This is a genomic window from Lachnospiraceae bacterium JLR.KK008 (assembly GCA_037015955.1).
GTDB lineage: Bacteria > Bacillota > Clostridia > Lachnospirales > Lachnospiraceae > VSOB01.
Map to the genome: position 1 here is coordinate 2,280,319 of CP143548.1, position 57,671 is coordinate 2,337,989.

Here is a 57,671-nt window from a genome sequence, read left to right on the forward strand (position 1 = left end):
CCCTCTCCCACATGCTGCGCAGGACATTGCCTGCTGTCGGCATATGATACGCGGGAAGCTCCATCACAAAAGGCGCCGGTTCCCCTGCAAACATCCTTGTCTTCTTCAAAATAACGCCGGAACAGATAATCGCCGCGATACCGACAAAGTATGCGCTCGGCGATACCCACCACGCGCCGTCAAACAATGCGCCTGCGATCAGGGCGATGATCGGCAGCTTGGCGCCGCACGGGATAAAAGTTGTTGTCATGATCGTCATTTTACGGTCTCTGTCGTTCTCGATCGTCCTCGACGCCATCACCCCGGGCACCCCGCAGCCGGTGCCGATCAGCATCGGGATAAAGGATTTCCCGGAAAGACCGAACTTACGGAAAATTCTGTCCATAATAAAGGCCACTCTCGCCATGTAACCGCATGATTCCAGAAAGGCCAGAAAGAGAAAGAGCACAAGCATCTGCGGCACAAACCCGAGAACAGCGCCTACCCCGGCCACAATCCCGTCCACAATCAGTCCCTGCAGCCAGTCGGCGCAGCCGATCGCGGAAAGTCCGCCGCTGACGACGGCAGGAATGCCCGGCACATCGACAAGGCCAAGGAAACTCCAACCGTCTCCAAACACACCATCATTCATCCAGTCGGTCGCCCAGGCGCCAACCGTCGTTACAGACACATAATATACGAGAAACATCACGGTCGCAAAAATCGGTAAAGCCAGCCAGCGGTTGGTGACGACCCGGTCGATGCGGTCAGAAGCCGTCATTTTCTCTTTTCTGCCCTTTGCATAACATACCCCCATTATGGAAGAGAGATACAGATACCTCTCATTGGTAATGATACTCTCGGTGTCATCCTCAAACGCTTCCTCCAGCCGGGCGATTTCCGCAGATACATCCGGCGCCTGTTTTATCTGTTCCCGAATTCCGGCATCTTTTTCCAACAGTTTAATGGCGAAGAAGCGTTTCTGCGCTGTCCTGTTCTCCGGTCCCAGTTTTTGTTCCACATCTCTGACCGCCGATTCCACTTCCGCTGAGAAGGTATGAACCGGCGCAAATCCGGCTTTCCCACGCGCCAGCGCTACTGCCTTCTCCGCTGCCTCCCTAACGCCCGTTCCTTTGAGGGCCGAGATCTCCACAACTTCACAGCCCAGTTTCTCACTCAGTTTATCGATATGGATCCGATCGCCGCTCTTTTCCACCACATCCATCATATTGACGGCAATGATGACCGGAATCCCCAGTTCCAGTAATTGTGTGGACAGATACAGATTCCTCTCCAGATTCGTGCCGTCCACCAGATTCAGGACTGCGTCCGGCCGCTCGCCAATCAGGTAATTTCTGGCCACAACTTCTTCCAGTGTATAAGGCGACAGAGAATAAATGCCCGGAAGGTCCGTAACGATCACGTCCTCATAGCCCTTTAGCTTTCCCTCTTTCTTCTCTACAGTCACTCCCGGCCAGTTGCCGACAAACTGATTGGAACCTGTAAGCGCGTTAAACAATGTTGTCTTTCCACAATTCGGATTTCCTGCAAGTGCAATTTTCAATGACATTTCTGACTCCTTTCCTCTCCCCACCGTGATCACTCTACCTCAATCATCTCCGCATCTGCCTTTCTGAGCGAAAGTTCATATCCTCTGACTGTGACTTCTACCGGGTCGCCAAATGGCGCCACTTTGCGGACATAGACGGAGACGCCCTTTGTGATACCCATATCCATCAGCCTCCGTTTTACCGGCCCTTCCCCGGTCAGTTTCCGCACTGTGACTGTCTGCCCGCAGCCGATCTCTTTCAATGTCTTCATAGCTCCTCCTTTGATCCGACTATACAAAAATTTTATTGGCCATATCCCTGCCGATGGCAACTCTTGACTCTTTGACGCTGACGATCATATTGCCGCCGATCTCCGATATGACAGTGACCACACCTCCGGCTACAAATCCAAGACTCTCCAGAAACTTCTTCGTCTCTTCACGCCCGCCGATTTTTTTGATCGTACCCGGTTCTCCCGTCTTCATCATAGACAATGGCATATTCTCACCCTCTCTATTCTTTCCTGACTTCCACTTGTTTTTCTTTTCATAGTTAGTATATGCTAACTTAAATTAGTTGTCAACAACTTCTTTTCGATATTTCTAACCGAATTTTCCGAGCGTTCTTCCAACATATTCAGGTGTCTTTTGTGCCAAGTGTCCTCCCACAGTGGAAACCTGAGCCTATATATGCTATACTTAAAAAAATCCCGCCGTGTAACAGACCATCCTGTATGCCGTATTCCGGCGGGAAGGAGGAGCGTGTGATGAATTATAATGAATCTGCCGAAAATTATCTGGAGACAATACTCGTCCTGAGCAGGAAACTTCCTGTCGTCCGTTCCGTAGATGTAGCCTCAGAGCTTCAATTCAAGAAATCGAGCGTCAGTGTCGCCATGAAAAATCTGCGTGAGAAAATGCTGATCACAATGACGGAAGCAGGCTATATTTATCTGACCGATACCGGCAGGGAAATTGCGGAAATGATTTATGAGAGACATGAATTTCTGACCTCCTGGCTCACATCGCTCGGTGTTCCCCGGCAGATCGCAGGGGAAGACGCCTGCAAGATCGAGCATGTGATCAGCGCAGAGAGCTTTGATGCCATCAAGCACTATGTAAACTTCCGGCAATAGCAAAACCCATTCTTTTTCATATAATAAACAGAAAGAATTTGTGGAGACTGACCTTTGAACGAAAACTATCCCTTTGTCAACTGTCCCCTCTCCTACGGCTATGACGCGTTGAGTCCCTACATTGATAAGAGAACGATGGAAGTCCATCACAATCGGGTACTGCAGGGTTATGTGGAAAATTTAAACCAGTTGCTGAAAGACTGTCCTGAATATCAGAAAATGTCTCTCGAACAACTGGTCTTATATGCGGAATGTATGCCCTCACACTTGCAGACTCCCGTACGGGATAATGCCGGCGGCGTATACAACCATATCTTTTATTTTTCTAATCTCAAACAATACGATGACTGCCATCCAACCGGTCCGCTGGCTTCTGCCATCGACTGGCAGTTCGGCAGCTTTGAAAACTTCCAGAAAGTATTCACCAACGCCGCTCTATCCGTATTCGGTTCCGGCTATGCCTGGCTGATCCTTGATGCGGAGAACCGACTGGCGATCAGAACGACCACCAATCAGGACACCCCGCTTCTTTTTAATGTCAAACCTTTGCTGGCTCTCGATGTATGGGAACACGCCTATTTTCTGACACACTATAATATGCGCGAAGCCTATGTCAAAGATTGGTTCCATATTATCAACTGGGAACAGGTCGGTCGCAATTATGCGCCGTAATCAATGATGCTCCCTATCGTCTCCCGCTGCTGCGGTCTGATGCTGTCCCAGTCCACGTTTCGTATTTTATCAAGAAGTCCCTCGGCAGATTTTGCGGATACCCTGACTCTTTTCGTCTTTTCTGTGAGATCTGCCCTGCGCTTCTCGTCCTCGGCCTTCTCTGCCTTTTTCGCCGCTTCCTTCTTCTCAGCTCTTGACTTCTCGATCCTCTCCCGCTGTTTCTCCCCGGATTTCTCCAGTTCTGCGAAATAAGAGACGCTGCCGTCTTTGCCGAAAGAGATTCCAAGACGGGTAACCGTATCTTCCTCATCGCCCAACTGATTTTTGATGTCGGACAGTTTCGCAGTCGCTTCCTCAATCATATTCGTATATTTCTTTTCTGCCTTCTCATCCGCAGCCATCTCCTCCAGTACTTCAGGCTCCATCAGCACACTGTACTCTTTCGTCCCTCCGGCGAGATATTTCTGCGCTTCCTCATCGCTGTCATAGTTGGCCACGATGAAGTCCATGTTGCTGTATTTTTCTTTCAGACGCTCCAGCATATCCTGCGCATCATCGCTCAGAGCAGGGCCCTTTTTTACCCCGTTTGCCTCGTTCGCGCCCTTTTTGTTCTGCGTATGTTTCGTCTCCGCACCGTTTGCTGCCTTTTTCTCATATGATCCCTGTGTCAGACCTTTCACAAAGTCACTCTGGTAAACATGAAACCCATTGATTCCGTTCATTTTATATATCCTCCATACTCTGTGACTGTTCTCCGTCCTCGTCGAACAGTTCCCGCAATTTTTCTTCGATCGTACTGCCGTCCTCGTCCTCATATAACGACTTGTGTTTTTTATGCTTCTTCCTGGCATTTAACATCGCCGCCGACTTCGCCATCTGATACAGATCCGGACTGTACTCGATCAGCTTCTTTTCATCCCGGGACGGCACTTTATCTCCTCGGGCGATCCTTCTGGCAGTCTCCATCACTTTACCGATGTCGACAAGTGCATCCTGCGTTGTCTCACCGGATTCCCGCATCCGGTCTGCCTGCTCCTGATACATCTTCTGCATCATCTCAGAAATCCGCAGATCGACGCCGTCTTTTGCGCTCTGCATTGTCACACCGCTGACAGCCTTCCCACCCTGCATGGTCATACCGCTGACGGTCTTTCCACCCTCTGGCGCTACGCCATTGACGCTATGCGCACTACCGCAGGATGCCGTCCTCTCCTGCCCGGCTCCGTGTGAGACACCTCGGGATGCCTGCGATGCCCGGACCGCCTTCGCGCCTTGCGGCATATCTGTCATCCACATCATGACGCCCCCTGTCTCTAAAACCGCGAATCGAAATGCTGGCCTACCATCATCTCTTCCTCGGTAAACACGGAATCACTCATGCCTTCAAACAAAACATCATTGATCTTGTCGACCAGTTCCTCCGCGGATACCGCTGTTACGGTGACAATCTCCTCTCTGTTTTCCAGGCGTTTCGCTTCCGTCTCTGCGGCTTCCTGTTTCTGAGCCGCACGTTTTTGTTCGGCACTTTTCTTTTCCGCACGCTTCTCGAGCCTTTGCTCCGCGCGCTTTTTCCCGGCCTCTTTGGCTGCTTTTTTCTTTTCTGCGGCTTTTTTCTCCGCTTTCTTTTTGATCATCTTCTGCTGTGCGGCAAACGCTTTGTCGACCGCCGCAAAGAACGAACTTGGCCCGCTGCCACTGGCATTGACCCCGCCTGACTTCACACTGCCGGCATTCGTCCCCAGCTTTGCCTTTGACCGTTCCATCTGCAATGCCGCATTTTGTATGATGCCTTCATAATGTTTCCTGTAGTTTTCGTCCTCTGCCATCCGCTCGATCTTGTCCTCGTCGATCAGAACGACCATCCGGCTTGGATTGCCATACGTGGCAGCCTGCGCATGTGTCTGCGCCTTCATGTCACGGCTCACAAGTATAAAGTCCATGTTGCCGTATTTCTTTTTCAGTTCGCTGTAATATTGCTCCGCCTTCTCACTCAGCTGCGGCTCTCCCACCGTTCTTCCATAATTCGCCTTGTTATTTTTCTTATTTCCCTGAGTGGCGAAATATTCCGGTGCAGCCGCCTGACTGTTTTCAGTCATAACCGGTGCATGATTCATATCCATCATCCTCCCTGAATTTCTCCCGCAAATCCTTTTGCGGCGACCGCGCAGATCGCTCCGCGCGCCTGCAGATACTATTCTATTTAACATATCGGTAGGAAAACGGAAAATATTTACATCTGTCCATATAGATAATAGAAGTCACTGTAAGTCCGCATGGCAACGGACAGTCTCCCGTCAGGCCGTGCACGATACCAGCAGATACCCGCCATAGACGACAAGCAGAAACACACCCTGCCACCTCTGAAATTTCTTAAAGATCATCGCCGGGAGCAGCGCGATGCAGCTCACAAGCAGACAGGCCGGAAGATCAAAGAGCGCAAATGATGCCGTAATCGGAAGCGGTTTGCCGGACACAAGCGCACAGAGAGGCAATATGAGCGTCAGGTCTATGATATTGGCGCCGATAATATTTCCTACAGATAAGGAAGACTGCTTTTTGAGGATTGCGGTGATTGTTGTGATCAGCTCCGGCAGGGAAGTGCCAATGGCAATGATCGTGATACCGATCACTCGCTCTGAGATCCCGGCCAGCCGCGCCAGCTCACTCCCATTGTCCACGAGAAGATCTGCGCCCCAGACGATGCCGACTGTGCCGACGACAAACTTGACAATATTGACCACCACTTCTCTTCTGCCAATGGTCCGCCTTTTTTGAACCTCTGCCTTTTCACCCTCTTCTTTCATAGCGCGTCTCGCCTGCGCAACATTCTCCCAGAAAAACACGACAAAGATTACAAACATGGCGGCGGCGATCACCGGGTCCATCTGTCCCCGCAGCCCCGATGCCACAATGAGAACAGCCGCTGAAAGCAGAAGGATCACTTTACACAGATAGTCTTTTCTCCGTATCACAAATGGAATGCAGATCAGAGAGAGCGCCATAATCAGGCCGATGTTAGCCGTCACACTTCCCACGGCATTGCCGATGGACATATCGACTTTTCCTTTTCCCGCCGCCATCAGAGAGACAAGTACCTCCGGAAGTGTCGTGGCCAGGCTGACGATCGTTGCCCCTATGATGAGTTTGGGGATACCGCTGACCTCCGCGGTCCACGACGCAGCGTCCACAAAATAATCGCCGCCCCGGACGATAAACACGATCCCTATGAGTAACAGAATCACTACCAGCATCACATTCATTTTTTCATCCTCTTTTCTCGTATTTTTCTACAAAAGAAAAGACCCAGGCATAGCTCCCAAAGCTATACTTGGATCATAAAGACCATGTACGGCTCGCAGCTATACATGAGTCTCGTTATTTAAGACAAGCCAGACTGAAACAGCCAGGATGTTGACTTGCCACGCAAATCGCGCCTACTACTCCCTCATGGGGTATTTTCAGTTGTTAAGTAACTATAGCATACGAAAATGACCGTGTCAACGGTTTTTCAGCGTTTCCTCCGCTGCCTGCAGAAAGGGAAGCAAATCATCCGGTCTTTTCAGAAGATCGCCGGATGACAGACTCCCGGCAGCGCTGCCCCAGCCTGCCATCACAAAATCTACATCGGCGCTCTCCGCGCACTGCCTGTCATACGCCGTGTCACCGACATAGATCGCTTCGGAAGGTTTTGCCGACGACAGCTCCAGATATTTTTGAAGCGGGTCGGGCGCCGGTTTATGCCGCGTCGTGTCATCCGAACAGACAACGGTGTCAAAATATCGGCTGATCGCAAACCGGCAGAAGTCTTCTTCGTATTCTGCTCTCGTCTTGGAAGTGACGATTCCCATTCGGTACCCGAGTTGCGACAGGCTCTCGAGCAATTCCGCAATGCGGTCAAATACAGTGATCGTATCCGTATAGGCGCGCATATTTTCTTCCCACAGTGCATGAGCCCCGGAAATATCTTCTATCTCAAGTCTCTTCAGCCCGTCCGTCCCTGTAATGCCCAGAACGAACGTCAGCTTTTCGATCGGTATCACAGCTCCTGTTATCGTCCGGATCGTATCCTGCAGTGAGTGCAGAACGGCATACTCCGTGTCGATCAAAGTCCCGTCTATATCAAAAATAATTTGTCTGTATTTCATATCCCGTCTCCTTTTCTCCGTGCACACGGCTTAGTCTGTAAATTGATCATCCTGTTGACAGTATGCTGTGGATCGTTTTCATTGCAGCTCCCTACCCTCGGCGGACAAACATCTAATACCCAAAGTATAACTGATAATCATAAAAAAGGCCAGCCTTTCCGGTGTCTTGCACGCAGCCGGAAAAGCTGGTCTTCTTCCGATCCGTAATCTGTGAATCTATGTATCCAAGATCACCGATTCCTGTTCTTAATATGTGAAAAGCTGTACCCAGTGGCCTGTGCCGTTCTCATCCTGGTAATATCCTACCCCGATGTTTTTATAGTTGGCATTCAGAATATTGGCACGATGTCCGCTGCTGTTCATCCAGCCTTCCATGACCTGCTGCGGTGTACGCTGTCCATAGGCGATATTCTCACCGCTTCCCCTGTAGGACACGCCCTGCTCCTGCAGCGCCGTACTGAAATTACTTCCGTTCGGTCTCGTATGCGAAAACTGCTGTTTGATTTCTCTGGCTCTTACATTTGCTGCTGCCGTCACGTCCGTCTGTACGGTCAGTGCAGACAGACCTGCTTTTGCTCTCTCCGCATTCACAAGGTCCACAACCTGCTGTGCGTAAGACTGAACACTTCCGTCAGGTACCTGATCACCCGGCTGCTCCGGCCCCGGAACATCCGGCTTTTCCGTCACCGGCGGCTGCGGATTTCCCGGAAGCGTTCCTCCCGGTATCGTCACATTCGGGCAACCATTGGCGTTATTCTCCATCGCAACTCCAAGCTCTTTCAACGTCTTCTGCAAACTGTCCAATCCCTGACCACTATAGATACGATAACTTCCTGCAGACACGGATTTCCCTGTCTTTCCACCCGCCGCATAAGAAGTCACCGGTATGCTCCCCACTGTGACTGCCGTCAACAATGCCATTGATACAATCATACTTTTTTTCATGTTTCTCTGCCTCCTTAAATGTTACAAATTTATTACAAAAATAATAATAACATGTAATATTTAAAGATTCCACAGGAAATGATTGCCTATTGCATTTGGGCAAGATTTTGATTCATCCGATCAAGTATCCGCTGTTTCTCTTCCCCGGTCAGTCTGCCCTCTGCGACCACATCATCAAGCGCGGCGTCCATTTGCTCTATAATTTCTTCATATTCCTGCGCCGTCAACGGTTTGTCACGCTGCACCTGCTCCGGTCTCATGATCACGTCGGGATTGACCGCCTCCATCACTGTACCGCCGCCTTCAACTTCATATGTAACTTCAAATGCGCCTTTGTAGATAATAAATTCCCCTTTTCCGCCGTCCGCCTGCAGGCGTTTCAGACTTTCTTCATAAAATGCAAGCTCCTCCCCGGTTGCCGCACCGCTTTTCTTAATATTATCCACTACCTCCGCGTATTCCTCCGCCGTATACAGTTCGAAGATGCCGCCCAGCGTCGGATCGTCCTCCGTCAAATTTTGTCCTTCCTCCGGCGGCTGCGCCGGATCATCCGGTTCTGAAATATCGCCGTCCTCCGGCTGCGGCGTCTGCCCGGCCATATCTGCCGTCGCAGTTTCCTTCTCCTCCTGCAACGCTCCGGTACTGCCGGCGGCGTCAATGCCGCCTTGTTCCTCACTGCCCGGGCCAGCGCCGCAGCCGGTCACAAGCCCCATCAGCAATGCAGACAACAGCGCCAAAACCGTCAGTCTCATCCTGATGCCTGTTTTTTGATCTGTCCTTGTGTTTCTTCCTGCTTTTGTGTTTCTTTCCGCCTTTTTCTCTCTGTTCGTTCTCATAGCTCTCATCCGTACTTTTGTCCTTTCCCGCTCTCATCCCGCATGGTCCCACGTGATGGGAGTCTGAAGCAATGTTCTCTCTCCAAAACCGTCAGTCAAACTTCTCAAGGTTTTCCTGCATTTTTGCCATGATCTTCTCTTTCTGCTCGGTCGTGGCTCTGCCGTCTGCGACAGCATCCGCAAGGAACTGTTCGACATCCGCCATCGCCGCCCTGTATTCCTCAGCCGTAAAAGTCCGGCTCATCTGCTCCGGCGCCATCACAATGCTTGCATCAAACGATACCATGACTTCGCCGCCGTCGTCAGTCACATAACTATCCTCAAACGCTCCCTTATAAATGACAAACTCCCCTTTGCCATTGTCGGCCCGCAGACGTTCCAGATCGGCTTCCATCCTTTTGATGTCCTCCTCCGTGCCGTCACTGTATTTCTTTACGTTCTCTACGACCTGCTCATATTCCTGCGGCGTATAAAGCTCAAAGATACCGCCCAAGGTAGGATCAGCCGCATTCGGCTGTCGGTCATCCTCTGCGCCCGTGCCCGGCACCTTCACATTGATGGTTACCGCTTTCATCTGTTCTCCTTCTGTGACGTTAATCGCGTTCTTTAATACGGCTTCCACATTTTCCGCGTCCTCCTGCGCCTGTGCAGGGGCCGCCGCATAGATGAGCACAGCGCCCGCCATCATTACGAGAGAGAGCAATACTCCTGTTACCGTAACTTTTTTCGGTTTCATAATATTCACGATCCTTTCTTCCATAAAATTCCCGACGAAATGCGATACGAGCAGACCGCCCTGTGGCTTTACCTCCGCCCATCTCAGAAGCATACCTGCATAAGTGCGCCGGCGCTCTCTTCCCGCGCTGCGTATTACCTTTGCGTCACAGGCCAGCTCAATGTCTCTGTTGGCCAGATCATACATCAGCCACACAAGAGGGTTAAACCAATGACAGACCATCACCGCTGTCAGGCATAATTTTCTCGCGCAGTCCCACCGCTCGATATGCGCCAGCTCATGGGCAAATACATAATATAACGTTTCCCGGTCTCTCCCGTCCATCTCTTTGGGCAGTACGATGACCGGGTGAAAGATTCCGTATGTCAGAGGGGAATCGATCCGGTCGGATACCCGCACACACACCTTTCTTGCCATATGACTCGTCTGACTTTCGATGGCGAAGCTGTCTGCCACCGGCAGCGCTGTCCTCAGTATCCGTACGCAGCGGACATAGGCAAAAAGAAAATAGAGTGCGGCGCACACCGCTCCCGCCAGCCACAGTCCCCGGCCAACCGCAGACGCCTCAGACACCATCGCCACCGGCTCAAACACGATGCCTCCCGGCGCCTGCCATTTTGGTATCTGCAAAAATGTGTCTGCACCGGAAAACGGCCCCTGCTCCACCGCTTTCACAGGAATCAGTCTTTCCAGCACGGAAAAAGGGGAAAACGGCAGCAGCAGCTTACAGCATACGATTCCCCACAGCAGATTCAAAATGGCCGGGGAAACTTTTTTACCGAAAAAGCGGCGCACGCCCGATACAAATAGGATCAGGACCGAAGCGGATAAACTCATCTGCAATATTTCCATAAACTCACTCCATCTCATCGATCAACTGTTTCAAATGTGCAATTTCTTCCTTCGACAGTTTCTTCTGCCTCAGCAGAGTAGAAAACAAAAGAGGAACGGAACCGCCAAACACCCGGCCTACAAATTCCTGCGTATCGTTTTCCACAGCCTGCTCTTTTGTAATCCTCGCCCGGCATACAAAACCGGGTTCTCTGCGCTCGATCCAGCCTTTGTTGACACATTTTTTGATCACTGTGTAAGTCGTATTCTTATTCCATCCGATCTCCCGGCCAAGGATAAGCGCGATCTCTTTTGCTGTGATGTCACCTTCCTTCCATATCACTTCCATCACTTTTCTCTCCGAATCAAACAATTTTTCTTCCATACACGGGTACGCACCTTTCTCATTTCATACTACTACGATAGTCTATCTGTAATCAGACTATCATAGTAGTCTGCGATTGTCAACACCGGAATACGGTATTACCGAAAATTAATCACCCAGCGGTTTTCCGACTGATAATAAATCAGCCAGGCCCTTATCCTCTGTCCATGAATCGCCAGCGTACAATCGTATTCTATGGAGGCGACTCCCGCATAGCGTTTTTTCTCCCGCGAGTGCACTGTGATCTCCCGGATCGTGCGGATCTCTCCCTCCTCATCTTCTATCTTCAGCATGAGTGGTATCATTTTTCCCGTACTCGTAAACCAGCACTCACAGGCCACCTTCTTTTGCACTCCCCGGACCGGTCCCGCATCTGTGCCGGAAGAATGAATGCCAATCCCAAATGCCATTGCCGCTCCCTCCTCTTCTAATCGATCCTGATCCGTTCATAATCCACGGACCGCTTCTCTCTTGATACGCCTCCGCTCATATGGTCGATCGTCTTATCCACAAACGCGGCCCGCATCACGGCATCCGCGCCAAAGCGGTTCCTGATCCGGTCCACAGTCTGATCCAGCCTGCCGAATTTTTCATAATCCGCTTTTTCAAACAGGCTTAACTGCCTCTCACAGGTCGCTTTGCTGATCCGGCCCGTGTGCACGCCCAGGTGACGAATGGGCCTGCCATTCCACAATTCCCGGAACAAAACGCAGGCTGTCTCATAGATTTCCACTGTCACATTAGTCGGGCTTTGCAGCGCTTTCTGATGGGAGGCATACGACAGATCATAATAACGAATGCCTGCCGACACGATCCCAGCCTGCACCTGATCCGCCCGCAGGCGGCTTCCCAGTGTCTCGCAGAGCGCCAGAATAACCTGCTGCGCCGTCTCTGCGTCCGTCACATCATACGGTATCGTCGTGCTGTTCCCATATCCTTTATTTGCCTGCGGCTGTGCCAGCACCGGTGAGAAGTCGATCCCGTTGGCAAACTTCCAGATGACTTCCCCTTGCTTTTTCAATGTGCTTTTCAGCCACCCCGGATCGGTTCCCGCCAGCTCCCCGATCGTGCGAATCCCCATGGAACACAGTCTGGCGGTTGCAGCGCGCCCGACAAAAAACAGATCCGCTACGGGGAGCGGCCACATTTTCTCTCTGATCTCCCACGGATACAGCGTATGCACCCGGTCGGGCTTCTCAAAGTCCGAGGCCATCTTTGCAAGCAGCTTATTCTCTGAGATTCCTACATTGACGGTAAAGCCCAGTTCATCCCGAATGCGGTCTTTGATCTGTGCAGCCGTCTCCTCAGGCGTCCCGAACAGATGACAGCTCGCACTCATATCGATGAACGCCTCATCAATGCTGTATGGCTCCACAATATCCGAATATTCCCGCAGTACCTCCATAAACGCCGCAGAACAGTTTTCATACAGGCCGTAATTAGGCGGTACCAGAATCAGCGACGGACATTTTCTCTGTGCTTCCCAGAGAGCCTCTCCTGTTTTCACACCAAACTTTTTAGCCGCCATCGATTTTGCCAGAATAATCCCATGGCGCAAAGCGCTGTCGCCTCCCACGGCGGACGCCGTCTCCCGCAAATCCTGCCTTCCTCCCTGGTGGGCCAGACGGTAAACGGCCTCCCAGGAAAGGAAAGCCGCATTCACATCAATATGAAAAACAATTCGTTCCAAACGTACGTTCACCTCCTGTAAAGGCATTGTATCAAACACACGTTCCTCTATCAAGCGGTAAATTCTGCCAGAGATAAGCATCTGCCTATTGGAAAAACACGGCAAAAGAAAAAGCGCCGGGCTTTTACACCCGGCGCTCTCGCACTTTCATTATGTAGAAATCATTGAAATTCCATCCGGAAATTCTAAAAATCCACTTCCGTATCATAATAGCAGCATTTCAGCAGCTTTTCCATCTCTTCCTGACTTGGCTGGCGCGGATTAGAACCCGTGCAGGCATCAAGAATTGCGTTAGCTGCGATCTCCGGCAGTCTCTCCAGGAATACTTCTTCCGGCACAAAACCCTGCTCCGTCGGATAGCTGTCCTGGCCGTAGTTTTTAATGCAGTGCGGAATATTCAGATCGTCGTTCATCTTCCGCAGATAAGCGATGAGCAGTTCCACTTTCTCATCGGGAGTGCCGCCGCCGAGATTCATGAAATCCGCAATCTCGCCATAGCGTGCCTTTGCTGTCTCATCTTTGGCATTAAACGCGATCACTTTCGGGAGATACATGGCGTTGGCCGCACCATGGATAATATGCGCGCCATAGTCTGCAAATACAGCCCCCGTCTTATGCGCCATGGAATGAACGATACCGAGCAATGCGTTGCTGAATGCCATACCGGCCAGACACTGCGCATTGTGCATGGAATCTCTCTTCGCCATATCGCCGTTATAGGAATCTACCAGATCACGCTGAATCATCTTGATTGCATGGAGTGCAAGCGGGTCAGTAAAATCACAATTCGCTGTGGAAACATATGCCTCTACCGCATGGGTCATCGCATCCATTCCCGTATGCGCCACCAGCTTCTGCGGCATCGTCTCTGCCAGATCCGGATCTACGATCGCTACATCCGGCGTGATCTCAAAATCAGCAAGCGGATATTTGATACCCTTCTGATAATCGGTAATAACCGCAAAAGCCGTCACTTCCGTGGCTGTTCCCGAAGTCGAAGAGATCGCACAAAATCTTGCTTTCTTTCTCAGCTCCGGAATACCGAACACTTTACACATATCCTCAAACGTAATATCCGGATACTCGTATTTGATCCACATTGCCTTTGCCGCGTCGATCGGAGAACCGCCGCCCATTGCCACGATCCAGTCCGGCCCGAATTCTGTCATTGCCTGCGCGCCTTTCATAACGGTCTCTACCGACGGGTCCGGTTCAATTCCTTCAAAGAGCTGCACTTCCATGCCTGCCTCTTCCAGATATTGTTTCGCTCTGTCCAGAAAACCGAAACGCTTCATGGAACCGCCGCCCACGCAGATGATCGCCTTTTTCCCCTTAAAATCCTTCAACGCCTCCAATGCGCCTTTTCCGTGATATAAATCTCTCGGTAATGTAAATCTCGCCATAATCCTTTCCTCCGTTTTACTCTTGTTTACAACATGTTTTGCTACAGCCGCAGCGCAGCTCGCTTTTCGCTCGCTCTCTGCAGCCGCTTCCTGCGCTCTCTCCCGCAGCCGCTTCCTGCGCTCTCTCCCGCAGCCGCTTCCTGCGCTCTCTCCCGCAGCCGCTTCCTGCGCTCTCTCCCGCAGCCGCTTCCTGCGCTCTCTCCCGCAGCCGCTTCCTGCGCTCTCTCCCGCAGCCGCTTCCTGCGCTCTCTCCCGCAGCCGCTTCCTGCGCTCTCTCCCGCAGCCGCTTCCTGCGCTCTCTCCCGCAGCGCTGCTCGCTTTTCGCTCGCTCACGGGCATTCGCCCTATGAAAAAAGCCATCTTAAAAAATGCTTACGTACAAGTACGACGCATTTTCTAATCTGTCTTTTTTCGCACTGCTCATTGCTTACGCACATATTATACCACAATATTACTCTGTTGTGGGAAACATTCTTGAGACACAAAGAAAAGGCCGTATTATCGCCTGCCCTCCAGTGCTCCGGCAATGTCTTCCTTCATATCAAGCACCGCGGCTCTCGCCGCGTCCGCATAGTTGGCACTGCCAAAAGACGCATACTTCTCCTGCTTATAGGCGGCAATGATTCCGCGGGAAGAATTAACGATCGCGCCAAGCCCATCCTCGTTGAAAAAGTGTACGAGATCGACGCCCCTGCCGCCCTGCGCCCCATAGCCCGGCACAAGGATAAAGGATTTGGGCATGATGCTGCGCAGTATCCTCCCCATTTCGGGATAGGTAGCGCCTACGACCGCCCCCACATAACTGTATGTCTTGCCCATCAGTGTCTCGCCCCACTTCGCCACCTGCTCACCGACGATCTCGTACAGCGGCCGGTCGGCGGAGAGACCCATGGTGTCCGCTGCTTCCTCTGTTCCCTTCACAATACGGTCCTGAAACTCACCGCTGCTCGGATTGGATGTTTTCACAAGCACAAAGATCCCTTTCTTCTCCTCCCGGCACACGTCGATAAAAGGTTTTATGCCGTCGCTGCCAAGATAAGGATTGACGGTAGCAAAATCCTCGTCAAAACCGTAATACTTATTGGCTCCTATCTGTACTTTGCCCAGATGGCCCGCTGCATACGCCTGCGAAGTGGAACCGATGTCTCCCCGCTTGATGTCGCCGATCACGACCAGACCCTTCTCTTTACAGTACTTTACTGTCTTTGCAAATGCGAGAAGCCCTTCAATGCCAAATTGTTCATACATGGCGATCTGCGGCTTTACAGCCGGAACGAGATCGCAGACCGCGTCTACGATCCCTTTGTTATACTGCCAGATAGCCTCCCCCGCCCCCTGCAATGTCTCTCCATACTGTTCGTATGCTTTCTTTGTAATCTGTTCCGGAATATAGGACAGCATTGGGTCCAGTCCCACGACAATGGGCGCTCCTGTCTTTTTGATTCCCGCGATCAGTTTCTCAATCATTGTGTTCTCCTTCTCAATATTTTCAGTTTTTCCATCCGGGCGGATCGCTCCGGCGGTCTGCCTCCTGTATATCAAAAAACGCGCAGCCTTCTTCTGCCCACGCGCTTTTGATGTTACCTCTATTACAATTACAGGTCATCGTTCACCAGTTTGATAACCGCCGTCTTGTTCGGGAGCTTGAAATATACTTTATAGCCGCTTCCGCCTTCCACCATGCCACTGGCCGTTGCCTTTACATTACCGAGCGCATCTCCGTCCTCTTCCTCACATTTCGCTGTGAATTCAATCGTACTCCCATCGCCAAATCCTTTGTCTTTCAAGGTAAAATACACATAGAGACGATCTTCCCCGTTTACATTCTCAATCTCAAAGTCGTCGATCTTTGCCGCCTCGCCTTTACTGCCTGTCATATACCCGTAATGCCTTACCGAATAACCGTCCTCGTTGTCTCTCTGGTAATAGATAGAATTTACGACGATATACTGGCAGTTTCTGCTGTAACCATCCAGCCATACTTTTACGACTGTGCTGCCGGTTCCCTTTGCCCTGATCTTTAATTTAAACGAATCACTGCTCTGGCTGTCGAGTTCTACCTTGACCACGCTGGAATCATCCACCGCAAACTTTACGTTAAATGCCTTTGAGCCCTTCCAGTTGCTCACCTTAAACTTAACTTTCTGTGTAGTATCGTCGTGCGTCACAGATACCGTGTTCGTTTCCGCCGATAACTTAGGCTGATTGCCTGCCAATGCTGTCAGGCTGCATGCCAAAAACAGACCTGCAGCGCAGACTGCCGTAATAAACTTTTTATAACCAGGTTTCATAGTTCCTCCTTTATGTATGTACATGTCTTCTATGTAACACAATAGCAAACACAAAATTCATTGTCAATGTTCGCCGTATCATTTCCCTGTCTTCCTGAAAAAATTAAGGAATCCTTCATTTTTATTTTCTGACACAAATATTTCCCACATTACGGCCAGCCTGCCTCATCTCGTCTTCAGAAACTCATATTCCCGTTTTGCTTTCTCATCATCGGGATATAGCTGCAAATAACTTTCCATCAGAGCAGCCGCCTTCTGAAACTGACACAGCTTCTCATAGGCTGCAATCTCATTATATTTCAGCGTCTGCATACAAGTCTTGTCCTCGCTGGCAAGTCCGGCCTCAAAGGCCGCCAGCGCCGCCTCATAATCGTTCATCTGCATCTTGCAGATGCCGAGCTGATTCTGCACTTGAGGGTTGTCCGGGTCCTGCACCAGATAGCTGGCATAAACACTGGAAGCATAGTTAAAGTCGCCGAGCGCCTCATAAGTCCTGCCAAGAAAGAGAATGGCTTCCGCGCTCCCTGTGTCCCGCGCTTTTTCCAGACAGTTTTTCGCATTGTCATAATCCTGGAGATAATAATACAGCCTGCCTTTGTCATAGTCAGGCATATCCTCTCCGTCCGTTGCAAGAGTACCCTCGAGATACTTGATCCCGGCTTCTTTATATCCATTCTTCTCCAGACTTCTGTAAATGTTGATCAGACAATTATAATCTTTCGTGTCCAAGGAAATAGCAATTCTGAAGTCCTCATCCGCTTTTTCATAGTTCCCCTGTTCCAGCTCCAGGGTACCGCGCAGGTAATAGGCTGTCTTTTCATCGTCCCGCAAGGCCAGAATGGCGTCATACACTTTCAGCGCGCTGTCAATATCTCCGTTTTTATAATAAGCGGCTGCCAGATAATAATTCGTGTCAAATTGCAGACTGCTTATCATTCCATTACAATAAGAAAGTGATTTTTCGAGCGACTCCACTGCTTCCTCATACCTGGTGAGACCGATATAGGCGATACCCTGTCCCCGGTACAGCAGTTCCTCGTCCTCCCCCTCTACAAGCGCTTTTTCAAAATAAGCAAGGGCCGACTCATAGTCCAGAGCCTCGATTGCAGACATGCCTGCATCAATATTTTCCCTTTTCTCTCCCATACTGCATCCTGTCAGAGTCAAAAAAGTAATGACCGCCGCCAATATAAGCCTTATTTTCAACTTCATGATAAATATGCCGTAGCCCTCTCTCGGTATCCACAGTATTTATGTACCGGCAAAATTTATAAATTGCCAAGCCGGTCTACCAAAGCCTCGTACTCCTCCCTCACATTCCGGAAACATTCGATCAGCTTCGGCGAAAACGTCCCGCATTCCCCCGTTACGATCATATGGAACGCGTCTTCCCTGGAAAAAGCGCTCTTGTACACTCTTTCACTGACAAGCGCATCGTACACATCCGCCACCGACACAAGCTGTGCTGAGATCGGAATCTCCTCTCCCACCAGACGGTCCGGATACCCGTTTCCATCATAACGCTCGTGATGGTATCTGCATATCTCATAGCTGATCCGCTCATAATCTTTTTCAAAGATTCCGATAAAGTTCGCCAGCATATCACTGCCCCGCGTCGTGTGGGACTTCATGATCTCGAATTCTTCCTTCGTCAGCCTTCCCGGCTTGAGAAGAATATCATCAGGAATAACAATCTTCCCCACGTCATGAAGTGAACTTGCCACTACGATCACTTCAATCTCTTCCGGCGTCAACCCATACTCCGGATACTGTATCATCATTTCCTGGGCGAGAATACGGGTAAAGCCTTTCACCCGTTTGATATGCTCACCACTCTCCAGATTTCTGTATTCCACTACCGTACCGAGTATTTCGATAATGCTCTCATTACTCCTGTTGAGCTTATCGGCCTGCATTTGCAACAGATCATACTGCATACGCAGCGCCTGCGTCTGCTTTTCCACTTTTTCTTCCAGATTGTTCTGATACTGAAAAAGACTGGTGATATTGTTCACTCTCTTTTTTACGATCGTATTATCAAATGGTTTCTTGATAAAATCCGATACGCCCATGTCAAAACACTGCTTTTCCGTCTGGACAGAAGTCTCACCGCTGATAATGAGAACCGGTATCTTTTCCATCCATCCCTTTTCCTTCATGATCTGCAGCACTTCAAATCCATCCATCTCCGGCATGAGCAGGTCGAGCAGGACAGTAGCAATCTCATCGTGATGCTCCTCCAGAAGTGCAAGTGCCGTCTTTCCGTCCTCTGCCAGTAAGACAGCATATTCCTCCAGCAGAATTTCTTCTAATATGTCCCGATTCAGTCTCGAATCATCCACTATCAAAACTTTATCTCTCATATTCCCCTTACTACTCCTTTACCAATACCGTCATCCCTGCAACATCCGAATTGCAGATATTGTCGTCATATAATCTTCCTCTGTCTTTTTTAACAGCTCCGAAACATCATGTTTCTCCCTGTCACGCAAAAGTTCCGTCAGTTGATCAGAAGATACATACAATCTCTCAAACCCCAGATTCTGACACACGCCCTTCAATGTATGCGCCGCACGAAATGCGTCATCCATATTACCCGCTTCCAGTGAGGTACAGAGCAGCTCGAAACTGCCGTCATCCAGAAACTTCAGCATATACTTTTTTACCCGTTCTTCACTGAGAAGCCTGGAAATAACACCTTCATAATCTCCGCCGAACTTATCATAACATTCTTTTACTGTCATCTCGTTCTCCTTTGCTCCATAGTTACTCTTTGATATTGTACCATAATTTTCTTTGTTCGCAAACTTTTTTATTATTTTCCCAAGAGGCAAATTTCCATAAAATTTTCTTCTTACAACTGACAAAAATACGCCCATTCGTACAAATAAGCGTTTTGCTTATCCGACGAAGGGGCGTATCATCAATCATTTCATAAATCAGCTTATAACCTATGTTCCCTATTCTAACACAAACTGTCCGATCAACTCGTCCAATGTTGTTGCCTGTGCAGACAGCTCTTCGCTTGTAGCTGAAGACTCCTGCGCCGTTGCGGAATTAGACTGTACGACCTCGGAAATCTGGCTCACACCCTGCTCTGCCTGACGCATCGTCTCTGCCTGCTCTTCCGCCATCCTGCTCTGCTCTCTGGAAGCATCCGCAATGTTTTTGATACCGTCTACAACAAGCTCAATCGAATTCGCCGCGCGTTCTGCCGCATAGTTACCTTCCGAAATCTCCTGCAGCGATCCTTCAATCAGCTCTCTCGTATCTACGACCGATTGTGCACTCTGCTCTGCCAACTGTCTGATCTGATCTGCCACAACGGCAAAACCGCGGCCTGCCTCTCCGGCTCTTGCAGCCTCAATCGACGCATTCAGAGAAAGGAGATTCGTCTGAGAGGCAATAGACTCGATCTCGGAGATGATATTACCGATCTTCTTTGATGTCTCATTAATCCGCTCCATTGCGTTCACCATTGCGCTCATTTCCGCACGGCTGTTGTCCGCCTCATTTGCATATTTCTCAGCCTGTTTGTAAGATTCCTCCGCACTCTGTGCAAAGCGTTCCATCGTCTCCGTAATATTGATAAATGTTGCCTGCAGCTCTTCTACTGCGCCAGCCTGCTCTGTCGCGCCTTCTGCCAGCGTCTGGGACGACTCTGCCAGATTGTTCGAGCCTGCGGATACCTGATTGGAAGCGTCACCAATCGAGCGCAGTGTCGTCGCCATCCGGTCGCGCATCACACGCATCGCATAGATCAACTGTTCAAATTCGCCCGTATACTTGTCCCGCATAGCGCTGCTCACAACATAATTGCCGCTGGCCATCTCATTCAGAACATTGCCCATATCATTGATGAGCAAACGGAGATTTGCCCCCATATCCGACGCTTCCTTAATCATATCCGCTATTTCATCGTGTGTATTTACAGCCGGAAACGGCGTCGCAAAGTCGCCTTTGGAGAACGTTTGCAGACGTTCACACAACTGGATAATCGGACGTGCAATGCTGACCGCAATCCCTCTGCCGATCGTGGAAGCGACCGTCATCGAAACTACAACTACAACCGCTATCACGATACCAAGTACAACTGCCAGCAGCATCAGTGTCTGTGAAAGCTGTGCCCCGTGCTCTACCTTGACATCCATCAGACTTGAAAGATCACCATAAATTTCACTGTACAAAGGCGCCAGTTCATCAACCGCTTTCTGCTGCGCTTTTACGGTATCTTCTTCATAAATCGAAGACCCCAGCTTCAGAATCTCGGCGTCCACACTCCAGTATTCGTCAAGTTCTCCCGCGATCTTATCATAAGTCACTCTGCCGTCCGCAGAAACAACCGTATTTTCAACCTGTGCAAAAGCTTCCTCAAAAGCCGCCTTATTCTCTTCATGCTGCGCCAGCACCAAGGCAACAATATCCGGATCGGAATATCCGATCGTCGCCCGCAGCGCTGACCGCGTATCGGCAAAATATGTCATTGCCTTGCCAATGTCCCCCTGTGCAAACCCAAAGTTCTCCAATGCGTAAGAATACCGGAAAGTTATGACGACCATCGCAATCAATCCAATAATACCAGACAGCATCGTGATCGCCGCAACCATCACAAACGACTTCGTAAGTCTCTTCTGGAGCCTTTCATTCTTAAACATTATTTCTCCTCCTCTTCCATCCTGCATTTCAGCCTTTTTTCTTCTGTTTGAAAGTACCTGTCAATGTTTCGATTCTTTCAATATCAGCTATCGTTATTATATTACTTTTTCTGTCATCAAACAACCTGTTTTTACAAGATACGCTCTTATTTTCATAAAAATAAGAGCAATACCCCCCCCTACCGGACATTGCCCTTATTTCTATAAATTTGTTATGTATTTTAAGATAGCTTGTGATGTTTAGTTCAATACAAACTGTCCGATCAGCTCATCCAGCGTCACTGCCTGTGCGGACAGCTCTTCGCTTGTGGCCGATGTCTCCTGTGCCGTTGCGGAATTAGACTGTACGACTTCGGAAATCTGACTCACACCCTGCTCTGCCTGACGCATCGTCTCCGCCTGCTCCGCGGACATATTACTCAGATCTCTGGAAGTATCCGCGATCTGTTTGATACCGTCCACAACGAGTTCAATCGAACTTGCCGCGCGTTCTGCCGCATGATTTCCTTCTGCCACTTCCTGCAGAGAACCTTCGATCAGCTCTCTCGTATCTACAACCGACTGCGCACTCTGTTCTGCCAACTGTCTGATCTGGTCTGCCACAACGGCAAAGCCGCGGCCTGCCTCTCCGGCTCTTGCAGCCTCAATGGAAGCATTCAGGGAAAGGAGATTCGTCTGGGAAGCGATAGACTCAATCTCGGAAATAATATTGCCAATCTTCTTTGATGTCTCATTGATCCGCTCCATCGCGCTGACCATGGCATTCATCTCCGCACGGCTGTTATCCGCCTCATTCGCATATTTTTCAGCCTGCCTGTAGGATTCCTCCGCGCTCTGTGCACACCGCTCCATCGTCTCCGTGATGTTGATAATTGTTGCCTGCAGCTCTTCCACTGCGCCTGCCTGCTCCGTCGCTCCCTCCGCCAGCGTCTGGGACGACTCTGCCAGATTGCTTGATCCTGCGGACACCTGGCTGGAAGCCTCTTCAATAGACCTCAACGTGCCGGACATCCGGTCGCGCATAACTCTCATGGCATCAATCAGCTTCTTACATTCTCCGGCATATTTGCTCTGTATCTTACTCGTTACCTTATAGTTACCATTTGCCATCTCATTCAGTACATATCCGGAATCATTGATAATCGCGCTCAGATCATCCGCCATTTCCGTAGACTCACGGATAATATCCGCCACTTCGTCCTGTGTACTTACAGACGGGAACGGGGAGGTGAAATCACCCTTGGCAAATGTCTTCACACGTTCACAGAGTTGTCCAAGAGGACGGGCAATGCTCACTGCAATCCCTTTGCCGATCCGTGTGGAAATAATCATCGACAGTACGATGACACCAACGATAACGGCGCCCATTATCCAGCTCAAAATGACGAGCATTGTGGAGAGCTCCGAACCCTGAACCACTTTTACATCCAGCAGATCTTCCATTTCCAGATAAATAGAGTTATACATCGGCGCCAGCTCATTAATCGCCATATCCTGTGCGATCTTACACTGCTCACGGTCTGTGGTAGCGCCAATTTCCATGATCTGAGCATCAAGAGCCCAATAAGCATCTAACTCGCCTTTGATCTTGTCATAGGATGCCCTGCCTTCGTCAGAAACGATCGTATCCTCTACTTTGACGAACGCCGCCTCAAAAGCCTTCTTGTTATCATCATGCTGCACCAGTACTTCCTGGATAGCATCCGCGTTATCATAACCGATCGCCGCACGCAACCCGGATCTGCAGTCAGCAAAATAAAGCATCGCTTTTCCGATATCACCCTGTGCAAATCCGAAGTTTGTCAAAGCATAGGAATACCGCATAGACATTACGACCATCGCAATAAGACCAATGATCGCGGCAATCATTGTAATGGCCGTCGTCAAGACAAACGACTTCATAAGCCGCTTCTCTATCCTTTCATTTTTAAACATTACTACATCCTCCTCTTCCCTCTTTAACTTAATATTTAGCCCCACTTCGCCTGATCTGCTATCGGAATACAGCTCAAGAACCGATTTAGGCTATTGATATGATAATTATAGTACTTTTCGTCCGCTCATACAACCTCTTTTTACTCCGTTTCCCCTTTTTTTTCAAAATTTCCAGATAATTTTACTTTCCTCTGCCACCCTCTAAAACCGGAATAAAAATACAGAAATTTGTGAATAATCCTTAAATATTATAAAAATCCTTTATTTACCGTTCTCATTTTGATATAATCTATTGACAGGCCGTCGGCCTCATGGAAACCGGAAAGCAGAGAGAACAGGCGGGTATTGTCTGCGGATTGCAGACATAAGCCATATATAAATTTAGGAGGCATGATACATGAATTATGGAAAGAAAGGGATCCGCAAAAAGCAAAAATCACTTCATTCCACTTCGACCAAACTGGGGCGCAAACTGACTCTTCTTATAACGAAAGCCATACTGGTGAGCATCATTGCCGTCACTGTCATCGGCATCAGCGCCGGGCTCGGCGTATTTAAAGGAATCTTAAGTTCCGCACCCGATATTTCTCATATCGACGTGTCGCCTTCCGGCTTTTCCACCTTCGTCTATGACTCGGAGGGACATGAACTGGCAAAGCTGGTGGCAGCGGACTCCAATCGTATTCCGGTGACAATGGAACAGATTCCGGAAGATCTGGCACACGCTTTTGTGGCCATCGAGGACGAACGATTTTATGAGCACAACGGCATCGACATCAAAGGCATTATCCGTGCGGGCGTCATCGCCATTAAAAACAGAGACCTGTCTCAGGGCGCCAGCACGATTACCCAGCAGTTATTAAAAAACAATGTCTTTGAGGGCTGGACGAACGAGACGACCATCGAGAGTATCAAGCGAAAGCTGCAGGAACAATATCTGGCGCTTGAACTGGAAAAGGTGATGGATAAAGACAAGATCCTCGAAAATTATATGAATACCATCAACCTTGGACAAAATACGCTCGGCGTTCAGGCAGCGTCCCTGCGCTATTTCGGCAAGCCGGTCTACCAGCTCAAACTCTCGGAATGTGCCGTGATCGCCGGCATCACCCAGAATCCTTCCAGATATAACCCGATCTCCCATCCAGAGGAGAACGAAAAGCGCCAGAGAACCGTCCTCTCTCATATGCTGGAGCAGGGATATATCACGCAGGAAGAATACGACGAGGCGATCGAGGATGACGTCTATTCCCGCATTCAGACTGTCAATGAAGAATCCGAGGAGGATTCCGTATATACATACTTTGTGGACGCACTCACTCAGGATGTATTGGACGATCTTGTCAACGTAGCCGGCTACAACGAGACGCAGGCTTACAATCTGCTGTACAGCGGAGGTTTGAGCATTTATACGACGCAGGACAGCGCCATTCAGGCAATCTGTGACGAGGCTTTCAGCAATCCGGACAACTTCCCTGCCGACACCAAATGGCTGCTCAGTTACGAACTGTCCGTAAAAAAGGCGAACGGAGAAGTGGAAAACCACAGCTCTGAAATGTTTAAGGCACATTTCCAGCAGGAGAAAAAATCATTCAATATGCTCTATGCTTCACAGGAAGACGCATACGCGGCCATTGAAGCCTACAAGGAGGCTGTGATCGGTTCCGGAGATGAAGCAATCGGGGAAAAGGTTTCTCTGACGCCCCAGCCGCAGGTATCGCTCACTGTCATGGATCAGAATACGGGCTATGTAGTGGCCATGGTAGGCGGCAGAGGCACAAAGGAGGCCAGCCGGACGCTCAACCGCGCAACCGATACTTCCCGCCAGCCCGGCTCCACATTTAAGATCGTCTCCACCTATGCTCCCGCTCTGGACAGCGCCGGCATGACGCTGGCCACGGTTGAGAACGATGCGCCTTACAGCTATGCGGACGGACGTCCGGTCTCGAACTGGTACAGCTCCGGCTATCGTGGTCTATGCTCCCTGCGCGACGGCATCCGCGATTCCTTAAATATTGTCACCGTCAAGGCGCTGACACAGATCACGCCTCAGCTTGGCTTCGACTACCTGATCAACTTTGGATTTACTACTGTCGTGGACCGCTATGAAGTCAACGGGCAGATTTATTCCGATATTCAGCAGTCACTGGCTCTCGGCGGGATCACAAAGGGCGTCACCAATCAGGAACTGAACGCTGCCTATGCAGCCATCGCCAACGGTGGGATCTATTATAAACCCACCTTATATACAAAGGTCGTAGACCATGACGGAAAACTGATTCTTGACAATACCAAACCGGAAAATCACCGGGTAATCAAAGAAACGACCGCCTATCTGCTGACTGATGCCATGGAAGATGTCGTCACCTCCGGCACCGGCGGTTCCGTCAACTTTGGCAACATGGCGATCGCCGGTAAGACAGGTACTACCTCTGACTATAATGACGTATGGTTTGCCGGCTATACCCCATATTACACGGCCACCACATGGGCAGGCTACGATAACAATACGAAACTGACCGGATCAGAAAAAAATCTTGCAAAAGTATTATGGCGTTCGGTGATGTCTAAGATCCATGAGGGACTGCCTAACGAATCTTTCGTACGTCCCTCCGGCATTGTCAGCGCCACCGTATGCAGCAGATCGGGCAAGCTGCCCGTCGCAGGGCTGTGCAACTCCACTCTGAAGAGCGAATATTTTGCCGAGGGTACCGTCCCTTCCGAGAGCTGTGATGTACATTATTCCGGCATGGTATGCGCCTACAGTATGCTGCCCGCCTCCGATGAATGTCCGTTTGCAATGGCCGGAACATTGGAACTGCCGCCGGATGAAGGCGGCACGGGTAAAAAATCCACGACCGCGGGCGACCCGGCGACCGATCCTCTTCAGACAGGCGAATCCCCTCTGATAGACGCCAATGTGGAAAAATGTCAACACAATGCGGAGTTCCTCGTACAACCGGGAGCTGAACTGATCATTGAACAACAACGACTGGAACTGATCGCAAACGCAGTACAGAATGGAATCGTCCTGCCGGAAACGATCACCAATCCGAACGGAATTCCACAGGTACCTGCCGATCAGGTACCAGGCATCCCCGGACTGGACACCCCTGTTCCCGGAACCGAAACACCTGTTGTCACTGACCCGAACACCGTGGTCCCTCCGGTGCAGCCACCGGAACAACAACCGGTACAGCCGCCAGCCCAGTAAACGACAGATCTTAACCTTATCCGCCAAGTCAGAAAAGGGGCGTATGTGTAACCGTTTACACATACGCCCTTCTTTGTTATTCTCCCTTGCCGACAGCTGCGATCTGTTCCCGCAGCGCATCCGCACCGCTTCTTGCATCACGGATCGCCCTGCATTTGTCTGCAAATTCAGTATTCTCCTCATCTTTATGCGCTTCATACCATGCCCTGCCGATCTCCCGGTAATTCTGATCGATGACTTCCTCACAGGTGTGAAGCAGATTTTTCAGTCTCGTGAGTTCCGCCAGTTCTTTGGCCTTTCTGCTGATCCCCTGTCCGGTCTCCGACACCGTTCTTTCCAGTTTGTCAAAAAAATTCATACCTCATCCTCCTTTATTCCATTTCCCTGATAATCTCATACAGGGAATGGTCTTTGATATAATTAAACAGATCCCGCATCTCCTGCGGAGAGACAATCATCCCATCCCGTATCCAGGCAATAACAATAAATCCCAGAAATTCCGAATAATATCTCGCCAGTGTCTCATGTGACAGGAGCTTATGCCGGGACACCTTGTTATGGGAATATTCCTCAATAAAGTCAAGCAATGTCTCATACAGACTGCTCTTGACAATGCTCTCAAACGAGTTCTGTCCTTCCAGCCGGTAAACCTTCCCATAAAACTCTCTGTCTTTCAACATCTGCACAAAGATCAGCACAACCGCATCATCCAGCATATCATTCTGTATCATCGGTTTCACAGGCGCAATCACTTCTGACTTAAAAATATGCTCCAACAACTGGTATTTATCCTGAAAATGATTGTAAAAAGTAGGGCGGATAACCCCGGCGCCCTCGGCAATCTCCTGGATCGTAATCTTTTTTACCGGCATACTGACCGCCAGTGCTTTAAAGCTCTCCACGAGCTTTTTTTCCACGTTTTCTTTCCTGCGCATATTTTCCAGCCTTTCTTACTATCAGGGTAACAAAAAAGCCTTGTTTACACAAGGCTTTTTTCAAGACATTGCCGACTGCATATCAATCGTTTTTCAATGTTTCCTCTCCGTGAATCTGCTGTATCACATAACCAACGACTTCCTCTGGCGCAGGTATCTTTCCTTCCGGTGCCATCTTCCGGCGCCAGTCTGGCATTCCAGCGACACCTTCCGGAAAGCCATGACAGGCAGCCGCAATGGCAGTCTGTATCTCTGCTTTTACTTCCGCAACACTCACACCGTTCTTACGGGCGATCTCCTGATAAATCCCGGTCATGTCCATACGCAATCCCATCCTTCCTTCCCTCTTCTGCCGCAAAATCCATATGATACCGCATTATAGGGAATTATATTCTCTACGTCAATACCTTTTGATAATTCAATTCCATAGAAATTGGTAAATTATGGAATACAATGATAGAAAAGGATGGATAAGCAACAATGGAAAAATTTTTTTGGCAGAGGCTCGCGCAGCTGCGCAGCCAGAAAGGTGTATCCGCAAGAGATATGAGTCTGTCGCTTGGACAGAGTGAAAGTTATATCAATAAAATCGAAAACGGTAAAGCGCTGCCATCCATGCAGGCGTTCTTTTACATCTGTGACTATCTCGGTATTTCGCCGCGCGATTTCTTTGACGAAACCAACAGCGATCCGGTTGCCATTGAAGCCCTGACCAAAGACCTCAAAGGCCTGTCGGAGAGTCAGATCGCCAGCGTCGCCAGTATCGTGAAAGAGTTGAAGGGGTGATCACAACCCCTCCAGCAAACCTTCGATTCCTCTTTCTTCGTAGATACCGCGATAATATTCCACCTCATCCCCGATCAAATCGTCGATGACCTGCATCCCCAGCAGTTCCACCGGCGCTTTGTCATCGGTCATCAGATAGTTTCCCGGCTCATAGGCGGTAAGCCCCTCTTCCACCCGATTCATCATCGCCCCCAGCGCCTGATCCGTCACCTGTGCCGCGCCGGCCTGAAATGTCTCCAGTATATCCGGCGCATCCGAGGCAAAGAGTTCCCGGTTGGTCGAGCCGGACACATCGACCGTATATACGCTGGCAAATACATGAGAGATCGTATCCGCCAGATATTGATTGATATTTCCCTCATTTCGACCACGCATATTCATGTTGACAACCATCACGCCGCCTTCATTCAGGTGCTCCTTTACCATCGTGAAAAATTCCACGGATGACATCTGGAAGGGAATCGTAATGTCCTGGTAAGCATCCACCATGATGACATCATATTTGTGGTCGACCGCATTTAAAAAGGCTCTGCCATCGTAAGTCGTCACTTTCATATCTTCCGGCAGCCGGAAATACTTCCGCGCCAGCATCGTGATCTTACTATCGATCTCCACCCCCTCGACTTTCATATCCGGAAAATAACGGCTGCACTGAGTCGCAAAAGTACCGGTACCCATGCCGAGAATGAGCGCCTCTGTCTGCGTCTTTCGGTCGACGCCCGCCATCAGCGGCGCCGCCATGGCATAATCATAGTACATTCCTGTCAGACTGCCGTCTTTTTTCAAAATAGACTGTACCCCAAACAACACATTGGTCGATAAGATGATATTGTCCTCGTCTTCTTTTACCTGCAGATAATTGTAAACAGACTCCCCTTCATATGTCAGATCACTCTCCCAGAAAGCAAAGCTGCCCGAAACACCAAATACGCAACACACAAGAAAAAGCAGAACGCTGACAATGCTCTTCTTCCCCGCCCGCCGCTTATTGATAAAATAAAGAAGCGCCAGCAAAAGCAAAATACCTGCAAACAATAGAAAGGTAATGGACGTACCGACTGCCGGTATCGTCACAAAGGTAGGCAGAAAAGTCCCAAGTATGCTGCCAATCGTATTGAAAGCGCCCAGCGCACCCACTGTCTTACCATTGTCATCCAGGCTGTCCACCGTATATTTGGCGAGCGAAGGCGTCACCGTCCCCAACAGAAAAAGAGGAAACACAAAGACAAGCATACAGGCAATAAAAGCCGCCCAGATCAGGTAATTGCTGCTCACCGTAAAGATCAGCGCCGCTGATACGGCAAGAATCACATATTTGCCAAGCACCGGGATAAAGGCGATCCAAATGGCTGCAGTGAGAATACGCCCATACAGCCTGTCCGGATTGGGGTCCCGGTCCGACACCCGCCCGCCATAAATATTTCCAAGCGCCATGGCGATCATAATCGTACCGATAATAATCGTCCAGACGATCTGCGAAGAACTGAAATAAGGCGCCAGCAGTCTGCTGGCACCCAGTTCCACCGCCATCACTGACATACCCGCAAAAAATTCGGTCATATACAAATATAACTTATTGGATAATATATTATTTTCTTTCATGAATTACTCTTTCTGTCTCAACACTCTGCACCGCTGCATTTCCTGCGCCGAAGTATCGTTCTCCGCCTCCATTGACAGGCAGGCGCTTATTTTATCCGCAGCATCCGCAGATCATCTTTCTGCTCCCTCGTAATGCGGCTGCTCTCAACCGACTTCTGGATCGCCTTATTGTGGGTCCATGGCGCCAGACGCTGTTCCTTTATATAAGGAAGAATCTGTTCATATTGTTTTGCCAATGCAGTGGCAAAATACCAGGCGACCATCATGTTCACATAATACTCTTCTGAACGGATGGCTGCTACCAGATCCGGATATGCCGTATCAAATGCCTCATCGAGGTAAAAGCGCATCAGCATACCAACGCCAAACCGCACCGTATACGTATGTCCGCTGGAAATCCATTGCCTGATCTGTGTCAACAGATCAGGCAGATGTCTCTGAAAGATTTTCGGACACACAAGATCACAGGTCGCCCAGTTGTCCACATACGGCAAGAACCGTTCCAAATGAGCGACACATGTGTCATAATCCTTCATCCCTTCTATGAGAAAGCCATGCAGATTGTTTTCCTCATAATACCGGTGCGGCAAAATCTGCAAAAATTCCGCCGCTTCCGGCGTCCTCGCGAACTGCCTGGCGTACTTTCGAAGCTGCGGCGTCCGTACCCCGATGATCGTCTCTTTCTCCACTGTCGGTATCAGTTTGCTGTGAAACTCCCGGTATGGAATATCCTGCATCGAAAACAACGCTTCTCTCACTATCTGCGCTACGTCTGTCATCGTCTCCTCCTGCCGTCAACGGATCGCTTTGAAGGCTTCCTCCAGATCCTGAATGATGTCATCGATATGCTCCGTGCCAATCGAAAGCCGGATCGTGTTCGGCCGGATGCCTTGCTCCTCCAGCTCCTGTTCGGTGCACTGCCCATGGGTCGTCGTCGCCGGATGAATGACAAGCGATTTTACATCCGCAACATTGGCAAGCAGTGAAAACAGTTCCAGATGATCAATAAAATCCTTCGCCGTCTGACCGTCTCCCCTGATCTCAAACGTAAAGATTGAGCCGCCACCGTTAGGGAAATACTTCTCATACAGCGCCTTCTGTCTCTCATCGTCCGTGGCTGCCGGATGATGGACTTCCTCCACCTGCGGATGGTCTTTCAGATATTTTACGACCTGCAGCGCATTTTCCACATGGCGTTCCACACGCAGTGATAAAGTCTCCAGTCCCTGCAGGAAGAAGAACGCATGGAACGGCGAAATACACGCCCCCGTATCACGCAGAAGGAGCGCACGAATCTTGGCCACAAACGCCGCCGGCCCTGCCGCTTCCGTAAATTTCACGCCATGATAGCTGGGATTGGGTTCGGTCAGAGACGGAAATCTGCCGGAAGCCTCCCAGTCAAAATTCCCCCCATCCACAATGACACCGCCGATGGTCGTGCCATGCCCGCCGATAAACTTCGTGGCCGAATGAACGACAATATCAGCGCCATAGTCAATCGGCCGTACCAGATAAGGCGTGGCAAACGTATTGTCCACAACAAGGGGAACCCCATGCGCATGTGCGATCGCGGCAATGGCCTCAATATCCACGACATCGGAATTGGGATTGCCAAGCGTCTCGATAAATACAGCCTTGGTATTGTCCCTGATGGCCGCTTCCACTTCTTTCTCATCAAATATATTGACAAATGTCGTCTCAATGCCAAAATCCGGGAGCGAATGCGCCAGCAGATTATAAGTGCCCCCATAAATATTGGTAGCGGAAACAATATGATCGCCCTTTTTAGCCAGATTTTCAAACGTGTACGCAATGGCTGCCGCCCCGGAGGCAACTGCCAGCGCCGCTACACCACCTTCCAGCGCCGCAATCCTTTTCTCAAAAACTTCCTGCGTCGGATTGGTCAGACGACCGTAAATGTTGCCTTCCTCCGAGAGCGCGAACCGCGCCGCCGCATGATCACAGCTGTGAAATACATAGGAAGAAGTCTGATAGATCGGTACGGCCCTGGCATCCGTCACCGGGTCCGGTTTCTCCTGCCCCGCATGAAGCTGTAGTGTCTCAAATCGAAATGCTCTGTTTTCTCTTGTAATTTTCTCGCTCATAAGTCTCTCCCTTTTCCATGGCCGGAAATCAGTTCCCTGTTCTCAGCACTTTTTCTATTAATGATTCTATAATGATACAAGCGGAATGTCAAAAGGTGTTATTTAATAGGATACCCCCAGGGATATTACTCCGTAAACAGAGGCGTGGAGTAATATCGATCACCCGTATCCGGAAGCAGAGCGACGATCGTCTTCCCTTTATTTTCCGGTCGTCTCGCAAGAACCATCGCCGCATGAAGAGCCGCACCGGAAGAGATTCCCACCAGTACGCCCTCTTTCCTGGCCAGCAGCTTCGCCGCCGCAAAGGCGTCATCATTGTCCACTTTGATGATCTCGTCATATATTTCCGTATTCAGCACTTCCGGGACAAACCCGGCGCCAATACCCTGTATCTTATGCGGACCTCCTTTTCCCTCCGAGAGAAATGGAGACGCGGAAGGCTCCACAGCCACGATCCGTACCTCCGGTTTCTGTCTCTTCAGATATTCTCCCGCCCCGGTGAGTGTGCCGCCGGTGCCGACACCGGCCACAAAAAGATCGACTGCGCCGTCCGTATCTTCCCAGATCTCCGGTCCTGTCGTCTCCCTGTGGATCGCCGGATTGGCCGGATTAACGAACTGTCCCGGAAGATAGCTGCCCGGAATCTCCCGTGCCAGCTCCTCCGCCTTCTCGATAGCACCCTTCATGCCCCTGGCTCCATCCGTCAGCACAAGCTCCGCCCCGTAGGCTTTCAGAATATTTCGTCTCTCCACGCTCATCGTCTCCGGCATTGTCAGAATGATCCGGTATCCTTTGGCGGCAGCGATAGAAGCAAGGCCGATCCCCGTATTGCCGGAAGTCGGCTCGATGATGACTGAGCCTTCCTTTAACTCTCCGCTTTCCTCCGCCTTCTCGATCATCGCCTTCGCTATCCGGTCCTTTACGCTCCCAGCCGGATTCAGATATTCCAGCTTAATGAGCAGCACAGCTTCCAACCCAAGCGCCCGTTCCACATTGACCGCCTCCACAAGCGGCGTATTGCCGATCAGTCCCAATGTTCCTTTATAAATACTTGCCATTTTATTCATTCCCTCCAATTCCTATTGATTAAGTATGATTATAGTATTACACCATTTTTTTCCGGTTGTCAATAAAATTCCGTAGAAAATATTTTGCGAGATTAAAATGAAAGCTGAAGCAGGCCATGCCTATTCCAGCTCACTGAGTCCGGTATACAATTCGTAATATCTGCCCTTTTGCTCCAGCAGTTTGTCATGGTCACCGCGCTCGATGATTTCACCATTCTCGAGGACGATGATCGCGTTGGCATTGCGGACGGTAGAGAGTCTGTGGGCGATGACAAGCGTCGTGCGCTCTGCCATCAGACGGTCCATCCCCTGCTCGATATGCTTCTCGGTCCTCGTATCGACCGAGCTGGTCGCTTCATCTAGGATCAGGATCGGCGCCCGGGACACCGCCGCCCGGGCAATGTTCAGAAGCTGCCTCTGTCCCTGGCTCAGATTGGCGCCGTCGCCTTCCAGCACTGTGTCATAGCCATGCTCCAGGCGCATAATGAAGGAGTGGGCGCTTGCCGTCTTCGCCGCCTGGACAACTTCCTCGTCCGTGGCATCCATGCGTCCATAGCGGATATTGTCCATGACCGTACCCGCAAACAGATGCGTATCCTGCAATACCATCGCCACATTCCTGCGCAGGGAATCCCGGCCGATGTCTCTGACATCCACAGCATCGATCGTGATACTGCCACTGTCTATGTCATAAAAACGATTGATCAGATTGGTGATCGTCGTCTTACCCGCTCCGGTAGAGCCGACAAAAGCAATCTTCTGCCCCGGTTTGGCATACAGAGTAATATGCCTGAGGATCGTCCGGTCCGGATGATAGCCAAAGGTCACATCCTGCAGTACGATCTCCGCATGAAATTCCGGCTGCTCTCTCTTAAAGGCATATGTTTCATTGCTCTCCGGCACCTGCCAGCGCCATCTGCCGCCCTCCTCTTCCACAATAGAGAGCACATCGGGCGCATCCGCAGGCTCTTCCGCCTCATCCATGACTGTGAAAACCCGTTCTGCGCCCGCGAGCGCGGAAAAGATCGTATTCATCTGCATCGAAAGCTCATTGATCGGACGGCTGAACTGCCGCGAATAGTTGACAAATACAGTCAGTCCGCCGATGTCAAAGCCTCTGAGCACGCAGAGAAGACCGCCGACCACAGCAGTCAACGTATAGTTGATCTGGCTCATATTGCCCATGACCGGCCCCATCATTCCGCCAAAAAACTGGGCTCCAAGCTGTCTCTCCTGCAACGCCTGATTGTAACGCTCAAAATCAGCGACCGCCTGCTCCTCGTGGCAGAAAACTTTAACCACTTTCTGCCCGGTCACAGTCTCCTCGATATAGCCGTTCAGCTCCCCGAGTGCCGCCTGCTGTGCCTGATAATATTTGCGGCTCCGTCTGGCAACGCTCTGTCCGGCTTTGAGCATCAGCGGCAGCATGACAACGGTCACGATCGTCAGAGAAAGACTAGTATACAACATCAGTGAGAACGTACCGGCAATGCTAATCATTCCCGATATGATCTGCACCAGTGTCTGATTCAGCATCTCGCCCACCGCATCCACATCGTTCGTAAAGCGGCTCATAATATCGCCATGGTGATGGCTGTCAAAATATCGGACCGGCAGACGCTGTGTCTTGGAAAAGAGATCGTCCCTTAATTTCTGCAATGCACCCTGTGCGACTGTGACCATAATCCGCGCCTGAAAATACTGTGAGAGGATACCGGCTGCAAAGATCAGCAGCATCACAAGTACCGACCGGGCCAGAAAATCAATACTTCCCTTCCCGGAAATCAGTCCGTTGATCACAGGCCGCAGCATATACGAGCCTGCCAGGGAAGAAACTGCCGTCACGATCACACAGAAAAAAACAATCGTCAGTTTTCCTTTATCATGCTCCAGATAGGCCGACAGCCTTTTGATCGTCTTTTTCACATTCTGCGGTTTCCCGGTCCTGTGCATTCCTTTGTTCGGTCCCGGCATCAGGCAGTCACCTCCTTCTCCATCTGTGAATCGTAAATTTCCCGGTAAGTGTCACACTGCGCCATCATTTCCGCATGGCTTCCGATACCTGCGATCTTTCCCTCTTCCATCACGATGATCTTGTCCGCATCCATCACCGAAGTGATGCGCTGGGCAATGATGATTTTCGTTGTATCTTTTAACGTTGTCGAAAAGCTCTTTCTGATCTGTGCCTCTGTCGCCGTATCCACCGCACTCGTACTGTCGTCCAGAATCAGTATCTTCGGATGCTTCAAAAGTGCTCTGGCAATGCAGAGCCTCTGTTTCTGCCCGCCGGATACATTGACACCGCCCTGATCGAGCTTCGTCTCATAGCCGTCCGCAAATGTCCCGATAAATCCTGCCGCCTGCGCCGCCGCTGCCGCCTCCTGAATCATATCCTGATCCGCCGTTTCGTCTCCCCAGCGCAGATTTTCGGCGATCGTGCCGGAAAAAAGCACATTTTTTTGCAGCACCATGCTCACACTGTCCCGGAGATGACGCAGAGAATACTCCCGCACATCGATTCCATCCACATAGACACTGCCCTCATCCACGTCATAGAGCCTTGGAATAAGCTGCACAAGACTCGTTTTCCCACAGCCGGTCGAACCAATAATGCCGACCGTCTCTCCCGCTTTGATCTCCAGAGATATGTGGGACAATACTTTTTCCTGGTTCTCTTTATAATAAGAGAAAGAAACATCCTCAAACACAATGTCCCCTCTTGTGATGACCGCGTCTTTCCTGCCGGAACAGTCATCCATCAGATCCACTTCCGTATCCAGCACTTCCGTGATACGTCTGAGGCTGGCGACGGCCCGGCTGCTCTGTAGAAGCACCATGGCCAGCATCATCAGAGACATCAGCACCTGCACAATGTAGGTCGTAAATGCAGTCAGATCGCCGACCGGCATCGTCCCCGCCAGCACCTGCCTGCCGCCCGTCCACACGACCGCCAGTGTCGTAATATTCATGGCCAGCATCATCACCGGCATATTGAGGATCACAACCTTGAAGGCCCGCAGCCCCGATTCCTTCAGGTCTTCGTTGGAAGCTGCGAATTTCTCCTTCTCAAAATCGCTCCTGACAAACGATTTGATGATCCGCACATTTGTCAATGTCTCCTGGATTCTCGAATTGAGCGCATCGATCTTTTTCTGTACAAGATCAAACCGCGGAAAGGCGATCCTGATAATCACCCCGATCGCCGCTGCCAGCGCAGGAATCACAATCAGCAAAATGACCGCCAGACTTGGATTCATGAGAAAGGCCATGATCACCGCTCCGATCAGCATCCCCGGTGCCCGCAGCAAAAGTTTCAAGCCGATCAGGATCACATTCTGCACCTGTGTGATGTCGTTTGTCAGTCTTGTCACAAGGGAACCGGTACTGAACGCATCGACATTCCGAAAAGAAAACTCCTGGACTTTGCGAAATACATCGCTGCGCAGATCTCCTGCGAAATGGATCGCCGCTCTGGCCGCAAAATAAGCGCCGCCGATGCCGCCCAGCATCATGACCAATGCGGTCAACAGCATAACCATTCCCATCCCCACAATATAAGAGACATTGTGCCGCACCGCTCCGATATTGATGATATTGGCCATAAAAGCCGGAAGCAGCACTTCCCCCAGCACCTCTGTCAGCATCAGCACCGGGCAAAGTATAAATGACTTCCAATATGGCTTTACATATTTTAAATATCGTTTCATTCAACAACCTCCTTACCAGCTATCTCTGACGCAGTCCGTTCTGACAGTTCTGAAATCTCCCCGTCGTCCGGCTAAGCAGCAGGTGTTCATCTGCGATGAGCCCCTGTGCATTTGAAAAATGGAGCCATCAAAAATGACTCCATTTCTATGATTGTTTATTTAATTCCTTTTTCCTATAGAAACAAAATTATTATATAACATTACTTCCATATTTTGCAAGCCTTTTTCACACCGGAGCCTTACAATCACAAAAAGGGACAGCAATAATCAGACAGTGACAACCGCACGTTTATCGTGGCAACCGGCTGCAAAATTTCTTGACAGCCGGCAAACTGGCATGGTTAAAAATTCGATCATTGGCTCTTTAAATAATGCCACTTTCGTTTTAATATAGCTGCATACACAATAAACATTACGGAGGAGATCATGATGAAAAACAAAAAAGCCTTTCAAATTGCCTGTACCGGACTGATGGCGGCGCTGTCCTACGTCGTATTTACATTTTTCCAGATCAAGATCACACTGCCCGGCGGCGACGCCACGTCCATCCATCTCGGGAATGCGATATGCGTTCTCGGCGCTCTCATCCTTGGCGGCTTCTACGGCGGCCTTGGCGGCGCCATCGGTATGGCCATCGGTGATCTGTTCGATCCAGTGTACGTCATCTATGTGCCAAAAACACTGATTCTTAAGTTTTGTATCGGTATAATCAGTGGATTTGTCGCACACAGACTGGGGCATATCACATACAGCAGCGACAGAACACATATTTTTCGCTGGACAGTTCTCTCTGGAGCCGCCGGCCTTCTGTTCAACGCTGTCTTCGACCCGCTTTTCGGTTATTTTTATAAACTGCTCATTCTCGGCAAACCGGCGGCGGAACTCGTACTTGCCTATAACATCGCCTCCTCGGCGCTGAATGCCGTCACCTCTCTCATCGTTGCCGTCATCCTCTACATGGCGCTCATGCCCGCGCTCAAAAAAGCCGGACTGTTCATCCACATTGGGGAATGAAGGAGAAAATCCTCTCCTACTCCTCATCCGGTATGATGACTGCCGCGATAAAATAAATCAAAACCGCCATACCCAGGCTGAAAAAGACAAATAAGATCCATAAAAGCCGGATGACTGTGGGGTCCAGCTTCAAATATTCCCCAATACCGCCGCAGACGCCGCACAGCATCCGGCTCGTTTTACTTCTCGTCAGTCTCTTATAATCATTATTCATATTCATTCCCTCCGCAAAATTCAATCCATGTGATCTCTTCTATCTCTCTGAGCGCCTGCGAGGCCGCAGGTACGCCGCCAAACAATCCGCCTACTATCACACACAGCAGACCAACCCCTGCCAGAAGCGCAGACACCGTCAGGGAGACTTTCCAAAAACTGTTTTTCATATCAGATTAAACACCCGCCTTTCTTCTCCTGTGAAACGGTTTTCTGCACAGCTCCACAAACCATCGAAAGACACCAATCACGCATCTGACCGAAAGCCAGCCAAAGAGCAGGGTAATCGCCGCACCGATGGCAGTCAGAATCAGTCCGCTGCCAAACACCACTGCCGCGCCGGGAGGCGTGGAGACTACCAGGATCACACCCAATATCGCAATCGCAATCCCGGCAACGAACAGGGCCAGGCCTGCGAAAAACAGGGCGGCTGCCACTGCTGCCGTACCTGCAAGCACAGTGACGACCACAGCAAGCAAGGCAGCGGCAAGCGGTACACAGATTGGCGCCAACAAAATACAGAGCAGCGCGATCGCAATCCATTTCCATCCGTTGATCCGGCGGCACGTTCTTTTCTTCGGGCCGGAAGCGTCCGCCCGTTCTCCCTGCGCCCGCTGTCCATTTTCTGCCGGACACTGCTTCTGCTCTCCGGTGGAAAATCCTTTTTCCGTAAATTCCCCGCTTTCCATCTTTCCATACATACCGCTTTTGATACTGTGCGCCAGCTCCTGCGGACTGCCCCATTCCCGTATCACCTGCTGTTCATTACCCGGGCCTGCATCGTCCAGATAATCATTATAATATCGAAGCGCCGCCTCTCTCTCTTCCGGCGGAATGTCACAGAGTGCATCGCGAAGCGCCTGCATAAATTCCCTACGATTCATTTTCTGATCCCTCCCTCAAAAATACCTGTGATCTTGGCCGTATATCTTGCCCACTCCCCTTCATACAGATTCAGTTGCGCTCTTCCTCTCTCTGTGATCTTATAGTACCGCCTGTTTCTTCCTCCGTATTCCATGTCGTACACTTCCAGGCATTCGTCCTTCTGCAATCTGCGGAGTACCGGATAAAGTGTGGATTCCGACACATCTATCGCTTCTCTCACTTCCTGCGTGATCTTATAACCATATGTCCCCTGCAGCTCGCGGGACACCACTGCCAACACGATTGCATCTAACAGTGCCGCTCCTGTATTAAATACCATCGCTGTACTCCTTCCAATATTATATCCCATATAATATTATTTCTATCAATACTATATTGTATATAATATTATTTGTCAAGCAGATAATGGCGCTTTTTTGTATTGATCCCAATCCCCTTACAAGTCGCCTTGAAAAAATCTTTTGTTTTGTTTACAATGAATCCAGACGGCGCCGCTTTCGTTGACTATAGCAGACAATCATTCGGCGCCGCCAATCAGAAAAACAGAAAAGAGAAACTTTATGGAACCTTTTATTCACACTGCCATACCCAAAAAGGCAGTTGTCATCAATGACCTGACAGGATTTGGCCGTTGTTCTCTGGCTGTAGTCCTTCCCGTTATGGCCGCTATGCGTGTGCAGGCATGTCCTGTAGCCACCTCGGTCTTTTCCAGTCATATGGGATTTCCTTCTTATTATTATAAGGATCTGACTGACAGCCTTACCCCCTGCTTTGACGAATATGACAAACTGGGGCTTACTTTTGACGGTATTTATTGCGGATTTTTAAATTCTCCCCGTCAGTTTCACAGCATCCGGCATTTTCTGGAACAGGAACGGCAAAAGAATGCTCCCGTGATTCTCATCGATCCGGTCATGGGCGACCACGGCAGGCCATACCGAATCGTCACCGATCAGCTCTGTGAGGAGATGCGCCAGCTCGTCTCCTGCGCCACAATCCTGACCCCGAATCTGACGGAAGCCTGTATGTTGACCGGGATGGTTTATCCACAGGCACCCCCGGATGATTCCTTTTTAGAGGAGATCGCCGGCAGACTGCTCGATCTGGGCGTCTCCAGAATTGCCATCACAGGCATCGTCTGCGGCGGACACGTGACAAATTACTGCGTCGAGAAAGCAGCAGATATGGTGCGCAGCTTTGCCTGCAAAGTTCCCAGCAACGGAGAGTCCCGCCCGGGGACCGGGGATCTGTTTGCCGCCATCCTCACGGCTGATGCCGTCAACGGTGTTCCCTTTGCAGATTCCGTCAAAAAAGCGGCGGACTTTATTCGCACCTGCGTCGACACCTCTGCCCGACTGCAGATTCCGATTCGGGAAGGCGTGGCCTACGAAAATCATCTGTCCATGTTATGGACGCCGCCAGACGCCAGCCAGACCGGAGACAAACCAACACCAGATACGATTACAGAAAGAAGGACCTGAAAATGATACGATTCGAATCCGATTATCTTGAAGGGGCACACCCCCTGATCCTCGAACACCTCCTCCGGACAAATATGGAACAGACGCCCGGATATGGAACTGACAGCTATTGTGCACATGCCTGTGATCTCATCCGCCGTCACTGTCACGCACCACAGTCCTCTGTCCACCTGCTCTCAGGCGGCACACAGACAAACGCCGTTGTCATTTCCTCTATCCTGCGCCCTCATCAGGGCGTCATCTGTGCGGAGAGCGGTCACATCAATATTCACGAGACGGGCGCCATCGAAGCCGGCGGGCACAAAGTTCTGTCATTACCTTCCACAGACGGTACCTTAAGCGCCGCAGCCATTCAGGCATACTGCGACGCCCACTTTCAGGACAGCGACTGCGAACATATTGTGCAGCCCGGTATGGTTTATCTGTCTTTCCCTACGGAGAATGGCACACTCTATTCCAAAGAACAGTTGACAAAGATCAGCCGTGTCTGCCGGAACCTGTCGCTGCCGCTCTATCTGGACGGCGCCAGACTTGGCTACGGGCTGGCCTCTCCTAAAAATGATCTTACCCTCCCCGACATTGCTGCCCTCTGCGACGTCTTCTACATCGGCGGCACAAAAGTAGGCGCCCTCTTCGGAGAGGCCGTTGTTATCAGCAATCCCAATCTGCAAAAAGATTTCCGTTATCTGATCAAGCAGCACGGCGCTCTGCTCGCAAAGGGCCGCCTGCTCGGCATCCAGTTTGAAACGTTATTCACAGATGATCTGTATTTTAAGATCTCCCGCCACGCCGTGGAAATGGCACTGCAGATCAGGCAGGCACTGGAAGAGAGGAAAATCTCTCTCTATTATGACTCCTGCACCAATCAGCAGTTTCCCGTTCTCACCACGGAACAGACGGCCATCCTGGAAAAGGACTTCTCTTTCAGCCACTGGAAAAAGCTCCCGGATCACAGGAATGTAATACGCCTGTGCACCTCCTGGGCTACCCGGAGCCAGCATACGGCACAGTTGTGTGAGGTTATCCACACCCGGCTGTGAACTCCTGTCAGAGAGTCCGTTAGCTGTTGACCGAATCGTTTGTCCTCCCGCACTATGCGGTCATTTTGCAGGCATTTTGCAATCGGACCTGCAAATTTTGACAAAATAAAAATGACAGGCAGAACATTTTTCATGTCACAACAACGAGAAATCCACACTTTCCACAGAGTTATCCACAGTGACATTAACGTCAGTTTTAATTAAAATGACTGTCATACGATCAATTTTCGACCAATTCTGAAAATTGTTCGCCAAATAAAAAAGAAAACACAGCCGGAGCTGTGTCCATGAAAGGAAAAAAATGAATACACTAAAGATCGGTTCCCATGTCGGTATGAGCGGAAAAGAAATGTTTCTCGGCTCAGTAAAAGAAGCCCTCTCCTATGAGGCCAACACATTCATGCTCTATACTGGAGCACCCCAAAACACACGAAGAAAAGAATTGTCACAACTCTGCATCCCACAGGCCCATGCTCTGATGCAACAGGCCGGGATCGGGGAATTTGTCGTCCATGCCCCCTATATCATCAATCTGGCCAATACGATCAAGCCGGAAACATTCCGGCTGGCAGTGGATTTCCTCGCTCTGGAGCTGGAACGCACCGCGGCAATGGGCAGCGCCATTCTTATCCTCCATCCCGGCTCCCATGTCGGAGAAGGCGCCAGAAAGGGAATCGACAGCATTACGGAAGGGTTGAATGCAATCCTCACTGCGGATACCCCCTGCCGGATTGCCCTGGAAACGATGGCCGGAAAAGGCTCGGAGATCGGCCGCTCCTTTGAAGAGCTGGCCGCTATCTATGACGGTGTTGTCCACTCGCAAAAACTGAGCGTCTGTTTTGACACCTGTCATGTCAACGATGCCGGTTATGACATCGTCAACGATTTTGACGGAGTCATTGAGCGCTTTCACAGTCTGATCGGCAAAGACCAGATCAGCGTTTTCCACATCAATGACAGCAAAAATGAAAGGGGAGCCGCCAAGGACCGTCATGCCAACATCGGTCAGGGTACGATCGGCCTGCCTGCTCTGCACGCCATCGTCCATCACCCTGACTTTATGGACATTCCCAAAATCCTTGAGACTCCCTATCTCCCTTCTGCAGATGATCCGAAGAAGTCCGTCGCCCCTTATCGGGCAGAAATCGCTCTGCTGCGAAACCCTGCACCGTAAACAGACGCGGCTGCCTGCTACAGCCACTCATCCCAGAATCGTTCGATCTGTTTACCAATGCGGTCAACCGTCACCTGCTGGCAGTTTTCCCATTCGCGGGGAAACATTTTTCTGTATGAGTGACTGCCAAACCGCTCATCCAAAAGAACGATAATGCCAATGTCCTCCGCTGTCCGTATGACTCTGCCCGCTGACTGCAGCACTTTGTTCATCCCCGGATAGCGGTAGGCATAATCAAATCCGTTGCCATCCCCGTCGTCAAAATATTGTTTCAATATTTCCCGCTCCGCACAGACCTGCGGTATTCCGGTTCCCACAATGATAACGCCAATCAGACTGTCGTTTTTCAGATCAATCCCTTCACTGAAGATACCTCCCATCACACAAAACCCAAGCAGGCTATTCTCTTCCTCCTCCACCTCCATTCGGATTTGTGTGAGATCGCACAGCTCATTTCCCGAAAACCGTTTGAGAAAGTCTTCCCTCTCCTGCTCATCCATACGGCTGTCCTGTACGATGCACTCCTGCATCTCATCCTGGAATTCCGCCGTGTAAATGTCATACACCTGCTGCAAAAAACGGTATGATGGAAAGAAGACCATATAATTGCCATATCGGTTTTTTACCGTCTCATAAATATAACGGGCAATTTTTCTGTACTCGTCCTCTCCGCGCCTTGTATAGCGCGTTGTCACATCCGTCCCCGTGAGCTGTACACATCTGCGCCTGTCAAAGGCAGACTCCGCATAGACTTCATAGTCCTCCGTCTCCCCTCCCAGCAGCCTCTTATAATACTGAATGGGGAGCATGGTTGCGGAAAACAGGATGCTGCTCACCGCCCGGCTCATACATTCCTTCAGATTTTGCGCCGGGTTGACACAAAACAGGCGGATCAGAAAGCGGTCATCTTCTTCTATCTTCGTGTAAGTCACATAGTTTTCATCCGTCAGTTCATACATTTCCAGAAAATGTGAAACCGCAAAGTAAAATTCCAGCACATCGCCCCGCACTGCCTCCCGCTCCCGTTCCTCCGCCGTCTCCAGAAAGTCTTCCAGAGAAGCATGCAGCCTTGTGAGCGCCATTACAAACGGCGAGATCATCTCCGTCACTCTGTAAGTTTCACATTCCCGTTTCAACATCAGCAGTTCCCGGTTACATTTGTCCAGATGACGGCTAATCTTTATGTCGACCGTCCTGATCTTGCGTTTCAGCTCCAGAAAGTCCTCTTTCCACAGAGATGCACTGTACATCTCCCTGCCCCGCTCCACCAGATTATGCGCTTCGTCGATCAGGAACAGGTATTCCCCCTTTCCTTTCTCTGCAAAAAAGCGCCGCAGATAGACATGCGGATCAAAAACATAATTGTAATCGCAGATAATACCGTCGCAAAACAAGCTGATGTCCAGCCCCATCTCAAAAGGGCATACGCGATGTCTCTCTGCATATGCTCTTATCGTTCCCCGCGAATAATTGACCTCATGAGTCAGTATATCGTACAGAGCGTCATTAATCCTGTCATAATGCCCTTCTGCATAGGGACAGGCCTGCGGGTTACATTCCGCCGCTTCCAGAAAACAGATCTTATCTCTGGCAGTCAGCAATACCGTCTTAAATGCCAGCCCCCGTGCTCTCATCTGCCCGAACGTCTCATCTGCCACCATGCGGGTAATTGTCTTCGCAGTCAGATAAAAGAGTTTGTCCGCCTTTTCCTCCCCGATCGCCTTGACCGCCGGAAACACAGTGGAGATCGTCTTGCCGACTCCTGTCGGCGCCTCCAGAAACAGCTTTCGCTTATGACAGATTGTCTGGTAGACATAGGACGCCAGCTCTTTCTGCCCTTTTCTGTATACAAAAGGAAAAGCGAGCCCATGAATAGACTCCTGCCGCTTTTCCTTCCACTCCGACTCCATATCAGCCCATTTCCTGTATTGACCAAGCAGGGCAATAAACCATTTCTCCAGTTCTTCGAAAGAATAAGAGGAAGTAAAATAGCGGATTTCCTCCGTATCCATGTTGCAATAAGTCATACGCACACGGATTTCCCCTTCTCTGTGTTCCAGCCCGTACAGATAAGCGTAACACTTAGCCTGTGCCAGATGGACCGGCACCGGCCCCTCCAGCCTTGACACATCCCGGTAAGTCCCTTTGATCTCATCTACCGTAAATCCGTCATCTTCCGTGATGATGCCGTCAGCTCTGCCTTCTATCGTAATCTCATATGTTTCCGTTTTCTCTATGTAATGCAGCGGCACTTCCGCCTGATAGTTCGCTCCCATCCGTCTCTGGATCATCCGGTGGACCCGGCCGCCTTCCGCCATGGCGGCCTCGGAAGAAGCCGCATGGCGATTGTCAATATTGCCGCTGCGCATAAGAAACTCTACCAGACTGCGCACTGACGTTTTCAGCTTCATACAGACTCCTTAGCATGCCACTGCCAGACGATTCAAATACTCTTCAAAAGAGGGATCAAATCCATTATACCTGACTGTCAGCGTTTTCGTAAAATCCAGTCCATATACACCTAAAATTGATTTTGCATCCACCACGTAATGATTGTAAGAAATATCAATGTCAAAACTGCATCTGGACGCCGCCTCTACAAAATCCGGTACTTCATTCAGTCCCAGCCTGATGTTTCGTTGCCTTTCCATTGCTCTCATTCCTTTCAACTATTTATACGCCAAATATCTGATTCCTGGTTGTATTTATCCTAATATTCCCAAAAATAAAGCACTCTATACAAAATCACTATTAGCTCAGTCCCCTCCGGCCTGAGTTCCGGACATTACTGATCAGACTTCTCCATAAATTCCGTCATGTAAGGGCGGAAGCGAAGCGGCAGCATACCTTTCTGCAATGGTTCGTTCCTTCGTCCCTCTACCGCTATCTTATGACAAAAATGCCGAAACAGTTCCTGATACGTTTCTTCCGCCTGACTCATCCGGATACTCTCTTTCTCAAAATAAGGTGCTTTTGTCAAAAGCCACTGTCTGCCAGCCTCGTGAATTGCAAACAATGATCGTCCACAGTCACAGATCATAAAATTCTCCATCGGAAACCGGTCTGCAAAATGGTCGGCCAGAAATACAATTACATTATTTTTCGGCTGAATCTCCGAAAACATTACCCCATTCTCCAACTCGCGGAAACGGACAAATCCGCTCAGCTGATGCATCTCATGCCAGGCATTGTATTTTAGTTTCATCACTTTCTGTATATCCGCATCCGCATGACGTTCAAAAATCCGTGCCGGTGCAGAGAGACACAGCCCTTTCATAATCGTTCTGTAAACTGCCGTCGCCTTTTGCGAATCTGTAGAGGCGAGCGCCAGGCAGAATATATAAAAGCCCTCCTCTCCAAAACGTTTCTGCAGCGTACGCATGACTTTCCCGCATTTATCGTCGTCATTTTCCACACGCTCATATACCGCAAACAGCCTGAGATTCCCCTCTTCGGAAGTCTGTATCCCAGTCTGCTCGGGTTTATAGCGCTTCTCACTGGCGACATAGACGGCGGTAAAGATCCCTTCCAGGCTGTCCTCACAGATCAGGATATGTTCTTCCATATAGCTCCTTCTTCCTCCTGTTCCTGCATAAAATGCACATCATCAAACAGTGACAACTGTTTATAAGTAACCTGCTGCCTGTCGAAAGGAAGCCGTTCCTTCTCATACAGCAGATTTCTTGTAATATAGTCTTCCTCAATGCGGACAGGATACATCTGCTTTCCACTGCATGTGATAAAATACAGTGCCCGTTTCAATACTACACCCATTTTCTTCAGATCATCAAATGTCAGTCTTGCACTCCTTCTGGCCTGTACGATCCGCAGAGCACTCTTGACGCCGATCCCTGGCACACGCAGTATCATCTGGTAGTCCGCGGTCTGTACGTCAACCGGAAACTGTTCCAGATGCCCAAGCGCCCAGTCACACTTCGGGTCCAGCAATATATTAAAGTTCTGCTTTTTCTCATTCAGCAGTTCTCCTGCGGCAAACCCATAATAACGCAGCAGCCAGTCAGCCTGGTACAATCTGTGTTCCCGCAGAAGCGGCGGGCCGCCTGCCGGCGCGGGCAGCGCCTTGTCCGCATTCACTGCCATAAATGCCGAATAGAATACTCTTTTCAGGGCAAATTTCTGATAAAGGCTTTCCGCTACCGATAAGATCTGATAATCGCTCTCCGGAGTAGCGCCGATGATCATCTGTGTGGACTGCCCCGCCGGGACAAACCTGGGCGCATGACGGTACAAGGCAAGCTCATTTTTATTTCCGTCAATGCCCGCCTGTATCTGACGCATAGGCGTCAGAATGTTTTTGCGATGCTTATTCGGCGCAAGCGTCCGCAGCCCTTCCGCTGTCGGCAGCTCCAGATTGATACTCATACGATCGGCCAGCAGCCCCGTCCTGGCAATCAGCGCCGGGTCCGCCCCCGGAATCGCCTTTACATGGATATACCCCTGAAAGTGATGCTGGTGCCGCAGCAGATAAAGACTGCGGTAAAGCAGCTCCATCGTCAGATCAGGGCTGCCCAAAATGCCTGAACTCAAAAACAATCCTTCTATATAATTGCGCCGGTAAAAGCCGATCGTCAGTTCACAGATCTCCTCCGGCGTAAATGCCGCCCGCGGCACGTCATTGGAACGACGGTTGATACAATATTTGCAATCATAAATACATTCGTTCGTCAATAATATTTTCAGAAGAGAGATACATCTCCCATCCGCACTGAAACTGTGACAGATACCAGCAGTCAGCGTACTGCCCATATTTCTGCCGTCACCCTTCCGGTCCACGCCGCTGCTCGTACACGCCACATCGTATTTCGCCGCATCACTCAATATTCCCAGTTTCTCTTTTATACCCATTGCATTTTGACTGATGTAGTCCATGTTCCGTTTCCCCTCTCTGTTCTTTTTCTATCATACCACTATATTCCATTTCGAACAAGTGTTTTCGAACATATTTTCTGCACAATAATTACTCTTGCATTTGCAGGAAAAAAGCGTTTTAATAGATATGAATCTGATATGACACGAAAGGACGGCATAAAATGATGAAACAATGTAGCATTCCTGATCACTATCAATCTGCGCTGGACCTGCACGAGACACAGGTAGGAATCAAGACCGTAAAAGACTTTTTCCAGACTCTTCTGGCCAAACGGCTCAACCTTCTGCGTGTATCCGCGCCCTTGTTCGTTGACCCGGCCTCCGGTCTCAACGACAACTTAAACGGTATCGAGCGTCCGGTCTCTTTTGGCATCAAGGAGCAAAATGACGCCCCCGCGGAGATCGTCCATTCGCTGGCCAAATGGAAACGATATGCACTCAGGAAATATGGGTTTCAGATGGGCGAAGGACTGTACACCGATATGAGCGCCATCCGCCGCGATGAAGAGACCGACAATATCCATTCCATCTATGTGGACCAATGGGACTGGGAAAAAATCATTTCCGGACAGCAGCGCAATATGGAAACGCTCAAAGATACCGTAACGACTGTCTATAAAGTACTGCGGAAGACCGAAAAGTACATGTCGATCCAATATGACTACATAAAGGAGATTCTGCCGGAAGAAATCTACTTTATCACCACCCAGGAACTGGAGGACCTGTTTCCCGAACATACCCCTAAAGAGAGGGAATATCTGATCACGAAAGAAAAAGGCGCCGTCTGTCTCATGCAGATCGGCGACACACTGAGATCCGGCATCCCCCATGACGGCAGGGCGCCTGACTATGACGACTGGCAGTTAAACGCAGATATTCTCGTATATTATCCGGTTCTCGATATTGCCCTGGAACTTTCTTCCATGGGAATCCGCGTAGACGCCTGCTCGTTGAAGAGTCAGCTGGAAAAGGCAGGCTGCACCGAACGTGCCGCTCTTCCTTTCCAGAAATCTGTCTTAGCCGACGAGCTGCCATATACGATCGGCGGCGGCATCGGCCAGTCCAGAATCTGTATGTTCTTTTTGCGGAAAGCACACATCGGAGAAGTGCAGTCTTCTCTCTGGCCGGAAACGACATGGGAGGAAGTCCGCAGGAAACACGTTTCTCTTCTGTAAAATCAGAAGAGAAACTCTCTGGCCGGCTCCCGGTGTATCAGCCAATCTGTGAGAACCGCCCGGGCCAATCTGAAACAGGTATTGCAACGATTCGCATAGACCATGTACTTTTCCTGCTTACCATGTCTGTCATAAAAAAGACTTGCTATTTTGAACAAACATGGTATAATAGCATAGTAAAGACACATATGCAGGATTAGTACATCGGTAGTATGTCAGCTTCCCAAGCTGAAGAGGCGGGTCCGACTCCCGTATCCTGCTTTGACAGACGTTAAAAAAAGAATCTCGGACTGAGATTCTTTTTTTTGTTGCAGTCAGCCCTTTCGGAAAATGCCGAGCAGGCGCAAAAGCCGACAACAGATCATACCTGGCCCGGCTACATGTTTTGCCCTTCAGAAAATGATGCAAAAATGATACAACTTTGATGCCATTCTGATGGCTTGAAACGGTATCTTATCATACATACACTACTTATTTTATTGCAAGAGTACATCAGAACGGAGGATTTTATGAAAGAACGTAAACGCTGGTTGTGCCTGTTGTGCACACTCCTGATCCTGCTTTCCTCTTCTCTCACCGTTTATGGAGAAGAGGCCGGAGAAACGCCAAATGCCAATGTCATCAAAGACGGAGAACTGGATTCTTATTTTGTCGTTAAGGACCGCACACTGGCCCCTTACTTCGTCGTCAAAGACGGAGATCCGTCCATTGACCGTTTTCCTTTGAAGGATACAACCGTGGTGGCAAATGTCAACGGGATCATCGCCGATGTATATGTGACCCAGACATATGTCAATGAGGGGACAAACCCGATCAATGCAAGCTATGTTTTCCCTGCCTCCTCAAGCGCTGCCGTCCACGGTCTGAAGATCACAGTCGGGGATCAGACCGTGACCGCCCAGATCAAAGAAAAAGAGGAAGCCAAAGAAGTGTTTGAAGAAGCGAAAAGTGAGGGAAAAGTTGCTACTCTCATGGAACAGCAACGCCCTAATGTGTTCACGATGGACGTCGCCAACATTATGCCTGGTATGACTACAAGCATCGAACTACACTACACAGAGATGATACAGCCTCTGGAAGGCCTTTATGAATTTTCCTTTCCCACAGTAGTCGGACCGCGCTATGTCAGCGCTCCGAAAGAAGGAGAAAGCGCCAAAGACAATAGCTGGGCCGCCAGCCCCTATCTGCATGAAGGGGAGACCCCGGACGGTACTTACAACATCACCGTCAACCTTTCCGCCGGTGTGCCGGTCACGGAGCTGTCTTGCAAGACTCACAAAGTCAACGTCATAAAAGGGGACGAGACCGCCGCCTGTATCACCCTTGCCGATTCCGAAGATTATGCCGGCAACCGTGATTTCATCCTGCAATACCGGCTGACCGGAGAGGCCGTACAGAGCGGCCTGTTGCTGGCCCCGGGAGAAGCGGAAAACTTCTTTATGCTGACTGTCCAGCCTCCGCAGCGTTATCAGCCGGAAGAGATTCCTCCGAGAGAATATATTTTCGTACTTGACATTTCCGGTTCCATGTACGGGCATCCGATTGACACCGCAAAATCACTGATCAGCGATCTCGTGAGCAGCCTGAATGCGACAGACAGCTTTAATCTGATTCTGTTCTCCGACGAATTTTACCAACTGGCACCCGCCTCGCTGCCTGCCAATGCCGAAAATATACAGCTGGCTATCCATCTCATTGAAAAGCAGGAAGGATGCGGCGGCACAGAGATGACGCCGGCACTGCAGCAGGCACTTGCCATCCCGGCAGACCCCAATACTGCCCGCAGCATCGTAACGATCACCGACGGCTACATTTGTGATGAGCAGGAGATTTTCCGCACAATCAATGAGAACATGGGGACGACGAGTTTCTTTTCCTTCGGTATCGGAACTTCTGTCAATACTTACCTGACCAAAGGAATCGCCACCGCAGGCCTGGGAGAATCTTTTGTCGTCACCAATGAAGCCGACGCACAGGCTTGTGCGCAGCGATTCCGCAATTATATCAGCGCACCGCTTCTCACGAATATTCAGATAGAGTATGACGGCTTTGACGTATACGATGTGGAACCTTCCGTCCCCTCGACCCTCTTCGCCCAGAAGCCAATCGTTCTCTTTGGAAAATGGCAGGGCGAGCCTTCCGGTACAATCAAAGTCACCGGGAAATCCGGTAATGCAGACTATCTGCAGGAGATTCCTGTGAAGGATGGCAAAGTCTGTGAAAACGCGGAGACACTGGGACTCCTCTGGGCCCGCTCCCGTCTGCAGAGACTGACCGATTATGGCTGTACACCGGATAATCCCGATACCAAAGCGGAAGTGACAAGGCTCGGCCTTACTTATAACATGATGACCTCATACACTTCGTTTGTCGCAGTAATCGACACAGTTGTCAATCCGGATGCGGCGGCAACAGACGTAGAACAGGCCAACCCGCTGCCGCTTGAAGTTTCCGACCTGGCCGTAGGCTCCGGCTATTCTTATTACTCAGAGCCCGGAATCTTCCTCACGCTGTTTATGGCTACAGTCGTTATATTATTCATACCGCTTCGCCGCAGGCGGAACATTCATCAATAACATATGCTACATATTTTCGAAACAGCATTTGATAACATTTGATATTCCTCAAAATCATCTTGCCGCATTATGACACAGGCAGACACTTTTGCAGCCAAATCACACAACTATGAGAAGGAAACACACATGAACATCAGTACGTTACAGATAAAATACAAATCATTACTCCTTGAAAACTTCATATACTATCTTGTGGGTTTCCTTCTTATATTTTGTCTCAAACTTTTTTACAGCAGGGCCGCAAGCGAATCGCTTTCCTGGATTCTCGCCCCCACCGCTCTCTGTGTCAGCCTGTTCACAGGCATTCCGTTTACCGCACAGCCCGGCGCAGGATATGTCAATCACAGTCTGCGGTTTATCATCGCCCCTTCCTGCAGCGGACTCCAGTTTATGATCGTCGTCACCGCCCTCCTTCTGTTTTCCTTCGTACACCGTACGAAAAGAAAAATCACCTGGAGCCTGTTTGTCCTCTGCTTCTCCTTCCTGTACACGATACTGGTCAACAGCCTGCGGATTACTCTGGCGATCTACATCCCCCTTTATTTTCCTGCGCTCACCCACTATGGCGTTCTCACTCCGGAGAGACTTCATACCCTGATCGGCACCGTCATCTATTTCTCCGCTCTGCTCATCGCTTACCGCGCCGGTGAATCGATCTGCCGGGCAAATACAGATAAGACAACGCCTCACAGCGCACTCGGCCTTTTCCTTCCCGCTTTTTGGTACTTTTTCATCGTACTCGGACTGCCGTTTCTCAATCATGCCTACCGGAAAGAGCGGGAACAGTTCACCGAATATACGGCTTTGATCGTCTGCAGCTGCCTGGCCGTCGCCTGTTTTCCACTTCTGCGACTTCTTCTGAAAGCACTCGGAAAGCAGCGCAAGGCAGACGCCTGTCTTCCCGCTGACTCGCTCTCCCATGCAGCGCCGCGCAAAGCATTTGACACTCCTGCATACAAATGATAAAGTTGACATATAGCCCGGCATATAAGGGTGCGACAGGAGAAGACAGACAATGGAAAAGACCGGCATTGTGACCGACAGCCACAGCAGCATTACACAAAAACAGGCAAAGGAACTGGGCATTTTTGTCCTTCCGATGCCTTTTTACATTGATAACGCATGTTATTACGAAGATGTAACCCTGTCCCGGGAAGAATTTTTCCGGGAACTGAATCGCGGTGCGGAGATTACGACCTCCCAGCCCGCTCCGGCACAGGTGATGGAGTACTGGGACAAAGCACTGGCACACTATGAGCAAATCTTATATATTCCCATCAGCAGCGGACTGTCCGGTTCCTGTGCCACCGCCTGCGCCATGGCGCAGGAACCGCTTTACAGAGACAGGGTCTTTGTCGTTGACAACGGCCGGGTGTCCGCACCCCTTCACTGTACGATCCTCGATGCCCTTGATCTGATCGCCAGAGGATACTCTGCCGGTGAGATCCGCCGGCTTCTGGAACAGTATCGGGATAAAATGGTCATCTATGTCGGCGTGGACACGCTGGAACATCTGAAAAAAGGCGGCCGCGTCACACCTGCCGCCGCTGCCATCGGCACCGTTCTCAATATTAAGCCTGTACTCAGATTTGATGTGGGAACGCTGGAACCTTTCAAAAAATGCCGGGGCTTCCACAAAGCAAAAAAAGTCATGCTGGAAGCAGTGCGGCACGACCTGACGACCCGCTTCGCAGACTGGTATGAACGAGGCGATTTTCACCTTCTTGCGGCCTCCAGCGCCGCGCAGGAGGACACAGAGCAGTGGCTGTCCGAGATCCGGGAATATTTCCCCGGCACTGAAGTGATATGCGACGCTCTGTCTCTCGGCGTATCCGCCCACATCGGCTACGGCGGACTGGGCATCGGCTGCTCCTGTAAGCCGCATACACTTCCAAAATGAAACGAATAAATCAGCAATTCTTTGACCCGTTTTCCCGTTATCGTAGCCAGCGCCTCCCCATAATAGGCAAGCTGAGTCTGATAGCGGGAGATCAGTTCTTCTTCCCGGTCCACGCGGTCAGTCTTATAATCAAGCACAACGATCTCCCCGTCCTCTTCCCAGCAGACATCGATAATTCCCTGGATAAGCACAGTCTCTCCGGCAGGGAATTCCTCTCTCACCCGGTTTGCCGGCAGGCCGAGCATAAAAGGCTGTTCCTTTTTCAAAAGGCCCTTTCTGTCGGCCCGTCTCATGCGGCCGGCGACATCCGTCAGCAGAAAATCCGCAATCTTAGCCGCATAGATGCAATCTCTCTCCTCCTCCGTCATCTTCCTGTCTGCCATAAACCGCTCCAGTAATTGATTGACTATATCAGTCATCTCTTTTTTCGAAACGTTTTGCGGAATATCAGCAAAGTCAAGCAGTTCCATCGCCCGGTGAAAGGCGCTGCCTCTGACAGAACCGGTGAGTCTTTGCTCCTCCCGGCAAAAGCGCGGCACATGGGCCTCTTTCTCCTCCGTGTCAAACAGATGCGCCGCTCCTTCCGTCGCCTCCGTCATTTTCTCCATCTTCAGCTCAGATACCGTCGTCTTGGTATACAGCTCTGACAGATTCCACGGATAACGGTATGCGAACCGCTGTTCGAACAACTGCTTCCACTGCTCTACGTACCCTTCCGCTTCATACTCTTCCAGACGCCGGCGTCTGTAACTGTCCAGGACTGCGGCCTCCACCTCATCCTTTTTCAGCTCCGATGCCTCTATCACCCGGATTCGCTCAGCCACAGGAAGAAGAAAATCCAGGAGACTTCCAGCCGTAGACAGTGTCAGAAAGGAGCTCTTACTTCCCTGGCCGGTCCACCCTTTTGCTGTCTCTGTCCTGCCAAGCGCCGTCAGTTTCATCGCAGGCTCCGAGATGCAGCCGGTGAGGATCAGCTTTTCTCTGGCTCTGGTCATCGCCACATATAAGATGCGCAGTTCTTCTCCCAGATTATCGAGCTGCTGCCTGCGTGCCAGCACATTTCTGCGCAGCGTCGTCCGCTGCAACCGCTTCCGTATATCGACATACTCACAGCCTAGCCCCATATCAACATCCATCAGCAGACTCTTCGCCTGATCCTGCACCGGGAACCGCTTTGCCAGCCCGGCCACAATGCACACCGGAAACTCCAGTCCCTTACTCTTATGGACGCTCATGATACGCACCACGTCCGCATACTCATCCGTGACACCGGCCACACCGTAGTCGACCTCATATTTCTCGAGCTGTTCCATATAACGGATAAAGGCAAACAGGCCATGGCTCCCGGTCTTTTCGAACTCTGCCGCTTTCAGCAGCAGCATTTCCAGATTGGCCCTGCGGATGTCCCCCTCCGGAAATGCTGTCATATACTGCATGTAACCGGTCTCCGCCATTACCTCCCGCAAGATCTGCCTGACCGGCTCGAAGACGGTCTTCCCGCGATACGTCTGAATCAGACTCAGGAACTTTCGCCCTTTTCCCTCTTTTTCCTCTGCATCCGCACTCTCACACAGCGCTTCATAGAGCTTTTTTTTGGGAGAAGCCGCACGCAGCTGCGCGATTTCCTGCTCGGTAAATCCACCGACCGAAGAAGTCATCACACCAAACAGCGGAATATCCTGCAAAGGATTGTCCAGAATCCGCAGAAAGTGCAGCATCGTCCTGATCTCCTGAGAGGAAAAGTAACCGGTAGACGAAGCCCGGTATGCAGGAATCCCATATTGCTTGAGTATATTTTGCATCGTCTCATCCCAGCCGACGTTCGAACGCAGCAAAATCGTAATATCTCCATAGCGGACGGGCCGCAGCAAGCCGCTCTCTGTGTCCGTCACCTGGTGGTCCTGCAACAGACGGCGAATCCGCCGGGCTACCAGATGCGCCTCCTGCTCCGCCGCAGGCAGGCTCCCTTCCTCTCTGGCAAGCAAAAGCAGCTCCGCACCGGCCTTCTCATATGGCGGATAAACCGCCCCCGGATAGAGCGCCGCCTCCTCATCATAGGCAACACCGCCCAGTTCCTCTCCCATGATCCTGGAAAATATGTCATTGACTTCATCAGTCACTTCTTTGCGGCTGCGGAAATTTTTATGGAGACTGATCTTTCGCCGATCCCCTTCCGTCTGATAATTCCTGTATTTCTCCATGAAGATCTCCGGCCTTGCCAGCCGGAATTTATAGATACTCTGCTTCACATCCCCGACCATAAACCGGTTATATCTGCCCGTCTCTTCCCCGGAAATACTCTGCAGCACATATTCCTGCACGAGGTTGCTGTCCTGGTATTCGTCGATGATGATCTCCTGAAAATAATCCTGGTACTCCCTGGCCGTTTCCGAGGGGATATGTCCCCCTTCCGGCGTCTCTTTCAGTAAAATCTCCAGTGCATAATGCTCCATATCACTGAAATCGAGCAGATTTTTCTCCTGCTTTTTCTCTGTCATCCTCCGGCTGAATTCCAGTGTCAGCGACACAAGCGTCCGCACAATACCGCTCCCGGCCTGCATTTCGCTGATCTGCTCTGAAAAGGGCAGAAAGAAATACCGTTTCTCCGCCTTGTCCAGCGCCTCCTTCACCTCTGTCCGCATCGCTTTCACAAGTTCCCGTTTCTCCAACGATACCGTCTCGTCCTTTTTCGAGGGCAGACGGCCGAATGTGATCCCGGCCACCGCCTCCCCGTACGCCCGAAAAGACTCTCTGTCCGCGGCGCAGGCCAGCATCTCCCGCTCCTTCTCCAGAAGCGGCGCATACATATATGGTCCGTCCGGCTGCCCGCATACGGAGAGCGCCCGTTCCAGATGCGACACACAGGCTGACAGCAGCTTTCTCAGATCTTCTCTGGCAAACGCAAGCCAGTCCGCGGCCTCCGCATCTTCGGCATCTTCCGGTGCATATCCGCGCGCTGCCTCCTGCAGCCACTGCTCCGGAAACGGATGACTGCGCGAAAACTCATAGAGGCGGAGGATATGCTCCGCCAGCGCCTTTTCGTCCCCGCCCGCATGAAAGCTCTCCACACAGGTGAGAAATTCCCCGTCTTTCTGCGCAAAATGGTCTTCCATCAGCGCCGTCATCACCTCGCCCCGCAGGAGTTTCAGTTCTCCTTCATCCGCCACACGAAAGCCCGGATCGAGGCCGATGTCATTGAAATTATTGCGGATCACGAACAGGCAAAAGCTGTCGATCGTCGTGATCTGCGCGTTATGGAGCAGCGTCATCTGTCTTTGCAGATGCTCGTTATCCGGTTCTTCTTCCAGACGCCTGCCAAGCGCTGCGCTGATCCGCTCCCGCATCTCCGCCGCCGCCGCATTGGTAAACGTGACGATCAGCAGACGGTCAATGTCCACCGGCCTCTGCGGATCGCTGACCATGCGCACGATCCGCTCCACGAGCACAGCTGTCTTCCCACTGCCGGCGGCTGCGGAGACGAGAAGGCTGCACGCTCTGGCATCAATGACCTCCTGCTGTTCCTGCGTATAGGATATTCCTGCCTTGCTCCCCATCTCACTCCTCCTCTTCCTCCTGCATCTTTGTGAGCGCCTCTTCCCGGGTCAGACTTTGCAGTTTATTCGTCTCATAACCTGCGAGCCGCCCGTTAAAGCCACACACACTCTTATAGACACAATAATCACAGCCCGTGTCCCCTGCGTATTCATAGGGCCTTTTCCCAATCTCTCCCTGGAGGATCTGTCTGCCGATCTTTTTGATCTTACCGCTTACATAAGACGATATGGTGCGCAGCTCCTCTTCGCTGAGCGCTGCGGAGCGGCTGCCGAGACTGCCGTCCTTTTTCCGCTCCACCGGAATAATCTCCGATCTGCCGCTGAATTGTCCGTCCAGTCTGTCAATAATGTCATCGCGCTCATTGACGACCCCCTTCATGCGCAGGCTCTCGCGAATCTTTTCATTAAGCGCTTCCTCGCTGAGCTGTTCCTGCGCCCTCACCATCGGGTCTGCGACATGATAATAGAGCATCGCTGCCGGAACGATATGTCTGCCTTTCTCCTTGCGGCCGATCATCTCCATCGCCGCATTCATATAGACGACAAGCTGTAACTGCAGGCCATAATAGATGGCGGCGATGTCCAGATTTTGATTGCCCGACTTATAGTCAATGACTTTCACATAGACCGTATCTTCTTCGCGGCAGGTGTCGATCCGGTCGATCCGTCCCAGCAGCCGCATTTTTTCCTTCTCGGAGAGACTGACATTGACCGATTCAATCTCTGACAGCGAGGAAAAAGAGACTTCAAAATGTTCCGGCCTGAACTTTCCTTTCTGTAACTGACTCTGCAAGGTAAAGACCGTACGCCGAAGGATACGTTTCATACGCGTGACAACGTACTGATACCTGGCGCTGGAAAAGAGAATATTGTCTCCATAAACCGCCGTCTGCGCATCGACCGCTTCATTGATCAGCCGTTCTCCCAGCTCTCCGGAAAAGCGCAGCCAGTCACTGCCGTTTTCTTCCAGAAGTCTCGCAAACTGTTCCAGCACGCCATGAAAGAGGGTGCCCATATCGACTGCCTCAAAGGCAAACGTCTCCCGCTCTTTCAGGGAAAGCCCGTACTGAAGAAAATAGCTGTATGCACAGGCCGCATACTGTTCCAGGCGGCTGACACTGCTCGTGAGGATACTGCCGTACAATGCCCGGGCCACCTCCGCTCC

The 57,671-nt window shown here is 50.6% G+C and carries 53 protein-coding genes and 1 tRNA gene (2 of these 54 only partly in view); 13 read left to right on the forward strand and 41 right to left on the reverse strand.

What is annotated here, in order from left to right; all coding sequences use genetic code 11:
- The 3 genes in view from feoB to V1224_11405 are tightly spaced (at most 29 nt apart) and all read right to left on the reverse strand, a layout consistent with a single transcriptional unit that may run on beyond the window.
- Nucleotides 1-1,549: the 5' portion of a ferrous iron transport protein B gene (feoB, locus tag V1224_11395; protein ID WWR15085.1), read on the reverse strand. Its footprint begins 644 nt before the window's first position; only the first 1,549 of its 2,193 coding nucleotides appear in the window; it begins with the start codon at nt 1,547-1,549; its stop codon lies off the left edge, out of view.
- A 29-nt stretch (nt 1,550-1,578) separates the two neighbouring features.
- The gene (locus V1224_11400) at nt 1,579-1,800 is read right to left on the reverse strand and encodes a ferrous iron transport protein A (GenBank protein ID WWR15086.1); all 222 of its coding nucleotides are present in this window, start codon (nt 1,798-1,800) and stop codon (nt 1,579-1,581) included.
- Between the two features lie 19 nt (nt 1,801-1,819).
- Nucleotides 1,820-2,029 (reverse strand): FeoA family protein, encoded by a 210-nt coding sequence (locus tag V1224_11405; GenBank protein ID WWR15087.1) that lies wholly within the window; start codon nt 2,027-2,029, stop codon nt 1,820-1,822.
- 266 nt (nt 2,030-2,295) lie between these two features.
- On the opposite strand from V1224_11405, the gene V1224_11410 reads away from it, so the two are divergent.
- Together V1224_11410 and V1224_11415 are read left to right on the forward strand one after the other, a co-directional pair.
- Nucleotides 2,296-2,664, forward strand: a complete 369-nt coding sequence (locus V1224_11410) for a metal-dependent transcriptional regulator (GenBank protein ID WWR15088.1) — start codon at nt 2,296-2,298, stop codon at nt 2,662-2,664.
- 54 nt (nt 2,665-2,718) lie between these two features.
- On the forward strand, nt 2,719-3,336 hold the full coding sequence (locus V1224_11415; protein WWR15089.1) for a superoxide dismutase: 618 nt from the start codon (nt 2,719-2,721) through the stop codon (nt 3,334-3,336).
- Here V1224_11415 and V1224_11420 read toward each other — a convergent pair.
- The 19 genes from V1224_11420 to V1224_11510 all read right to left on the reverse strand — a co-directional run bounded on the left by V1224_11420 (nt 3,324) and on the right by V1224_11510 (nt 23,188).
- On the reverse strand, nt 3,324-4,058 hold the full coding sequence (locus V1224_11420) for a DUF6033 family protein (protein ID WWR15090.1): 735 nt from the start codon (nt 4,056-4,058) through the stop codon (nt 3,324-3,326). The genes V1224_11415 and V1224_11420 overlap by 13 nt on opposite strands.
- 1 nt (nt 4,059) lies before the next feature.
- Entirely contained in the window at nt 4,060-4,635 is a 576-nt protein-coding gene (locus V1224_11425; protein ID WWR15091.1) for a hypothetical protein, read from the reverse strand.
- A 14-nt stretch (nt 4,636-4,649) separates the two neighbouring features.
- Nucleotides 4,650-5,459, reverse strand: coding sequence for a DUF6033 family protein (locus V1224_11430; protein ID WWR15092.1), 810 nt, complete (start codon nt 5,457-5,459; stop codon nt 4,650-4,652).
- Between the two features lie 171 nt (nt 5,460-5,630).
- Nucleotides 5,631-6,596, reverse strand: a complete 966-nt coding sequence (locus V1224_11435; protein ID WWR15093.1) for a calcium/sodium antiporter — start codon at nt 6,594-6,596, stop codon at nt 5,631-5,633.
- Between the two features lie 237 nt (nt 6,597-6,833).
- Nucleotides 6,834-7,481, reverse strand: coding sequence for an HAD family hydrolase (locus V1224_11440; protein WWR15094.1), 648 nt, complete (start codon nt 7,479-7,481; stop codon nt 6,834-6,836).
- Nucleotides 7,482-7,727: 246 nt separating this feature from the next.
- On the reverse strand, nt 7,728-8,426 hold the full coding sequence (locus V1224_11445; GenBank protein ID WWR15095.1) for a CAP domain-containing protein: 699 nt from the start codon (nt 8,424-8,426) through the stop codon (nt 7,728-7,730).
- 86 nt (nt 8,427-8,512) lie between these two features.
- The gene (locus tag V1224_11450) at nt 8,513-9,262 is read right to left on the reverse strand and encodes a hypothetical protein (GenBank protein ID WWR15096.1); all 750 of its coding nucleotides are present in this window, start codon (nt 9,260-9,262) and stop codon (nt 8,513-8,515) included.
- 91 nt (nt 9,263-9,353) lie between these two features.
- Nucleotides 9,354-10,868 (reverse strand): M56 family metallopeptidase, encoded by a 1,515-nt coding sequence (locus tag V1224_11455; GenBank protein WWR15097.1) that lies wholly within the window; start codon nt 10,866-10,868, stop codon nt 9,354-9,356.
- Nucleotides 10,855-11,214: a BlaI/MecI/CopY family transcriptional regulator gene (locus V1224_11460; protein ID WWR15098.1), complete on the reverse strand. Its 360-nt coding sequence runs from the start codon at nt 11,212-11,214 to the stop codon at nt 10,855-10,857. The genes V1224_11455 and V1224_11460 overlap by 14 nt, the downstream gene beginning before the upstream one ends.
- A 98-nt stretch (nt 11,215-11,312) precedes the next feature.
- Nucleotides 11,313-11,624 carry a hypothetical protein gene (locus V1224_11465; protein ID WWR15099.1) on the reverse strand — a complete coding sequence of 104 codons (312 nt, stop codon included), beginning with the start codon at nt 11,622-11,624 and terminating at the stop codon, nt 11,313-11,315.
- 17 nt (nt 11,625-11,641) lie between these two features.
- Nucleotides 11,642-12,904: a DNA polymerase IV gene (locus V1224_11470; protein ID WWR15100.1), complete on the reverse strand. Its 1,263-nt coding sequence runs from the start codon at nt 12,902-12,904 to the stop codon at nt 11,642-11,644.
- Nucleotides 12,905-13,089: 185 nt separating this feature from the next.
- Nucleotides 13,090-14,307, reverse strand: a complete 1,218-nt coding sequence (locus V1224_11475; protein WWR17474.1) for an iron-containing alcohol dehydrogenase — start codon at nt 14,305-14,307, stop codon at nt 13,090-13,092.
- A 498-nt stretch (nt 14,308-14,805) separates the two neighbouring features.
- On the reverse strand, nt 14,806-15,774 hold the full coding sequence (pyrF, locus tag V1224_11480) for an orotidine-5'-phosphate decarboxylase (GenBank protein ID WWR17475.1): 969 nt from the start codon (nt 15,772-15,774) through the stop codon (nt 14,806-14,808).
- A 128-nt stretch (nt 15,775-15,902) separates the two neighbouring features.
- Nucleotides 15,903-16,598: a hypothetical protein gene (locus tag V1224_11485; protein WWR15101.1), complete on the reverse strand. Its 696-nt coding sequence runs from the start codon at nt 16,596-16,598 to the stop codon at nt 15,903-15,905.
- A gap of 165 nt (nt 16,599-16,763) precedes the next feature.
- On the reverse strand, nt 16,764-17,810 hold the full coding sequence (locus V1224_11490) for a tetratricopeptide repeat protein (GenBank protein WWR15102.1): 1,047 nt from the start codon (nt 17,808-17,810) through the stop codon (nt 16,764-16,766).
- Between the two features lie 56 nt (nt 17,811-17,866).
- Nucleotides 17,867-18,961: an HD domain-containing phosphohydrolase gene (locus V1224_11495; GenBank protein ID WWR15103.1), complete on the reverse strand. Its 1,095-nt coding sequence runs from the start codon at nt 18,959-18,961 to the stop codon at nt 17,867-17,869.
- 30 nt (nt 18,962-18,991) lie between these two features.
- Nucleotides 18,992-19,342 carry an Hpt domain-containing protein gene (locus tag V1224_11500; protein ID WWR15104.1) on the reverse strand — a complete coding sequence of 117 codons (351 nt, stop codon included), beginning with the start codon at nt 19,340-19,342 and terminating at the stop codon, nt 18,992-18,994.
- A gap of 216 nt (nt 19,343-19,558) precedes the next feature.
- Nucleotides 19,559-21,253, reverse strand: coding sequence for a methyl-accepting chemotaxis protein (locus tag V1224_11505; GenBank protein ID WWR15105.1), 1,695 nt, complete (start codon nt 21,251-21,253; stop codon nt 19,559-19,561).
- Nucleotides 21,254-21,493: 240 nt separating this feature from the next.
- Complete coding sequence (locus V1224_11510; protein ID WWR15106.1) at nt 21,494-23,188, reverse strand: methyl-accepting chemotaxis protein; 1,695 nt, start codon at nt 23,186-23,188, stop codon at nt 21,494-21,496.
- A 397-nt stretch (nt 23,189-23,585) separates the two neighbouring features.
- On the opposite strand from V1224_11510, the gene V1224_11515 reads away from it, so the two are divergent.
- On the forward strand, nt 23,586-26,402 hold the full coding sequence (locus tag V1224_11515) for a PBP1A family penicillin-binding protein (GenBank protein WWR15107.1): 2,817 nt from the start codon (nt 23,586-23,588) through the stop codon (nt 26,400-26,402).
- Between the two features lie 76 nt (nt 26,403-26,478).
- Here the strand turns inward: V1224_11515 and V1224_11520 are convergent, their stop codons facing one another.
- The 3 genes from V1224_11520 to V1224_11530 all read right to left on the reverse strand — a co-directional run bounded on the left by V1224_11520 (nt 26,479) and on the right by V1224_11530 (nt 27,671).
- Nucleotides 26,479-26,760 carry a hypothetical protein gene (locus tag V1224_11520; GenBank protein WWR15108.1) on the reverse strand — a complete coding sequence of 94 codons (282 nt, stop codon included), beginning with the start codon at nt 26,758-26,760 and terminating at the stop codon, nt 26,479-26,481.
- Nucleotides 26,761-26,773: 13 nt separating this feature from the next.
- Nucleotides 26,774-27,337: a TetR/AcrR family transcriptional regulator C-terminal domain-containing protein gene (locus tag V1224_11525; protein ID WWR15109.1), complete on the reverse strand. Its 564-nt coding sequence runs from the start codon at nt 27,335-27,337 to the stop codon at nt 26,774-26,776.
- Nucleotides 27,338-27,419: 82 nt separating this feature from the next.
- Nucleotides 27,420-27,671 (reverse strand): hypothetical protein, encoded by a 252-nt coding sequence (locus V1224_11530; protein WWR15110.1) that lies wholly within the window; start codon nt 27,669-27,671, stop codon nt 27,420-27,422.
- Nucleotides 27,672-27,817: 146 nt separating this feature from the next.
- On the opposite strand from V1224_11530, the gene V1224_11535 reads away from it, so the two are divergent.
- Entirely contained in the window at nt 27,818-28,123 is a 306-nt protein-coding gene (locus tag V1224_11535) for a helix-turn-helix transcriptional regulator (protein WWR15111.1), read from the forward strand.
- On the opposite strand, the gene V1224_11540 is transcribed toward V1224_11535, so the two are convergent.
- The 6 genes from V1224_11540 to V1224_11565 form a co-directional block, all read right to left on the reverse strand.
- Nucleotides 28,124-29,683 carry a fused MFS/spermidine synthase gene (locus V1224_11540; GenBank protein WWR15112.1) on the reverse strand — a complete coding sequence of 520 codons (1,560 nt, stop codon included), beginning with the start codon at nt 29,681-29,683 and terminating at the stop codon, nt 28,124-28,126.
- 128 nt (nt 29,684-29,811) lie between these two features.
- Nucleotides 29,812-30,504 (reverse strand): DNA alkylation repair protein, encoded by a 693-nt coding sequence (locus V1224_11545; GenBank protein WWR15113.1) that lies wholly within the window; start codon nt 30,502-30,504, stop codon nt 29,812-29,814.
- 15 nt (nt 30,505-30,519) lie between these two features.
- Complete coding sequence (locus V1224_11550; GenBank protein WWR15114.1) at nt 30,520-31,830, reverse strand: O-acetylhomoserine aminocarboxypropyltransferase/cysteine synthase family protein; 1,311 nt, start codon at nt 31,828-31,830, stop codon at nt 30,520-30,522.
- A gap of 125 nt (nt 31,831-31,955) precedes the next feature.
- The gene (cysK, locus tag V1224_11555) at nt 31,956-32,888 is read right to left on the reverse strand and encodes a cysteine synthase A (GenBank protein ID WWR15115.1); all 933 of its coding nucleotides are present in this window, start codon (nt 32,886-32,888) and stop codon (nt 31,956-31,958) included.
- A 129-nt stretch (nt 32,889-33,017) separates the two neighbouring features.
- Nucleotides 33,018-34,871, reverse strand: coding sequence for an ABC transporter ATP-binding protein (locus V1224_11560; GenBank protein ID WWR15116.1), 1,854 nt, complete (start codon nt 34,869-34,871; stop codon nt 33,018-33,020).
- Entirely contained in the window at nt 34,871-36,604 is a 1,734-nt protein-coding gene (locus V1224_11565) for an ABC transporter ATP-binding protein (GenBank protein WWR15117.1), read from the reverse strand. Before V1224_11565 ends, V1224_11560 begins: the two co-directional genes overlap by 1 nt.
- 429 nt (nt 36,605-37,033) lie before the next feature.
- Between V1224_11565 and V1224_11570 the strand changes: the two genes are divergently transcribed.
- Nucleotides 37,034-37,618: an ECF transporter S component gene (locus V1224_11570; GenBank protein ID WWR17476.1), complete on the forward strand. Its 585-nt coding sequence runs from the start codon at nt 37,034-37,036 to the stop codon at nt 37,616-37,618.
- A 16-nt stretch (nt 37,619-37,634) separates the two neighbouring features.
- Here the strand turns inward: V1224_11570 and V1224_11575 are convergent, their stop codons facing one another.
- Genes V1224_11575 through V1224_11590 form a run of 4 tightly spaced genes read right to left on the reverse strand, consistent with a single transcriptional unit; the run spans nt 37,635 to nt 39,035 of the window.
- On the reverse strand, nt 37,635-37,832 hold the full coding sequence (locus V1224_11575) for a PspC domain-containing protein (protein ID WWR15118.1): 198 nt from the start codon (nt 37,830-37,832) through the stop codon (nt 37,635-37,637).
- Entirely contained in the window at nt 37,825-38,001 is a 177-nt protein-coding gene (locus V1224_11580; GenBank protein WWR15119.1) for a hypothetical protein, read from the reverse strand. Before V1224_11580 ends, V1224_11575 begins: the two co-directional genes overlap by 8 nt.
- 6 nt (nt 38,002-38,007) lie before the next feature.
- Nucleotides 38,008-38,715, reverse strand: coding sequence for a hypothetical protein (locus V1224_11585; GenBank protein ID WWR15120.1), 708 nt, complete (start codon nt 38,713-38,715; stop codon nt 38,008-38,010).
- Nucleotides 38,712-39,035 (reverse strand): PadR family transcriptional regulator, encoded by a 324-nt coding sequence (locus V1224_11590; GenBank protein ID WWR15121.1) that lies wholly within the window; start codon nt 39,033-39,035, stop codon nt 38,712-38,714. Before V1224_11590 ends, V1224_11585 begins: the two co-directional genes overlap by 4 nt.
- A gap of 241 nt (nt 39,036-39,276) precedes the next feature.
- Here V1224_11590 and V1224_11595 point away from each other — a divergent pair, with 241 nt between their 5' ends.
- The 3 genes from V1224_11595 to V1224_11605 all read left to right on the forward strand — a co-directional run bounded on the left by V1224_11595 (nt 39,277) and on the right by V1224_11605 (nt 42,411).
- Nucleotides 39,277-40,197: a pyridoxamine kinase gene (locus V1224_11595; protein WWR15122.1), complete on the forward strand. Its 921-nt coding sequence runs from the start codon at nt 39,277-39,279 to the stop codon at nt 40,195-40,197.
- 2 nt (nt 40,198-40,199) lie between these two features.
- Nucleotides 40,200-41,237: a beta-eliminating lyase-related protein gene (locus V1224_11600; protein WWR15123.1), complete on the forward strand. Its 1,038-nt coding sequence runs from the start codon at nt 40,200-40,202 to the stop codon at nt 41,235-41,237.
- A gap of 301 nt (nt 41,238-41,538) precedes the next feature.
- Nucleotides 41,539-42,411: a deoxyribonuclease IV gene (locus tag V1224_11605; GenBank protein WWR15124.1), complete on the forward strand. Its 873-nt coding sequence runs from the start codon at nt 41,539-41,541 to the stop codon at nt 42,409-42,411.
- 17 nt (nt 42,412-42,428) lie between these two features.
- Here V1224_11605 and V1224_11610 read toward each other — a convergent pair whose 3' ends face one another.
- The 4 genes from V1224_11610 to V1224_11625 form a co-directional block, all read right to left on the reverse strand.
- Nucleotides 42,429-44,822, reverse strand: coding sequence for an ATP-dependent DNA helicase (locus V1224_11610; protein WWR15125.1), 2,394 nt, complete (start codon nt 44,820-44,822; stop codon nt 42,429-42,431).
- A gap of 9 nt (nt 44,823-44,831) precedes the next feature.
- A complete protein-coding gene (locus V1224_11615) occupies nt 44,832-45,062 on the reverse strand; it encodes an HPr family phosphocarrier protein (GenBank protein ID WWR15126.1) in 231 nt (76 codons plus the stop codon).
- A 134-nt stretch (nt 45,063-45,196) separates the two neighbouring features.
- On the reverse strand, nt 45,197-45,976 hold the full coding sequence (locus tag V1224_11620) for a TIGR03915 family putative DNA repair protein (GenBank protein ID WWR15127.1): 780 nt from the start codon (nt 45,974-45,976) through the stop codon (nt 45,197-45,199).
- A complete protein-coding gene (locus V1224_11625) occupies nt 45,958-47,301 on the reverse strand; it encodes a putative DNA modification/repair radical SAM protein (protein WWR15128.1) in 1,344 nt (447 codons plus the stop codon). Before V1224_11625 ends, V1224_11620 begins: the two co-directional genes overlap by 19 nt.
- 164 nt (nt 47,302-47,465) lie before the next feature.
- Here V1224_11625 and asnA point away from each other — a divergent pair, with 164 nt between their 5' ends.
- The 5 genes from asnA (at nt 47,466) to V1224_11650 (ending at nt 52,952) form a co-directional block, all read left to right on the forward strand.
- A complete protein-coding gene (gene asnA, locus V1224_11630; protein WWR17477.1) occupies nt 47,466-48,476 on the forward strand; it encodes an aspartate--ammonia ligase in 1,011 nt (336 codons plus the stop codon).
- Between the two features lie 190 nt (nt 48,477-48,666).
- A tRNA-Gly gene (locus V1224_11635) sits at nt 48,667-48,737 on the forward strand.
- A gap of 248 nt (nt 48,738-48,985) precedes the next feature.
- The gene (locus V1224_11640) at nt 48,986-51,052 is read left to right on the forward strand and encodes a VIT and VWA domain-containing protein (protein ID WWR15129.1); all 2,067 of its coding nucleotides are present in this window, start codon (nt 48,986-48,988) and stop codon (nt 51,050-51,052) included.
- Nucleotides 51,053-51,178: 126 nt separating this feature from the next.
- A complete protein-coding gene (xrtK, locus tag V1224_11645) occupies nt 51,179-52,015 on the forward strand; it encodes an exosortase K (GenBank protein WWR15130.1) in 837 nt (278 codons plus the stop codon).
- A 52-nt stretch (nt 52,016-52,067) separates the two neighbouring features.
- Complete coding sequence (locus tag V1224_11650) at nt 52,068-52,952, forward strand: DegV family protein (GenBank protein WWR15131.1); 885 nt, start codon at nt 52,068-52,070, stop codon at nt 52,950-52,952.
- On the opposite strand, the gene addA is transcribed toward V1224_11650, so the two are convergent.
- Together addA and addB are read right to left on the reverse strand one after the other, a co-directional pair.
- Nucleotides 52,898-56,506 (reverse strand): helicase-exonuclease AddAB subunit AddA, encoded by a 3,609-nt coding sequence (gene addA, locus V1224_11655; protein WWR15132.1) that lies wholly within the window; start codon nt 56,504-56,506, stop codon nt 52,898-52,900. The genes V1224_11650 and addA overlap by 55 nt on opposite strands.
- A 1-nt stretch (nt 56,507) precedes the next feature.
- A protein-coding gene (addB, locus tag V1224_11660; protein ID WWR15133.1) for a helicase-exonuclease AddAB subunit AddB crosses the window boundary here: on the reverse strand, nt 56,508-57,671 show its 3' portion. Its footprint extends 2,244 nt past the window's final position; only the last 1,164 of its 3,408 coding nucleotides appear in the window; its start codon lies off the right edge, out of view; its stop codon occupies nt 56,508-56,510.

Excerpts from the sequence above, each read along its gene's own strand:
- V1224_11610 (WWR15125.1), bottom strand. The coding sequence starts at position 44,822 with ATGAAGCTGAAAACGTCAGTGCGCAGTCTGGTAGAGTTTCTTATGCGC.
- V1224_11440 (WWR15094.1), bottom strand. The coding sequence starts at position 7,481 with ATGAAATACAGACAAATTATTTTTGATATAGACGGGACTTTGATCGAC.
- V1224_11430 (WWR15092.1), bottom strand. The coding sequence starts at position 5,459 with ATGATGGATATGAATCATGCACCGGTTATGACTGAAAACAGTCAGGCG.
- xrtK (WWR15130.1), top strand. The coding sequence starts at position 51,179 with ATGAACATCAGTACGTTACAGATAAAATACAAATCATTACTCCTTGAA.
- V1224_11570 (WWR17476.1), top strand. The coding sequence starts at position 37,034 with ATGAAAAACAAAAAAGCCTTTCAAATTGCCTGTACCGGACTGATGGCG.
- V1224_11500 (WWR15104.1), bottom strand. The coding sequence starts at position 19,342 with ATGACAGTAAAAGAATGTTATGATAAGTTCGGCGGAGATTATGAAGGT.
- V1224_11525 (WWR15109.1), bottom strand. The coding sequence starts at position 27,337 with ATGCGCAGGAAAGAAAACGTGGAAAAAAAGCTCGTGGAGAGCTTTAAA.
- V1224_11530 (WWR15110.1), bottom strand. The coding sequence starts at position 27,671 with ATGGGATTGCGTATGGACATGACCGGGATTTATCAGGAGATCGCCCGT.
- V1224_11620 (WWR15127.1), bottom strand. The coding sequence starts at position 45,976 with ATGGAAGAACATATCCTGATCTGTGAGGACAGCCTGGAAGGGATCTTT.
- V1224_11650 (WWR15131.1), top strand. The coding sequence starts at position 52,068 with ATGGAAAAGACCGGCATTGTGACCGACAGCCACAGCAGCATTACACAA.
- V1224_11605 (WWR15124.1), top strand. The coding sequence starts at position 41,539 with ATGAATACACTAAAGATCGGTTCCCATGTCGGTATGAGCGGAAAAGAA.
- V1224_11400 (WWR15086.1), bottom strand. The coding sequence starts at position 1,800 with ATGAAGACATTGAAAGAGATCGGCTGCGGGCAGACAGTCACAGTGCGG.
- V1224_11535 (WWR15111.1), top strand. The coding sequence starts at position 27,818 with ATGGAAAAATTTTTTTGGCAGAGGCTCGCGCAGCTGCGCAGCCAGAAA.
- V1224_11445 (WWR15095.1), bottom strand. The coding sequence starts at position 8,426 with ATGAAAAAAAGTATGATTGTATCAATGGCATTGTTGACGGCAGTCACA.
- V1224_11515 (WWR15107.1), top strand. The coding sequence starts at position 23,586 with ATGAATTATGGAAAGAAAGGGATCCGCAAAAAGCAAAAATCACTTCAT.
- V1224_11560 (WWR15116.1), bottom strand. The coding sequence starts at position 34,871 with ATGCCGGGACCGAACAAAGGAATGCACAGGACCGGGAAACCGCAGAAT.
- V1224_11565 (WWR15117.1), bottom strand. The coding sequence starts at position 36,604 with ATGAAACGATATTTAAAATATGTAAAGCCATATTGGAAGTCATTTATA.
- V1224_11485 (WWR15101.1), bottom strand. The coding sequence starts at position 16,598 with ATGAAACCTGGTTATAAAAAGTTTATTACGGCAGTCTGCGCTGCAGGT.
- V1224_11550 (WWR15114.1), bottom strand. The coding sequence starts at position 31,830 with ATGAGCGAGAAAATTACAAGAGAAAACAGAGCATTTCGATTTGAGACA.
- V1224_11460 (WWR15098.1), bottom strand. The coding sequence starts at position 11,214 with ATGGAAGAAAAATTGTTTGATTCGGAGAGAAAAGTGATGGAAGTGATA.
- V1224_11490 (WWR15102.1), bottom strand. The coding sequence starts at position 17,810 with ATGAAGTTGAAAATAAGGCTTATATTGGCGGCGGTCATTACTTTTTTG.
- V1224_11600 (WWR15123.1), top strand. The coding sequence starts at position 40,200 with ATGATACGATTCGAATCCGATTATCTTGAAGGGGCACACCCCCTGATC.
- asnA (WWR17477.1), top strand. The coding sequence starts at position 47,466 with ATGAAACAATGTAGCATTCCTGATCACTATCAATCTGCGCTGGACCTG.
- V1224_11540 (WWR15112.1), bottom strand. The coding sequence starts at position 29,683 with ATGACCGAATTTTTTGCGGGTATGTCAGTGATGGCGGTGGAACTGGGT.
- V1224_11425 (WWR15091.1), bottom strand. The coding sequence starts at position 4,635 with ATGATGTGGATGACAGATATGCCGCAAGGCGCGAAGGCGGTCCGGGCA.
- V1224_11510 (WWR15106.1), bottom strand. The coding sequence starts at position 23,188 with ATGTTTAAAAATGAAAGGATAGAGAAGCGGCTTATGAAGTCGTTTGTC.
- V1224_11580 (WWR15119.1), bottom strand. The coding sequence starts at position 38,001 with ATGAAAAACAGTTTTTGGAAAGTCTCCCTGACGGTGTCTGCGCTTCTG.
- V1224_11420 (WWR15090.1), bottom strand. The coding sequence starts at position 4,058 with ATGAACGGAATCAATGGGTTTCATGTTTACCAGAGTGACTTTGTGAAA.
- V1224_11435 (WWR15093.1), bottom strand. The coding sequence starts at position 6,596 with ATGAATGTGATGCTGGTAGTGATTCTGTTACTCATAGGGATCGTGTTT.
- V1224_11475 (WWR17474.1), bottom strand. The coding sequence starts at position 14,307 with ATGGCGAGATTTACATTACCGAGAGATTTATATCACGGAAAAGGCGCA.
- V1224_11615 (WWR15126.1), bottom strand. The coding sequence starts at position 45,062 with ATGGAAAGGCAACGAAACATCAGGCTGGGACTGAATGAAGTACCGGAT.
- V1224_11520 (WWR15108.1), bottom strand. The coding sequence starts at position 26,760 with ATGAATTTTTTTGACAAACTGGAAAGAACGGTGTCGGAGACCGGACAG.
- V1224_11405 (WWR15087.1), bottom strand. The coding sequence starts at position 2,029 with ATGCCATTGTCTATGATGAAGACGGGAGAACCGGGTACGATCAAAAAA.
- V1224_11450 (WWR15096.1), bottom strand. The coding sequence starts at position 9,262 with ATGAGAACGAACAGAGAGAAAAAGGCGGAAAGAAACACAAAAGCAGGA.
- V1224_11455 (WWR15097.1), bottom strand. The coding sequence starts at position 10,868 with ATGAGATGGAGTGAGTTTATGGAAATATTGCAGATGAGTTTATCCGCT.
- V1224_11495 (WWR15103.1), bottom strand. The coding sequence starts at position 18,961 with ATGAGAGATAAAGTTTTGATAGTGGATGATTCGAGACTGAATCGGGAC.
- V1224_11590 (WWR15121.1), bottom strand. The coding sequence starts at position 39,035 with ATGGTATTTAATACAGGAGCGGCACTGTTAGATGCAATCGTGTTGGCA.
- V1224_11465 (WWR15099.1), bottom strand. The coding sequence starts at position 11,624 with ATGGCATTTGGGATTGGCATTCATTCTTCCGGCACAGATGCGGGACCG.
- cysK (WWR15115.1), bottom strand. The coding sequence starts at position 32,888 with ATGGCAAGTATTTATAAAGGAACATTGGGACTGATCGGCAATACGCCG.
- V1224_11505 (WWR15105.1), bottom strand. The coding sequence starts at position 21,253 with ATGTTTAAGAATGAAAGGCTCCAGAAGAGACTTACGAAGTCGTTTGTG.
- V1224_11575 (WWR15118.1), bottom strand. The coding sequence starts at position 37,832 with ATGAATAATGATTATAAGAGACTGACGAGAAGTAAAACGAGCCGGATG.
- V1224_11585 (WWR15120.1), bottom strand. The coding sequence starts at position 38,715 with ATGAATCGTAGGGAATTTATGCAGGCGCTTCGCGATGCACTCTGTGAC.
- pyrF (WWR17475.1), bottom strand. The coding sequence starts at position 15,774 with ATGATTGAGAAACTGATCGCGGGAATCAAAAAGACAGGAGCGCCCATT.
- V1224_11625 (WWR15128.1), bottom strand. The coding sequence starts at position 47,301 with ATGGACTACATCAGTCAAAATGCAATGGGTATAAAAGAGAAACTGGGA.
- V1224_11640 (WWR15129.1), top strand. The coding sequence starts at position 48,986 with ATGAAAGAACGTAAACGCTGGTTGTGCCTGTTGTGCACACTCCTGATC.
- V1224_11545 (WWR15113.1), bottom strand. The coding sequence starts at position 30,504 with ATGACAGACGTAGCGCAGATAGTGAGAGAAGCGTTGTTTTCGATGCAG.
- V1224_11410 (WWR15088.1), top strand. The coding sequence starts at position 2,296 with ATGAATTATAATGAATCTGCCGAAAATTATCTGGAGACAATACTCGTC.
- V1224_11595 (WWR15122.1), top strand. The coding sequence starts at position 39,277 with ATGGAACCTTTTATTCACACTGCCATACCCAAAAAGGCAGTTGTCATC.
- addA (WWR15132.1), bottom strand. The coding sequence starts at position 56,506 with ATGGGGAGCAAGGCAGGAATATCCTATACGCAGGAACAGCAGGAGGTC.